Source organism: Clostridium zhoujianii (assembly GCF_051590805.1).
In the GTDB taxonomy this organism is placed as follows: Bacteria; Bacillota; Clostridia; order Clostridiales; family Clostridiaceae; genus Clostridium.
Map to the genome: position 1 here is coordinate 346,028 of NZ_JBPUTF010000001.1, position 57,671 is coordinate 403,698.

Sequence of the window (57,671 nt, forward strand, 5' to 3'; positions counted from 1 at the left end):
AAAGGATTTATCTAATGGACGTTATATTCGTTTAATTAATGATAGCAACAGTGATAAGACTTTTGAATTATCAAGATTTGAAGTTTATACAAATGAAATTAGTGGACCATCCTTTATAAGTTCTAATATTGCTCTTGGTGATACAAGTAACGATTCAAGGAAAAATGGTTCATTAGGAAATTTATTTGATGGAGACTTAAAAACAGCATCATGGTTTACAGGATTACCAAAAGAAGGACAAACTATTGAGTACGATTTAGGACAAGAACGTAGAATTAATTCCTTAAGACTTTATGTATTAGACTCAGAAAGAGATTACCTACGTGATGCAGTTATTGAAGTTTCTAATGATAAAAAGGATTGGAAAACTGTACTTACAATTGGTGATGGAGTAGAAAATACAGCTGAGGTTGATAATCCAATTAATGAAGGATACACCCATGATACATCTAATCCAGGTAATGCTTATGTAGAGTCAAAAGATTTAGATTTAATAGGAAGATATATGAGGATTAGAATTACAGCACCTTATAATAGAAGATGGGTTAAGGTTAATGAAGTTTTAATCAATGGTGGAGAATATGTTAAGGAAAATAATGATCCAACCTTTGAAAGTAGTGTAATTGAAGAAAGAGGACATGGAGCAGAGAAATTACTTGATGGGGATATATTAACATCCTTTAAGCCAAGTGCTGCTAATGGATCTTTAATTTATCGTTTATCAGATAATACCAATGTTAAATTAATTAATATTATTCAAAATGGTAATAGTATTTCTAATGCAAAGGTATTAGGACGTGTTCCAAGTAGGAATAGAGCAGGAAAAACTGAATGGGTTGAATTAGGTATTTTAGATAAGAGTTTAAAAACTATATACAATCCTTTTAATGAAAATCTATTTGAAATTAAAATTGAATGGGGAGATGTAATCCCAACAATTTATGAAATGATTTCTTTAACAGATGAGAATTTATTACCAAGTCGTACTGAATTACAAGAGGTGGTAGATAATCTAGAAGAGTTAAATGCTGAGTCATATACAGTTTCATCATTTACAGTATACGAAGAAGCAATAGGAAAAATGGTTAGTATTCTAACTAAAGAAAATAATGCAACACAAAATGATATAGACCAATCAATTATTTCTTACAATGCAGCTAGAAATTTATTAGCAAAACGTGGCGATGTAAGTATATTAGATAAGTTATTGAAATCAGATGACTATACTAAATTAAATGAAAAAGATTATACTCCAGAAAGTTGGACAAACTTTAAAGCTGTAGTTTCAGAAGCAGAAGAGATGATTGCTGATAATTCAAACGTAACTGAAGCTGATGTGAAGGAAATGGAAATCAATCTAGCAACAGCTAAGGCAGGTTTAATAGAATCAGATTTAGTTGTATCATTTAAAAATTTACAGGCTTTAATTGATGAATATTCAAATTTAAATCCTGAAGATTACACAGAAGAAAGCTTTGCAGAATTTAATAATGTTTTAGATAAGGCTAAGACTATGGCAAAGGAAGAAAAAGCTTCCCTTGATGAAGTTAGAGCTATGATTACAGAATTAAAAAGAGCTAGAGCTAGCTTAGTAGCATCAGATATTGTAAAGGATAAGACTCCTTTAGAGTCTGCTATTGCAGGATTTGATGAAAATAAATATACAACAAGTTCTTGGAAAGACTTTGCTGATACACTAGAAGAAGCAAAAGCAGCTCTTAAAAATGAAAAACTAACAAACAAGGAAATGAATGAGCTTATTAAAAAGCTAAATGAAAAAGCTAAAGTTCTTGTTGTTAAAGGTGATATTAGTATATTAGAAGCTTTAGTTGCAGAGTTTGAAAAACTAAATCCTAAAGATTACACAGCAGAAAGCTGGAAGGGATATGAAGAAGCAATTAGAGAAGCTAAGAAGTTAATAGGAAATAGAGATGATTTAACTCAAGAAGAAATAAATGAAGTGTTAGTGAAAGTAGAGTTAGCAAAATCAAATTTAGAATTATTTAAAGAAGCTGACCAAAATACAGGAGATAATAATACTAGCAATAGTGATAGTATTACTAAGACTGGAGATAAGGCTAACATTGGTATTTATTTAGGACTTGCTGTACTTGCTTTAACAGGAACTGCAGTGGTTATGAGAAAGAAAAGTGAAGTATTAAAATAATAAGTTTTCTAAGTAAGTAGATAAATAAGGATAATAAATATAAACAACCAGGGCAATTGCCCTGGTTGTTTTATTTAAATGGATAAAGGTTTTGGTTAAGATGTGAGGGGATCATTTATAAGAAATAATACCAAATTTAGATGGACATTATATATAAATATGTAATATAATGGAACTATAATATATCATGATGAAATGTAATTAAACAAAATCTATAGAGGTGAATTATATGGAGTTAAAAAAGGTATTAAAGACTTATTTACCAATGACAGAAACAATGTACTACATTTTATTGTCATTAAAAGAAAAAAGACATGGATATGGAATAATGCTACATGTAGAAGAAATAACAAATAAAAGAATTAAAATTGGGGCAGGGACAATATATAATTCCCTATCTAAATTAGAAAAGGATAAATTGATCCTTGTAGTAGAAGAGCAAGAAAGAAGAAAAATATATGAAATAACTGAATTGGGAAGAGAAGTATTAAAAAGAGAAATTACAAGGCTTGAAGAGTTACTAAATAATGGAAAGGTGTAATCTGTGAAACTATGGTATTGAGGTAAATTGAGATTATGGAGGTGTAATTTATGGATAACAATATTAACACTGAGGATAAGGAAAATATTTTAGTTGAGAAGTATATTATTAGTCTTGTAGATTATGAGAATTATGAGAACTGGTTAGAAGAAAAAGAGTCAGAAGGCTGGAATTTAAGAGAAGTGAAGTATACTAAGGCATCAATTGAAGCAAAAGCTAGTATTTCAGGTGAGCATATATTTCATAAGGGTCAAGAGAGAAAGATCAGGTATTGTTTAGATTATAAATTTATAGCTGAAAAAGGCTATGAAGAAATATTCAAAGATTTCGGCTGGAACTTAGTATCTAAGGGGAAGGACTACTGGTTATGGTCAATGGAATATGAGGGGGAAAGACCAGAAGCTTTCGATAGAATTGATCTTATGAAGGAAAGGTGCCATAAATATATAAGTAGTTTAATAAGAGATATTATTTTATATAGTATTACCTTAATGTGTATGATTTTGCTATTTACTGAATCAACTCAGTGGTCAGGTTCATTTTATATTATTTTTATAAGTGGTTATTTAGTAGCTAGAGTTATCTATAGATGGAGTGACCTAAGATATATAGGAGTATATCTAAAAAAGAAAAGGATAATAGAAGGATATAGAAAGTAAAGTTATGGAATAAAAAAGGAGGCTTCACTATCAGTAGAAGCCTCCTTTTTATTCTTATTTATCAGTTACCACATTCTTATTAACACCACTTATAATAAATCCAATAACTCCACCAATTATAGCTGGTAGTAGCCAGTTAAATCCAAGGTTTGCAAGGGGTAATTTATTTACAAAGTCCATATTCATTCCTAAGCTATTAGCTACAGTAAGTAAGCTAGTTAAAAGAGTTGCATAGGCTGCACCTTTATAAATTTCACTTCTATTAAATACATTTCTAAAGCAGTTCATTAATACTAGAACTATTGAAACAGGATAAATTACTGTTAATATTGGAGCAGAGACAGATATAAGCTTATCAACTCCAAGGATAGACATTACAGTACTAAATACACATATAAAGATAACTACATAATTATATTTTAACTTTTTATTACTTACATCTTCAAAGAATTTACCAGTAACAGAAGTTAAACCAATTGCTGTAGTAAGACATGCAAATATTACTACTACACTTAACATTATTGTACCCCCATTACCTAAAAGGGAATTAGTTATATTAATTAATAATGCAGTCTGAGATATACTTGAATCATAAACATTAGATACAGTAGCTCCTAAGTAAGCTAAACCACCATATACTAGAGCAAGACCTATACCAGCAATAACAGATGATTTAATAGTTAGTCCAATAGTTTCTTTTTTACTATATCCCTTTATTAAGAATGAAGTAATTACAAGAGCTGCTATTCCACCTGTTCCTAAAGGATCCATAGTTTGATAGCCCTGAGTAAGACCATTCATAAACAAATTAGTAGTTTCTATATTAGTATTTAAATCTCCAATAGGTGATACTATTCCTTTTATAATTAATATAGCTAAAGCAAGTAGTAATACTGGTGTTAAAAACTTACCTAGTATATCCATAACTTTAGTAGGGCGAATAGTTAAAATAAGTACTACTCCGAAAAATAACACTGAGAATAAAATTGGATTAAATCCGTTAAATAAAGGTTGTATACTCATTTCAAAAGTTGTAGCTGCTGTTCTTGGTACTATAAGTATAGGGCCAAGGCAAAGCATTATAATAATTTCTAAAGTAAGTCCAAATTTCTTTCCTGCTCGTCCAAGTACAGCTTGGAATGAACCAGATTTTGCAATAGCAATCATAGCTATAAGTATAAGTCCAACATCTGAGAATATAAAGCCTAAGAAGCTTACAATCCAGTTGCTACCAGAAGTCATTCCAATATAGGGAGGGAATATTAAGTTACCTGCTCCAAAGAACATTGAGAATACTGCAAAAGCAATAATTATAATATCTTTAGTTTTATTTTTATTCATATTAATACCTCTTTCATATTTTATATAATAAAAGCCACATAGTAGTTACTATGTGGCTTTAAGGCCTAGGATTAAAAAAACCACATAGTGTTTATCTATGTGGCTTTGCATAACAAATTAACTCTAGCCTTCATAGATACAAACAAGTAGAACGTTTGTATCTATGATTAATATATTAATCCATAAATACAAACTAACTAAAAAAGCTAAAGTAAAACATATTAAGTTTTAGCCTATTTGGTAAGTTTATATTTTTCATCATCATTAAAACCTCATTTTGTATAAAAATATACATATTTCATAACAATTATATATAAAATATTTTAAAATAGCAATAAAAAATTAAAAATCATAAGAATGTATTTAAGAGAATTTTAATTTCACTTACAAACTATTTGATTATCAAAGTATTTTCTGATATTATCTTTTTTAAGACATGCTATATTGCAGTCAACAAATAAATAGAAAAAATAAGTTAGGAGATATTATGAAGAAAAAAGGAATTATTTTATTAACATTAGCAATTATAATAGCAGCAGCTTTAGGGATATTTTCACAATACATACCAAAAGCAAAGAATAGTAATGATACTGGATTTTCTGCAGAGAGGGCTAAGGAGCATATAAAGACAATTGCTAAAGAGCCACATTCTATATATAATCAAGAAGCTTTAGGGAAAGTTAGGGAATATATTTTACAAGAATTAAAAGAGATTGGATTAGATCCAGAAGTCTTTACCTATGAAAATGTTAAAGATAGAAATGGTGATTTACAAACAATAAACAATATATATGCAAAAATAGATGGTAAGAAAGGTGAAGATGGAAGTTATATACTACTTGCATCACATTATGATTCTTCACCTAAAAAGAGAAGTGGAGAAGATAATAATTCACATGGTGCAGCAGATGCTGGATATGGTGTATCAACAATTTTAGAGATACTAAGAAATATTAAAGAAAGCGGAAGTCCTTTAGAAAATGGAATTAAGATATTGATTACAGATGGGGAAGAGATGGGATTACTTGGTGCAAAGGAAGAGATGAATAAGAATTTTTCTAATTATGAAAATGTATCCTTTGTAGTTAACATGGAAGCAAGAGGAATTAAAGGCCCTGCATTAATGTTTGAAACTGGTGAAAATAATGAGAAGGTTATTGAACTATATAAGAATGCAAAGCTTCCAGTTTCATATTCTCTTGCTGCAGATATATATAGAAAGATGCCAAATGGAACTGATTTTACTGAGTTTATAAAAAAAGGGATTAATGGAACAAACTTTGCTGTATTAAATAATTTAGATTATTATCATACAAATTCAGATATATATGAAAATATTAATGAGAGAAGTATACAACATTATGGAGAACAGGTACTACCAATGGTAGAGGAGTTTGTATATTCAGAAAAATATTCAGATATAGATTATTTTAAGGCTGATCAAGATAGAATATTCTTTACAATACTACCAAATGTATTTATTAATTACTCAACTACAATTGCAATAATAGCATCTATTGTAGCAGTAATAATACTTGCTATGATTATTAAAAATAGTAGAATTTCCATTAAGAGTTTATTAAAATGGACTGGAATTTGGATTGGGCTAGGAATTGGAGCATTAGTTATAGGTTTAGTTATATCATATATTATATCTATTTTTACAAAGGTTAAATTTAGCTTGACCTATATGCCTAATATAGCAGGAGACAACATAATTACTTTAATTGCAGTAGCTGTTTTAATAGTTATATCAACTATAGTTGCAAAATATTTAGTAAGAGAGAAAGATGATAAAGATGCTATGATTTTAGGTGGATTATTATTTAATACAATTTTAATGACAGTATTTATGGTTGTTTTACCAGGAGGTTCATATTTATTCCTATGGCCAATAGCACTAGTAATAATATCTATCTTATTAAAAGGTATGATACCTGGGAAGAATGGTAAGTATATATTATTAGCACCATTAATCTTTACTGTAACAATGTATATTCCAGTAATATTTAATATATATACAGCATTAACTATTGGTTCATTAGGAATAACTTTATTATTAACTTTAATAGCAATATCAATAATTATTCCTTTAGGAAATTATATATTATCAGAGTAGATTTTATAGGCTGCACACTATCTAATAGTGTGCAGTTTTATTATTTTCTTGTTTTTCATAAGGGAAGAAGTAAAGTATAATATAAATAGGAAGGTTCAGGAAAAACTAAAGGGTAAAATATTGATTTTTAGGTGGAGGTTATAGATGGATAAGGTATCATTTAAAGAAGAGATTTGTAAGAGTGGGTTAACAAAGCTAAAAAGAAAGATACCCTATGGATGGGATTTAAATATTTATAGAGGCTGTCAACATGGCTGTAAGTACTGCTATGCAATCTATTCTCATAAGTATTTAGATTCAGAAGATTTCTTTAGGGATATTCATATAAAAACTAATATAGTAGATGAGTTAGAAAAAGAATTAATGAATAAGAGCTGGAAAAGAGAGGTCATAAACATTGGAGGAGTAACAGATAGCTATCAACCAGCAGAGGATAAATATAAGCTTATGCCTGAAATATTAAAGCTTCTTATTAAGTATAAAACACCAGCTATAATTTCTACCAAATCAAAGCTTATATTAAGGGACTATGACTTGATAGATGAGCTATCAAGAATTACCTACGTAAATGTTGCAGAAACCATAACTACTATGGATGAGGAAGTTAGAAAAAAGGTTGAACCCTTTGGAGCAACAAGTTTAGATAGGTTCAATGTATTAAAGGAATTTAGTAAAACTAATGCAAGTACTGGTTTACATGTAATGCCCATAATTCCTTACATTACAGATAGTTATGAGAATTTTGATAGTATGTTTAAGATGGCAAAGGAATGTAAAGTAGATTATGTACTTCCTGGAACTTTATATTTAAGGGGAAATACTAGGGCTGTATTTTTTACTTTTATTAAAAAGGAGTTTCCAGATTTATATGAGCCTTTAGAATTGTTATATAAAAAAGGTGGAGCAGGTAAGGAATATAAAGAAAAACTATATCTAGTGGTAAATGAATTAAGGAATAAATATAATCTTTCAAGTAGTTATACAAAGCCTATGAAAGAGAAATTAAATCAAGGGTTGAGTACTCAATTATCATTATTTGATTAATGATAGGAATTTGTAAGCAACTATTGCTATAATTAATTTACAGAAAATAAAGAGGAGAAAACTTATGAAGAAGAAAGGTATCTTTATTATACTTGCTATTATAGTAATATTAATTCCAATAGGGATAGTATCTCTAATATATTCCAAGGATAATACAGAAGAGGAGAATAAGGGTACAAATATAACAGCCATAGAGTTTAATGATTACTTTGAAACTTTTAAAGAAGAAACCCAAGAGTATATTATAGGAGATGCTGAAGAAGAGCTTAAGGATATAGTTTCAAAGTCTTCAGAAGCAATACAAAGTAACAATACAGAAGCTTTCCCATTACTAAAAGTTGAGATAGAGGCATTTAAAGAAAAAGTTACTACTATAAATAAAGAAAATCTAAATAAGATTATAGAGGAAGTTAAGGCATTAGATATTTCCACCTTATCTGAGGAGAAAAAGAAGGAAATCCAAGTTGATATAGATAAGGCTGAAGGTTATATAAAAAATAACTATTTCAAATCTGCAAATATTATATTAGAGAGTTTTGTAGATAGAATTAAAAGTGAAATAGGTATGGTTACTTATAAAGATATTAATGGAAGCTATTTAATTGAGTATAAAAACAAGGTTGGAACTTTAGTTGGACAAAGCATTGTAGTAGTTAACATTATAAATGAAGAGGAAATGGAAATTATAAATGCTAGTGGTAATGTGACAGAAGGCTTCTATATAGGTGAAGATAATAGGAAGGTAGACTTTGATTATTATACTGAAGAAGATATTAAGAATCATGGAATGATAAAGGCGGACTATCAGTTTGGTATCTTTAAGAAAAGTGAAGATAATATATGGGAGGGGAGTATAAACCCCTATGTTCTAATTACAAATTTAGCTAATAGAAGTCAGGTGAATAATGGCAAGTCCATATTTAATAATAAGAAAACATATAAAGCTAAGATTGTTATTCAAGAGGGGAAGTTAATTATTACCTATGATAATGGTAGAAGTTATACTATGGAGAAGGTTTCAGATAGCTTAAATGCAGACGACATTCTTAAGATAAAACCTTAAAAGGATTGATTGTGAAAATTAATTATAAAAAATGCAGTAAACAATGCATGATGTTTACTGCATTTTTTGCATATAATCAAGAATTATTTTCCTTTGAAATATGCCTCTTGAGTCTCAGAATCACCAATTACTATTGTGTAATCAGTACATCCTTTTGGTATTTGGAAAACAAAACAACTTTTTGTAGGTACATCTGGTTTTAATACTGGATCTTCAATATAATTAATAGGGAAATTCCAAGTGCTTATACTAAAAAGTATTCCATCGTAGACTAAGCCATTGCCATCATTTCCTCTTATGGAACTAGTAATGTTAGGTGAAGGACCAAACTCATCATGAGGGAAGTCATTAGGGATTGTAAGACTATATTCAACAACAGCGTATTCAAGCAAACTACTATCAAGAGAAGCAACTGTAAGACCATAGTCACTAGCATTATATTCATCTACTATCTTCTGAGCAGCATCCCCTCGAACAATACTATCTAATGAAACCTTTACAGTACCAGTTTCTAGTGAATCGTTTTTACTAAGTATACTAGGAATAAGCATAGATGCAAGTCCTGTTTCACCAATGTTTAATTTTGAGTCAATACTTGATTCTTTAGCAGTAGTATTTGTAGCTACTGGCTTTTCTTCTTCAGGTTCTTTGGCAGTGTCTTCAACTTGTGGAGTTGTAGTATCTGGCGTAGGTTCTTTTTTATCACCACATGCTACTAAGGTTACTGATAACATAGCAACAAGAAGTGAACTAAGTATTTTTCTTTTCATAATTATATCTCCTTTGTATAAATATATAAATTTACTTATCTGTTGTTCGGTTAATATTACCAAACATAAACAATATTAACATATTATATTACAAAATTAAACAAAAATTTCAATTTTATTTAAATTTAAGTGATGAAAATTGTTAGAATAAAGAAGATGGAAATATAAATATAAGAATAAATACTTAGGGAAATTGTTTTATTTCTAAAATTTAGTATACTAATAAATAAAAGAATTAAATTTAAACTTATATAAGGAGATACAAATGAAAATAGGGAGTTTTTTTAAGTTAGTAGAAATACAAACTAAAGTAGCAAGTGTTATTCCATATTTACTTGGAACAGTATTTGCTCTTTATAAATATGATGATTTCAAAATTACAAATGCAATATTATTATTTTCAAGTATGCTTATTTTTGATATGACAACAACAGCAATAAATAATTATATTGATTATAAGAAAGCTGTAAAGAAAGAAGGCTTTGGTTATGAAGAGCATAATGCAATAGTTAAGGATAGCTTGAATCCTAATATGGTAAAAGGATTAATTATTAGTATGCTAGTTATATCAAGCCTACTTGGAATATTATTATTCTTAAATACAGATATTATAGTACTTTTAATAGGAATGATTTGTTTTGCTATTGGTGTGGCATATTCTTTTGGACCAATACCAATTTCAAGAACTCCCTTTGGTGAGATATTCTCAGGGTTTACAATGGGATTCTTTATAACATTCTTAGCTATTTACGTACATGTTTTTGATGAGAATATTATTACTCTAGGATTAACAGATGGTAGGTTAAATCTAGGAATAAACTTAGCTGTTATAGTTTCATTAGTTATTGTTACAATACCAGCAATTATGGGAATAGCAAATATTATGTTAGCTAATAATATTTGCGATATAGATGATGACTTCGAGAATAGAAGATTTACCCTTCCACAATATATTGGAAAGGATAATGCTTTATTAGTATTTAAATGGCTTTATTATATTGGTTTTATTGCAATTATTATAGGGGTAGTAGCTAGAGTATTACCTATAACTTCAATTTTAGCTTTAGTTGCAATTAAGCCTGTTAATGAGAATATTAAGAAGTTCTTTGAGGTACAAACTAAAAAGGATACCTTTGTTTTAGCTGTTAAGAATTTTGTTTTAACTAATATTATTTATATAGGGACAATAATTCTTGGAGTAATACTAGGACTTGTGTAATAAATTAAATAGAAGAAAGAGAAATCCCTTAAATATCTAAGGGACTTTATCAGCAAATTGGAAAATAGAGGGTAGTATAATACTCTCTATTTTTTTACTTATTCAAGTTAAATTTGTAAGGCAATACAATTAAATGGTAAAATATCAAGAGTGATAAAAATATAAAATGAAATGGTATTGGTAAATGATGAAATACTTAATTAATAGGAGAATATAATGAGAAAAAGCAAGGAATTATTGGGGATTAGATATATATCCTATATAATTTTAATATTTCAAATCCTTTCTATGCAAGAGAGTAGAAGATTAATAGGAGTAGCCTTAATTTTATGTATTATTATAAATAATAACATAAGGATATTTTATATTAAGAATGAAAAGGCTATTATTTTATCAGTGTTAATAGAAATATTAGTATGTACTATTGTTCATTATTTTGTAGGGGGAGAAATATTATTATATTTAATTGGAACTATTATAGATAGCTTTACGTTAAATAAAAAAGTTATGAGATATATAAGTATAAGTATTATAACAGTGATATATTTTATAAGTAGCAATATTTTCAACTTTGAAGAATCAATAAGAAATATACCTATATTAATTGGATTCTACATACTATTAAATTATATTGAGAGATTAAATAGAAGTAAATTAGAGGCACAAAGCCTTTATGATAAACTAAGAGTATCAGAGGAAAAGCTTATTGAAGCTAATAATGATCTTGAAAGTTGTCTAGACTCTATAGAGGAGTTAACCTTAGTTAAGGAAAGAAACAGAATTTCAAGGGAAATTCATGATAGTGTTGGACATGCATTATCTACAGCTATGATTCAGCTATCAGCTATGGAAGCTATAGGTAAAAAGGAAGAAAGTTCACTAGGAAAAATGGCTGGTAACCTAAGAGCCTTTATTAATGAGAGTCTTCAAGATGTTAGAAGGGCAGTAAAGGAACTAAAGCCAGATGAATATGATAATTATCAGGGAATTTTAAGACTTCAAGAAGTTTGTAAGAATTTTGAAAAGTTATCAGGAATAATAGTAAACTTAACAGTTTCAAAAGGAGAATGGAATTTATCTACTAAGCAGGTAAGCCACTTATATAGAATAACCCAGGAAGTATTATCAAACTCTCTAAGGCATGGTAAGGCTACTAAGGAAAATATAATTATGAACTTTACAGAGGAGGACTTTGTTATTTCCTTTAAGGATAATGGAGAAGGTACAAAGGAAATAAATGAGACTGGTTTAGGTTTAAAAAGCATTAGGGAGAGAACTGCTGAATTAAATGGGCTGGTAGATATGAAATCAAGTCTTGGGGAAGGTTTTTTTATAAAGATTACAATTCCAAGGGAGAAGGAGATATAGGATGGATAAAATAAAACTTCTTATTGTAGATGATGAAAAGCTAATAAGAGAGGGCTTGAAATTAATGCTTTCAACCTTTGATGATATTCATATAGTTGGAACTGCAGAGAATGGATATGTAGCTCTTGATATCTGTAAGAATAATGAAGTTGATATAGTTCTTATGGATATAAGAATGAAGGATTGTGATGGGGTAATGGGGACAAGACTAATTAAGGAGCAGTTTGCTAAAGTTAAGGTATTAATTCTTACAACCTTTAAAGATAAAGAATATATACAAGAAGCTTTAAAATATGGTGCCTTTGGATATATGCTAAAGGATAGTTCTCATGATGTAATATATGAGGGAATAAAAACAGCATATAAAGGAAATATGGTTGTTCATCCTGAGGTGGCAACAAAAATTCTAGAGGATAGTAATTATAAAGAGAAGAAGTCAGAGATAAATAAATTTAATCTTTCAGAAAAGGAAATAAAGATTATTGAGGCTATTGCAGAAGGCTTAAGCAATAAGCAAATATCAGAGGAACTTTTCCTTTCTGAGGGAACAATAAAGAATAATATTACTAATATATTATCTAAATTAGAACTTAGAGATAGAACACAAATAGCAATTTTTGCATTTAAAAATGGAATAGTGACTTAAGTCATTCTATGTAGTGACTTCAAGTAATGGTTAACCCTCCTAGGTTGTCGTATTATAATATCATAATACAAGATAGACCTTAGGAGGGATTTTTAATGGGGATAATTAAAATAGAAAATGTTACAAAGAGATTTAATGATAAGTTAGTTTTAGATAATGTAAGTTATGAAGTTAAAGAGGGTGAAATATTTGGATTTATAGGACCTAATGGTGCTGGTAAATCAACATTAATAAATATAATGACAAGCTTACTGGTACCAGATAGCGGGAAAATAATTATAAATGGATTTGATATAGCGAAAGAACCAATTAAAGCAAAGAAGTCTATGGGCTATGTACCTCAGGATTTAGCCTTAATGGAGAATTTAAGTGCTTATGATAACCTTGAATTTTTTGGTTCACTTTATGGTCTTAAAGGAAGCTTACTAAAGGAAAGAATTACTGAAGCATTAGAAGTAACAGGCCTTGAGGATAGAAGAAGAGAAAAGGTTAAAAAATTCTCTGGAGGGATGAAGAGAAGATTAAATATAGCAGCTGCAATAATGCACCATCCAAAGATACTTATAATGGATGAGCCAACAGTAGGTGTAGATCCACAATCAAGGAATCATATATTTACTTTTACAAAAAAGATTTGTAAGGAATGGGGCACTACAGTTATTTATACTTCTCATTATATGGAAGAGGTAGAGGAGCTATGTGAAAGAGTCTTTATAATGGATTTAGGGAAAGAGGTTGCATATGGTAGTAAAGATGAAGTTAAAACTTCTGTTTTTCCAAATAATAAAGTTGTAATATCAACTGCAGGGGTAAAGGCTGAGACTTTAGTGAAATTTAAGGAAGTTATGGGGGTTAATAAAGTAGTAGAGGTCAAAGGTGAAATCGGATTTACAATAGATAGTAGCTTTAAATTAGGAGATGCTTTAAATTTACTAGAAAAGGATGGAATTAATATTAGGAAAATAAGCTATGAAGAAGCAAAGCTTGAAGATGTATTTTTAGCGTTGACAGGAAAAACTTTAAGGGATTAGGGTGATTGATATGAGATTATTAATATATATTAAAATTAAGTTGAAGAGGATGTTTAAAGGTGGCTTAGTAACTTTAGCGTATTTTCTGATATTTCCAATAATATTAGCAGGGTTCACTGGGTTTATTCAGGAAAATATGCATACTAATCCACTAAAGCTTAAGGTATTAGATATTAATATAGTAGATGAAGATGATACGAATATGTCTAAGTCACTTATAGAATTTTTAAAGAGTGATGACATGAAGGAATTTATTAATATAAAAGATGATGGAAAGGCAGATATTATTATTCCTAAAGGCTATGAAAGTAGTTTACTATCAATGAATAAAAATAATATAGTTATAAAGGAAAAAGGCGAAGGGGAGGCAGTTATAAATACATTAAAAGTTATTTTAGATAATTATCATCAAGGTATTTATATTAATATAGCTGGTGGTTCTCAAGAAGATTTAATTAGCCTAACCCAAATGACTACGATTGAGAGCAATATTATAGATGAAGTAAAAGAAGTAAGTAGCTATGAGAGAATGGCTTCATTAATGATAGGATTTGTTATAACTATGATGATTTATATGTTGATACAATCTAATTATGAGGATTTATCAAAAAATATAGATAAGAAGGTACTATCAACTCCAATAAATAGGACAAGAATATTTGAATATGAATTTATTATATTGTTAATTTACTCTACAATAATTATTTCAGCATATGTTTTATTTTTTAGGATTCTAGGAATAGCCTTTAAGGGTGAGATTTTAGGGCTTAGTCTATTAATATTTACAAGTGCTATTTTAGTTACATCTTTAAGTTCCTGCATTAAGAGTTTCTTTGGAGAGAAGTACGGAAAAATAGTAGGTTTAGTAATTTTCATGTTACCTATTATAGGAATGGAAATGTTTACTGGAAGTGGAACCGTATTTGCTGAATTAGCACCTACTCACTATATTTCAAAAGCCTTTTCAGCTTATTGCTTAAATGGAAATTTGATTGGTGTTGAAAAAGAAGTCTTTTGGATAATAGCAATATCAATAGGGATTTTTATAATTACCTTAATAAAAGAAATGAAGAGTAAGGAGGTAAAGTCATGGGTTTAGTTCAATTAACAATAGTAAATATAAAAAGATATGCAAAAAATCCAATGATTTTATTAATGTCATTTGTGTTACCAGTGATTATGTTAGTTGGAATGATTGGAACTGAAGGATCTAAACCAACTATAGGTATAATAGATAAAGATAATAGTGAGTATTCTGAAAAAATTATAGAAGATTTAAAAGTTGATTATAAAGTTTATTATTATACTGGTGAAATTGAAAGTAACTATAAAGAAATAAGGGATAAAAATGTAGGAGCAATATATGTTATTGATAAGGGCTTTGAGGATGATATTAAAAGTGGTAGAGTTCCAATTATAGAATCCTATAAAAGTGAAGAAGTAGCTGGATCAATGCTTGCAGAAAAAATTATTGATAAATTTATAAAGGGTGAGCTTGAAGAAGGGATTGAAGAGGGATTAAGTAGTAAGTATATTGAAACTACTATTGAAAAAGATGAGAAATCCGATAATGGAGAATATTTAATTTCATTACTGATGATTTGTTACTTTATGGTTATTGGTGGATCAATTATTACAGAGGATATGATTAAATTAAAGGTACAAAAGGTGCTAAAACGTGCAATATCAACTTCAAATTCAGATAAAGAAATTTTAGGGGGAATGTTTATGGCAGCTTTCTTTATTCAAGGGGTATTAAGTTCACTTGCATTTATAGTAACAAGTAAGATTTTAAAGGTACCTAATATAAATATTCCACAAAGTATTTTAGTAATAGGATTATGTAGCTTATTTACAACAGCTTTAGTAGTTTTAGTTACAAGATATATAAAAAATGCAAATTTTGCAACTTTGTTAGTTGTGTTAATAGGTTTAGTATACTTTACATTAGCAATAGTAAACATGAATTTAGGGATGTTTGAGAATATTCCAAGTTTAGTAACAAAATTAGGTATATTATCACCATTTTACTGGATGATTGAGATAATCAATAATGGTAGAGTTCTGCCAGCTATAGTAATAATATCATTAATTTCATTAGTATTCTTTACAGCTGGAAGCTTTAAGCTAAGAGAGTTTGTAAAGGAATAATATATAGGAGTAATATAGGAGAACTTTAATTTGATTTAAATAAGAACAAAGACTAGTTGAGAAATATGATAGTCTTTGTTCTTATTATATTATTAAAGGTGTTCAAAAAAAGAAGTTGATTATCTTAAGAGGTAATATTATAGATAATCATAGAATGAATATGAAAATATACTATATTAATATATATCTTTAGAATAAATATCAAATTGTTAATATTTAGGCTATAAGGATATTAAGTATTAATCATTTGGTGAGATAAATACTAAAACATTGAAATGAGTTCTTTTAAATATAAGACTATAAATTTATATTTATGAAAGATAAGCTATAATATGGAAGATAGGTCAAAAATAAAGTATTTATTAATTTTAGGGGGTTAATATGCTTAAAGAAAAGAATAGAGCTATATTATTAATAGGTATTATAGTAATTACATTTATAGTTACAGTTATTTACGTTAAAGAGAAGCAAAAGGTGATTGTAGAGAGAAAGAACTATATTAAAGCGAAAGATGAATTCATAGAATATATGGGAAGTAATGGAGAGTTAGAAAGTATTGTTACTAAGTATTACAGGGTTAATAAAAATGACTTTGTAGAGATTAGTTCAGATAATGAAAATAATATTGATTTTATAGTTAGTTATGGACTTATTAAAGAGGATACTAACAATAAAATAATTATTGGTTATGAATGGCTTACTAGAGAAAGAATTAATTCTTATTCTTTATCATACTCAATTCAACCAGATAAAGTAAAAGAAGTGAATAATTTCAGAAGAGACTATTACGAACGTGAAAAGATAAAGGACAAGTGGAAGTTGAAAAGTTCAGCTGAGAATGAAGGGTTTGAGACATATAAGAATAGTATTTATATTTTTGAGAATTATAGGAACGAGAAGAAGCTTTATAATAAAAAAGATATTATTACTATTGATATGGGAGAGTCTATTATTGATGATAGTACAATACAATTTGCTTATTCTACATATGGTAATATAAAGTATAAAGTGAATGAGATTAAAAATGAAGTTGATTATTTAACAGATGATAGTATAAGTAAAATAAGTATAAAAGTTAATGAATAGAAAAATAATTTTTTTATGAAAAAGAATATTATTTTCAATTAAAACTATATACAAGCTACAAAAAAAGTTGTAAAATACTTGAAAGACTATTTTAGTAGTAAAAGAGGGGGCACATTAATGAGTAAATTAGAAGAGATATTGGAGTTCAATAGTCGTTTTGTAGAAAATAAGGAATATGAGCAGTATGCAACATCAAAGAATCCAAATAAGAAAATACTTATTTTATCTTGCATGGATACTAGACTTACAGACCTTTTACCAAAGGCTTTAAACATAAAAAATGGTGATGCAAAGATTGTTAAAAATGCAGGGGCAGCAGTTATGCATCCTTTTGGTAGTATAATAAGAAGTATTATTGTTGCAATTTATGAGTTTAATGCAGATGAGATTTTTGTTATTGGACATCATGGCTGTGGTATGTGTAATTTAAATACAGATGACTTATTAGCTAAGATAGTTGATAGAGGGGTATCAGAAAAATCAATAGAAACCCTTTATAATAGTGGAATTGACGTTAAACAGTGGCTTCATGGTTTTGGTTCGGTAGAAGAATCAATTCAGGATAGTGTTAATATGATAAAGAAACATCCTCTAATGCCAGAAGGTATTTCAATTCACGGACTTGTAATAGATCCAGCAACTGGGAAGCTGGATGTTGTTATTAATGGATATGAATAAAGGGTAAGCTTATAATTAGCAGTCTGCACTAGAGGGCATATGATTAAGATGCAATATGTGCAGACTACTTACCTTACTAACTAGATTTCGAATTTTCACCAAAGCAGTCATTTAGCATTAAAGTAAAATACTCTAGTGACTTAACTAGTGACTGTAATTGAGTTTGATAACTTTTTAAAGAATTTCCCTTATACTCAAGCTCTATAACTTCATCAACTCTTGTTATTTCCTTCATCATTCTTTCAATTCTTGCAGATATTAAAATCTGAGCTTCTACAATAGAATTTAATTCAATAGAATCATATACAGCTTTTTCAATAATAAATTTAAAATAATTTTTCAAATCATGAAGTTGTGAATTATATAGGTCTAATAAATAAAGAGCATCAGAGAGGGAATCTAAAACTGGAACTATATATCTTTTAGAATCTTCAATACAACTACTTATATTAGATGGAAAGAAATTAGAGAGAATCCCATGACTTGTATTTACTTCAGTTGTTTCGTATTGATTATAACCAGATAAGTTTGTGTTAAAGTGTTTTGAAGTTACATTTCCATTCATCCTAGAATCCAGGCTATTAACTGAGTTTATGAAATCCTCCAGCGAATTATAAATACTTTTCAATTTATTCTGTGTTCTACTAATCAAATTATTAAAATCGGAAACAATATTCCGAGATAAATTTATTGCTGCTGATTCAACTTGCAAATCATATGCTTCAATAACATCTTTAACATCATCGAATATATTATTTTCTTCTAAGTAAGCCTTGTAGGAGTTAGGAAGGTTTTTAACTTCATATTTTCCACTAATAATTCCTTGTGAAATACTATTACCAAGCCAATTATCCATATCAGAAAAGTTTTCAGCTAGCCCTTTTGACAGTTCAGCAGTATTTAAAATTTGTTTTTTTAATTCAGCCACATTTTTTTCTTCAACTTCTAATACTTCTGAAATTGAATTAACAATACCATCATTTTTAACTGAACGCAATCCTGTACCTTTAAATACCTCTTCTGTTTTACTTAAAAAACCATTAGTGACATTAATAAAAGCTTTTCCTATGGCTGAAATTGTATCAAATCTATAGACTTGAGGGGTAGAGGTGTACATTGAATAAGAAGTAAATTCACCTGTTGTAGTTATTTGATAATATAAAATGTCTGCAGATTTTTTTAAATCCTTAATCCAGTTAATTAAATTATATTCATCAAATTCTTCACCATCTAAAAACCAGCGTCTGCCACCACTTGAACCCCATCTATCAAGTTTTCTTGTTACATTATAGGTATTAAATTCACTTAATAGTTTTAGTGTATTTTTATTAGTGCCTTTTACTAACTTACCATGAGAATTATCTATTCTACTTAGTAGTTTCGTTAAGCTAGCTTCATTTAGTCCCTCAACTACCTTACTACATAAAGTATCTTCTCGTTGAGTTTTATCACTTTTAATCCTGTTATTTTTATCCATGCATAAACCTATAGCTTGATTTATCCACTCTATATCATTATTGACCATATTATTTTCCAGGTTTTCTTTTAAATTATAGAATGCATTAGGATCAATATTAATAGTGGTACCATTTCCACTATATAATCCGCTTCTTCCAAAAAGGTTTTTTACTATTAAGCTTTCAGGTGTTAGGGATAAATCAGATTTTCCATCTCCATCAAAGTCAAGAGATAGAACTGTACTTCTATCTATTTTATTTGCTAAAAGTATTTCAGATATATACTTTTCTGTTTCATTTTCCATGAAAAATTTCAAATCATGTCCTGCATCATTATGGATTAAGTATTCATCTCCAAGATAAAATCCATTTGCAGAATCAGATAAACTATTTAACCAATCCTCATCACTTACAAATCTAGTGATTCTACCATTATAATTTTCCATTATACTATTAATTAAACTAGCAGTTCCTGTTAAGTGTGCAGTAGGTAATACATATAAGGGAGCACCATTGAAGGTTGTTATAAAAGGTATATCATTTTTAATTCCAATATACACGCATAATGCGCCACCTAGTGAATGACCAGTAGATTCTGTTATATTGTAACCTTTTCCTTTAAGGCTATTAATAAATTTATTTGCCTCCTTCATATAAGGGGAATCATTATTTATTCCTGTAATGGCAAGCCCTACTGCATCTGTAAGTATATCCTTTGAACTTTCGGAAATCCCATTATCAAGGTTTGTTCCAGCGAAACCAACTATTGTTTCGCCAGTTTTTGTATCTAAAAATGCACATCCGCTTGAGCCAAAGGTTTCATCCCAATATACATCTATCAGCTCAAGGTTTTTAGGGAAATCATTACGCTCTTTTAAATCAACAATTTCTTTCTTTATATCATTTAAACTATATCCTTTATAAAGCCAGATTTCTATTTGATAGCTTATATTAGCGATAGAGGTTGTATTCTCCATAGGTCTATTCACCTTCTATTAAATTATTAAAATCACCACTGCCTTTAAAGCTCAAAGAAGAAGTAAAATAATTATTGTGATTATCATCTAAATAAATTTCTAAAGACACTCTGCTTGTTGTATTCCAAGGTATGCCATCTCCTGCTAAAGTCATATTTATATTATTTGTATCAATTGGCAGGTCAGGATATATTTCTTTGATTTTTTGAATATTTTTATCTTTATCACCTAATTTATAAGTTATATCATATACAGGTACTTCACCATTATAAATAGTTTTAGATTCTAACTTTTCTAAATAGCTTCTATCTAAAGAAATATAGTCGAAGATCATTTTAAATTTAGCTAGCTCTTCTTTAACTGATGATTCAATAGTTTGATCTACAAATTTAATACCATCTTTATCATAGTAAATAGGGTATTCTGCCTTTTCTATAATCTTATTAATATCATTAGTATCATGAATAGTTTTTAGGAAATTACCTTTTGCTTCTCTTGTATTTTTATTAAAATTTATTGTGACTCCTGTTGTTTGCCATCCTTTTTCAACTGTTGAATGATTAAATGAAGAGACTATCCATGTCCCTAAATCACCTTCTTCTAAGTTTGAAGGATTACCGTCTTTGTCATATAAAAAATTTAAGTTATTAGAGGGAAACATAGTAATAAAATCACTGACTTTATCTAAGATTTCTTTGTTTTTTTGCTGAGTAAACTTATCTGCGCATCCTACAAACTGACTCATAATTAACAGCCCTCCTATTAATAATAGTTTTCTTATTTTTTTTCTTCTAATAAATATTTTCAACAGCTCCTTTTTAGGAAGATAATAGGAATATTATACCATATATCCATTTTATGTTAATAGGATTATTGTATTAATTTATAGAAATATGATGATGAGTAGTAAGGGGAATTTATCCATATTATTCTTAATTTGTAACATTTTAATATATGTGTTTTAATATATTTATATTATAGATTAAGGAGGACATCTCGTAATGAAAGAAAATACTAAGAAGAAATCGAGCTTCTCAAATCTTTTTTTCTTATTTGCTTTTACTGCTGCCTTTCTAGCTTTTTCAATGGGCTATTCTGCTCTAAATTCACAACAAGAAAAGTTAAAAAAATATGATGGAGAAACAAATAAAGTAATTCTGCTCACAAGTAATGGAGTAACAGGTGATGACATAAATAGAATATTAAATGATAAAAAAATTACTATACAACTTAGATATGGTTTAAATGATAAGCTGAATGATAATATGTGGTACGAGATAACAACAGAAATAAAAAGTGATAGTTTTACAAGAGTTGGAGATTTAAGGTATGGTAATTATCTAAGTAATGAAGATTATAATGGCGACAAAAATATAGGAGTATTTTCAAATAGATTAACCAAAAGTAAAAACTTTACAGTGAGGAATGACACTCTATTGGTACCTGTAGAGATAGATATTACTGAAAAGGCTAGAACCTTTGATACTGAAGCTTATATAGATATCCCAAACAAATTGTTTTATAAGCTTACTGGAAGTAATTATGTTGATAATGGACAAATTCCTATAGTCATAAGTGGTGATAAAAGTGAAATAGATTCATCTATAAATTTACTTAAAAGTTTTGTTCTAGAAAAAAATAATGAAGCACTAGTTGATATTAAAAATTATACAGTACAAGATATAGAAAGCGAGAGTACCCTTATGTTTCAAAGTTCTTTTTTAATACTTGTAATCACAGTAGTAAATTCAATTTCTATTGCTTATTTATGGGTCCAAGATAATAAGAAGGATTTAGCTATAAGAAAAGTATGTGGAGCAGGTAACATAGAACTTCTAAAAATATTCTTTGGGAAATTAATTTTAATTGCATTAGTAGCTGTTACAACATCATTAGTAATTCAATTTATTATAGGACAAGTATTTAAAGGGATGTTCTTAAACTTAGATATTAGGTTGAGTTTAAGTAATATATTTATTTCCTTAATAGCTTCAGTTGGGGTTTCACTAATATCAAGTATTCCGGCACTTGTATATATAAATAAGGTTCAACCAATTGAAATTTTAAAGGAGGGATAGAAGATGTTAAATGCTTTTAAATCTATAAAAAGGCTACGAATGATTGCTTTTCTAATTATTTTTCAATTGGCCTTAGGACTATCATTACTTAACAATGTAATACTTCAAAGTAAGGGGGCAGTAGATAAAAAAACTGCTTTTAATAATATGTTTAACGCTAAAAATACTTATGTTGTTAGAATTCGTGAAGCTGATGAGCAATTAGATAAAAGAACCCAAGATGAATGGATTAAAAATCAACAAAAACTATCTGATGATTTATATAATTTAAAAGGTAATGGAGTTATTACTAATGTATATAGTTGTTTTAATTCACCTATGATGCTGAATAGTTTAATTGAAACTTATTCTAATAAATCAGATAAATTACAACCACAAGATCAACCTAAACTATATTCAGCTTTAGAAGTAGATAAAAACTTTATAGACAGATATACATTTAGTGTAGATGAAGGAAGAACTATAATAAAAGAAGATTTTAATTTAGATTATAAAACTCAAAATATTCCTATCTTATTAGGATCTGATTACAAAAAAGATTTTAAAGTAGGAGATGTACTTAATCAAACTGAATGTATAGGGTATACAGATGATACTATGGACTTAGTTGATGCAAATTATGAAGTAGTTGGTTTCTTAAAAAAAGATTCTGTATTTAGCTTTTTTACAAAGAATAGTTTTTTTGATTCTGTAACTTTTTCAAATAGTATGATAGTTAAACCTGCAAACTATTTCTTTTATTCTAGTAGTTTTGTCGCTTTGAACGATGTTGGGCTGTTCTTAGAGGTAAATGAAGGTACCACTACAGAAGATGTTAATAGAATTGTTGAAGAGATTACTAATAAAGTCGAAAAAGATACAGGTTTGAAGCATATATCTGGCACTATATTCTTAAAAGACCAAGTTGGAGATGTAAATGAAAAACTCCAAAATGATGTTAATGTAAAGCTACTTTTAGGTATAGTTCTTACGATTTTATCTGTTATAGGAATTACAACTACAATATTAGGTGAATTTAAGGAAAGGCGTAAGGAATTTGGAACTAGACTTGCAATTGGGGCTAGTACTAAAGATTTATGCAAGGAGCTAGTATATGAAATATTAATAATGGTATCAATAGCTGTTATAATATCAAATATTTATCTGAAACTTACATTAGGAGTATATAAGTTATCTCCAATAATACTAATTATAAACATAGTAATTATCCTTATATTTACTTTGATTATATCACTACTTCCTATTGTAGTTCTTAGAAAATACAATGTTATAGATCTTTTAAAGGAGGATTAAAAATGAATATAATTTCTTTGAAAAATATAAGCAAAATTTATGGGAAAGGTAATGGTGAAACTAGGGCTCTTAAGAATATAAATCTTAATATAGAAAAGGGAGAAATGATTGCAATAATGGGACCATCTGGCTCGGGGAAAACAACTCTTTTAAATATTATTGGGCTTTTAGATATTCAAACAGAGGGAGAATATATTTTAAATGGTAGAGAAGTTAAAGAGCTTAAAGTAGACAAACTAGCTAAAATAAGAAATAAAGAACTTGGTTTTGTTTTTCAAAACTTTAACCTTCTTTATCAGTATAGCACCTTATATAATGTAGAAATGCCTATAACTTATTCAAAGGATAAAAAGAATATGAAAGAACGTGGGATGAAAGTATTAAGTGATGTAGGATTAAAAGAATATAAAGATAAAACTCCAAATGAATTATCAGGTGGCCAAAAACAAAGGGTTGCAATAGCAAGAGCACTTGTAAATAATCCTGAAATTATTTTAGCAGATGAGCCTACAGGAGCTTTAGATAAGAATACAGGTATTGATATATTAAATTTATTAAAAAGCATAAATAAAGAAGGAAGAACGGTTATTATTGTTACTCATGATATAAATATTGCTAATGAATGTGATAGAATAATAAATATTATTGATGGACAAATAAGCGTGGCATAGCCACGCTTTTTTCAATTAAAAGAATTCGTAATTAATTTTTTCCTTTGGAACACCTAGTTCTAATAATGAGTTTTCAACACCCTTCATAAATGGAGGTGGTCCACAGAAATAGAACTCAGCATTTAATGGAACATTATCCTTAAGCCAATCTTTATTTACAAAGCCTTTGCAATCATAGTTAACCCCTTCAGTATCTGTATCTAAAGGATCAGCATAGAAGATAGTATTTTTAATCCCTCTAGTATCTACTATAGCTTCTATATCCTTTTTGAAAGGATGTATATATGAGTTTTGTAGTGCTTGAACAAAGTGGATATTATTTCTTGTTTGTGATTCTGAATATAGCATTGATAGTAAAGGAGTTATTCCTATACCACCTGATAATAAAACTATAGGTTCAGTTTTTGGAGTATCCTTAGCTACAAATAATCCAGTAGGAATCATTGCTTGTATAGAATCTCCTACATTTAGGTTATCATGAAGGTAAGAACTAATTAATCCACCTTCAATTTTCTTTACACTTATTCTATACATATCTTCATTAGGAAGTATAGATAAGCTATATGTTCTTATAACATCTTTATATTTTGGATCCGCTGTCTTTATTTTAAAAGGTAAAAATTGTCCTGGCTTATGCTTAACAAGTTTACCTCCATCTTTTGATTTAAAGTAAAATGAAATAATACTTGGGCATTCTTCGATTTTATCCACTAAAACTAGTTCTCTAAAACCTGCCCAACTTCCGTTTATTACTGTCATAAATTTACCTCTCGCTTTCATATTTAAATTCTAACTAATAATAATTATTATATAATAAATCCAGAGAAAGTCAAGGAAAATATAGGGAAAGTAAGATAAAAATCTTGGATTTATAGGAATAATATATATTAAATTAATATTACTGCAAAACAATTGTAATAAAAAGTAATAAAATTAAAAAAAAGACTAGATTAATAAAAATAAGGACCAAAGTCATACCTTTTCATTGTTATCATTATTATGAGGGGAGGGGATAATGTGAGAGAGATTAAAGAAGTTAGTAAAAAGATAGAAGAATTAAGAGAAGAACTACAAAGATTAATAGATGAAAAAACTTCTTTAGTTAATGATGAAATCCTTGTAGTGAGTAGAAGACTTGATGAAGCTTTAAATGAGTATAATGACTTAATTAAAAAATAATAATGGAATAAAGCCCTCCTTATAGCTATAGCTAAGGGAGGGCAAAGTTTTATTCTAAGTTTAATTTATTTTTAGTTATATAATTACAGGTTATAAAGTAAGCAACTCCTAAAACAATGTTTCCAATATTAACTAGAAGTAATACCAAGTTTACCAAATTAATTGGATCCATAGTATTAACAACTCCAATAAATGGAGTAGCACATACTGCTGCTAAGGTTTGTGATACCATACTTAAAACTATATAAGCACCAAAGGAACAAAGAATCTTTCTTTTATTAAATAAATGTCCTAAAGATATTGATGCATATACCATTAAAATTGCAGAAGCGTAGGAAATAAGCAATAAAAGTATTACTTGTATAATAATTAAATAGCCACTCATTCCAGCTTGGGTATATAGATCACTAAATACCATAGGAATATCCTTAAATAGTTCAGTTAATACTCCTTTTTCATATGCCATAATTAGAACTGATACTATAGCTACAAAAACACTTGCAATAGACCAAACAATTGCAACTATAAGTTTAGAAGCTATATTTTGCCAAGTTTTAACTGGAAGGGTATTCATTAAATAACCTTCATCCCCAAGTAGATTTTTATAATATCTTTGTGCAGTTATGAAAAATGTTACTACAAAGATAGCTACCATTGTTGCGATATACATAATCATACTTAAAACTCTAGGCAACTCACCTAAGAAAGAGGGAGTTTCAGATGTCAAAATATCTCCCATAAATAACTTATTAATAAAAGAGAAGGCAATTAACACTATATATAGTGGAAATAATAATCTCCCTGTTGCTTTAAATTCATATTTTAATAACTTTCTTAACATTTAAATACCTCCCTAAATAAGGCATCAACGCTCTTGCCATTTTCTTCTCTAATTTCATCAACACTTTTAGATAGATAGATTTCTCCATAAGAGATGAAAACAACATCATCTAAAACTTTTTCAATATCAGAAATAAGATGAGTAGATATTATTACTGTAGCATTCTCATTATAATTAGTAATTATTGTGTTTAATATATAATCTCTAGCTGCTGGGTCAACTCCTGCTATAGGTTCATCTAGTAAGTAAAGATCAGCTTCTCTACTCATAACAAGTATAAGTTGAACCTTTTCTTTAGTACCTTTAGATAAAGTTTTTAGTCTATCATTAGCACTTATATCTAATTTTTCTAGCATATCATAAGCTCTATCTGCTTTGAAGTCACTGTAGAAGTCTGAAAAGAAATTAATAAGATCAGAAACCTTCATCCAGTCATTTAAATAAGTTCTTTCTGGTAGGTAGGAAACTATTTTTTTAGTTTCAACTCCTGGAGCCTTCCCATCTATTAAAATTTCCCCACTTGTTGGAGTTAGTAGGCCGTTGGCAAGTTTTATTAAAGTACTTTTACCACTTCCATTTGGACCTAGTAAGCCTACTATTCTTCCACGCTTAATATTTAAGTTGATTCCTTTTAATGCTTTTTTCCCCCCATAACTTTTAACTAGATTATTACATTCTAGTATAGTCTCGCTCATTATTTAGCCCCCTTTATAACATCATCAATTGCTTTGATAATATCTTCCTTTTCGTATCCTATTTTTTGCATTTTATCTAGAAACTCTTTAATTTCATCCTTTGCTAAATTATACTGAATTTCCTTAATCATATTACTATCCTCCGTAATAAATCTACCACTTGTTCTAACACTAAAAACTAATCCTTTTCGTTCAAGTTCTGTAAGTGCCTTTTGCATAGTGTTTGGATTAACTGAAGCATCGCTTGCTAAATCCCTTACAGAAGGCAACTTTTCCCCGATTTTATATTCACCTGCAAGTATTTTTAGTGTGATTTGATCCATAAGCTGAGTATAAATAGGTCTATCGTCTTTAAATTCCCATGACATAACTTCACTTCCTTACAATTTGTATTACTGTACTACGTCCTTAATACAATAATATGATTGCGGTTTAAAAATGTCAATAGAAATTTGAAACTTTCCTAAATTATATCATAATAATTTACATAAAATATATAAAATGGTATTATATTTCAGGGGGTGTTATCATGAAAAAAAGCTTTAAGATAGTATCAATATTTGCTTTTATTTTATTAGGAACAGCATTTTTCGTAGGCTGTGGAGCTAGTAAAATAGAAAAGGGTATTGAGAAGGGGAAATCACAAATTGAAGAGGGTAATTATACAGAAGCAAAGGATACTTTTTCAGATTTATTAGTAGATATTAAAGATGAAGATAAGAAGAAAGAAGTTGAAGAGTATGTTAATTCAGCAGATAGACTTATAAATTCTAAAGCTAGTTTTGATGCAGGTCTATTAGCTTTAAATAATAAGGAATATAAAAGTGCTATAGATTCTTTAAAGCTTGTAATAGAAGAAGATAAAAAGAATATTGAGGAAGCAAAATTAAAATTGGAAGAGGCTAGTAAGGGCTTTAGTGATGAAATTATTGCAGCTGCTAGAAGTCTAATGGGTGAGGAAAAGTTTGATGAAGCTTTAAGTAAGTTACAAGAAGCTAAGACTGTATATGAAAATAGTGAATTTGATACAGTTATTCAAGAGGTTCAAGGTAAGAAGGATGAAAGTATTGCAGCTAAGAATGCAGCAGCAAGCAAGGCTCAATCAAGTACTACAGAAAGTAATTTTGAAAAAGCTATAAGAGAAGGAAAGATTATAAGTGCAAAGGATGCAGAAGCAGGAACGGCAGCATCAAAAGCTAAAATAGAAGAAGCAAGGAAAAAGGCTCAAGATAAAGTAAATAAGATACAAAATAGATAGAAGTCTAAATAATATTTATGATAAAATACAAATAAGCAAATGAAAAACATGAAATTTACAATTTGAAAGGAAAGTCATTATGGCTAAATTAAGAAAAATGTTAGGAGATATTAATTCAGAAGAATGCATCTCCCTAATGAACTTGATTGAAACACAGAGTAAAATCACATTGGCAACTTGGGCTATTGGATATGCTAAAAGATATTATCTAGGAATTTACGAAGCAGAGTGTCCAGATGATTTACGCTTCCAGAATATAATATTAGCTTGTGAAGAATATTTAAAAGGTAATATGAAATTAAAGGAAATAAAACCTATTATCAAGGAAGGAAGTCAGATTGCCCGTGAAGCTAATGATAATCCAATAGTACAAGCTACCGCACGTGCTATTTCCACGGCTCTTTCTACAATTCAGACACCTACAAGTACATTGGGATTTCTATTTTATGGTGCAGCTGCTGTTGCATATAGTGAAGTAGGACTTGGAGAAACTACAGAAGTTTATAATAAATTGGCCACAGTTGAACTTAATAGAGCTTTAAGTTCTTTGGAGGAAGTTTCTATTCCTAATGAAGAGTGTCCGGTAAAAATAAGTTGGAATTGTTAGATTCCCTTTTAATAAGCAGTTCAATCTAAGAGGTTGACTGCTTATTTTTATACAAATACTCAAGATTGTATAAATACATTTTAATAGATTAGAAGTATAATAATAAGCAAGAAGGTTAATGATATTAGTTGAAAGGCGAGGGGATTATATGAGTAAAAAGTCAAACAATAATAACAAGAATATACTACTTGCTTTAGGGGCAGTAGCAGGTGCAGCAGCAGTCGCTGCAATGGCATCAAAGAAGTTAAAAGAAAAATCACAAGTTGTAGAGAAAATGACCTTTGTTGATAGAGATAATGAAGATAAACAAGTATATTTCGTTGGTGGTGGTCTAGCTTCTTTAGCTGGTGCAGCTTATCTTGTAAGAGACTGTAACTTTAAAGGAGAAAACATTCATATTATTGAGGGAATGCATATTCTTGGAGGTAGTAATGATGGAGCAGGTGACCCTGTAAATGGATTTATATGCCGTGGTGGTAGAATGCTAAATGAAGAAACCTATGAAAACTTCTGGGAACTATTCTCTAGTGTTCCATCTTTAGATATGCCAGGGAAATCTGTAACAGAAGAAATTCTAAACTTTGATCATCTACACCCAACTCATGCTCAAGCGCGTTTAATAGATAAAAATGGAGTAATCCAAGATGTGAAAAGTATGGGCTTTAATAATGCTGACCGTATGACACTTGGAAAATTAATGATTACACCAGAAGAAAAATTAGATGATATGACTATTGAAGAATGGTTTAAAGATACACCACATTTCTTCACAACTAATTTCTGGTATATGTGGCAAACAACTTTCGCATTCCAAAAGTGGTCTAGTTTATTTGAATTTAAGCGCTACATGGAACGTATGATATTTGAATTCTCACGTATTGAAACTTTAGAAGGAGTTACTCGTACTCCTTATAATCAATATGAATCAGTAATACTTCCATTAAAGGCTTATTTAGATGAGTTTGGAGTAGATTTTAGTATTAATGCAAAAGTAACTGATTTAGACTTTAAACCAGGGGAAGAAATTACAGTAACAGCAATACATATAGAGGATTCAGAAGGCGAAAAAGTTATAAACCTAAAGAAAGGTGATATTTGTATTATGACAAATGCATGTATGACTGATAGTGCAACCTTAGGTGACTTTAACACACCAGCAGAATACAATCCAGATAAGCCAATATCAGGTGAACTTTGGTCAAAGGTAGCTAAGAAAAAGATGGGACTTGGTAATCCAGAACCTTTCTTTAATCATCCAGATCAAACTAACTGGGAAAGCTTTACTGTAACTTGTAAAGGAAATAAGCTTTTAAAGTTAATTGAAGAATATTCAGGTAATATACCAGGTAGTGGTGCTTTAATGACATTTAAGGATTCTAGCTGGTTAATGAGTATAGTTGTTGCAGCTCAACCACACTTTAAGAATCAACCACTTGATACAACTATTTTCTGGGGATATGGTCTATATACAGATAAGGTTGGAGACTATGTAAAGAAACCAATGAGGGATTGTACTGGAGAAGAAATGCTAATAGAACTTCTTCATCACCTTCATATGGAAGATAAGATGGATGAAATAATGGATAGTATAATAAATGTTATTCCATGTATGATGCCATATGTAGATGCGCAATTCCAACCACGTAAGATGACAGATCGTCCACAAGTTGTACCAAAGGGATCAACAAACTTTGCAATGATTAGTCAGTTCGTTGAAATTCCAGAAGATATGGTATTTACTGAAGAGTACTCAGTACGTGCAGCAAGGATAGCAGTTTATACTTTATTAGATGTAAAACATAAAAAGGTAATTCCAGTAACTCAATATAAGAAACAACCTAAGGTTTTAAAAGATGCCTTAAAAACAGCTTATAGATAAAAGGCCTTAGAAAACTATTTTAATTAATCTATCAAAAAACTACCCAATCATTAATTTGACAGGGTAGTTTTCTTTATTACTTTAATAATATCTCCATTAATTAATCTTTCTAATTTTTCAATAATACTTTCAGGGCTATCCTTCATACCTGCCTTCATCCAAGAAGTTAAAATTCCTATAAAAGCAAAGGTATAGAAGTTTGCAATAAACTCCTTTTCTTTAGTAGATACAGGAGAACCCTTTGAAACTTCTTCAACAACATCAATTAGAAGATTAAATATTTCATGTTGCAAAAAATCTTCAAGATGCTCCCTTCCCATTGAATGAAAGGTATTCATGCAAAAGGACTTATTATTACTTACATATTGAAATATTTTAAGGAAGCCTTCCTGCCAAGTGTCGTAGGAGATACAGTTAGATATACTACCTACAGCTTCAGTTTTATAAATCCAGCCTAATAAATCGTAGATGTCCTGAAAGTGGTAGTAGAAGGTTTGTCTATTAACACCACAATCATTAACTAAATCAGTAATTGTTATTTTCTGAAGAGACTTCTTTTCCATCATCTTTTTTAAAGATTTAGCAAGAGACTCCTTTGTCATTTGACTCATATAAATTACCTCGGTTTCTAAAGATATTAATTAAATTCTGAATATTTTATTAATAGTAATTATATTATGTTTAGGAGAAATTTACTAGGTGGAAAAGACATTAGTTTTTTCTTTAGTAATTTTTTTAGAATTAAATTCTTAATTTTTAATTTTATGTTTTAAATTAAAGAGGATGTCGCAAAATGACAAATCATTTACGACATCCTCTTTTTTATGGTAGTGCAGGTGCTTCAATCAAAGTAGTAAAGATGAAACAATGAAAATGTCCGTCTTCACAAGTTGTTTTACCTACAGCTAAATGAACATGTTTGCCACAGCCAACAGGGATTGGTGGCCCAGTAATAATACAAATTTCATGGAAGTGACCAAAGAAATCAGTATTAACTTTAATTTTATGAACATGAGATGCTTCAGGTCCGATAGCTTCACTAGAAATACAAGCGAAACGATGGTTATGTCTGTCATCGCATTCTTCAGCAAATTTAGTACTACCAAGAAATTCGTGGTTGTGTCTTTGCTCTGGTTCAGAGTTTGGACAGTTATTATAGCATTTATTATTATTAGAATATCTATCATAAGAATACATATAAAAAAACTCCTTTATTATGGAATAATATATAATATGTAACTTATGGATAAGGTGTGAGAAAAATATTATGTGAATAATAAATAATATTCTATAAGAAGCTTATAAATAGAAAACAATAGATAATTTTTATAAAGAGTATGTAAAATTAAAAAATAGAATCTTTACATAAGCAAAGGTTATATATATCTTTTTTACTTATTTATAAAAAAAAGTGCCATACTATATAAATTTCTATAGTATGGCCGCGTAAATAAATAGTTTAAAGATGGAATTGATGTGAAATCAATTACTGGGGGGTACCAACTAGTGTTAGTCCATCATTTAACATATATAGTATAACATAATATTACAAAAAGTGAAATAATTTTTCGAAGAATTTTTAATTCAAACAATATTCGGATTTAAGTTATAAATAGAAAAAGTATATTTACTATTTAGATAATTTACATTTATATAATTCTTTCATTTCATCTTCAAAAGTAAGTTCATAGTTATCATTTCCATAACTTTCAATTGATATTTTCGTTAATTTATTTAATAAAGTTGCTAGTTTATTTTGAGTATCACTTATTAAATCAGATAAGTGGACTGCTTTTTGAACAGACAAATCTTTTTCTAAAGTAGGGTTTGTAGGATCATCAAGATTTATGTACAAATCACAAAGACTGGATTTATATTTAGCTATAACTTTTTCAAATTCCGTAAGAATAAAAATATAATCTAAATTAATATTTGGTAGTTTTTCATCTCCATATAAATAATTACTTATACCAAAGGAGTTCATATGAGTTGCAAACATATTAAAGAAAGCACTTTTCATATCAGGGGTTAAATTCTCTATAAGCCTATCAATATTATCTTTTTTATATTCATTTAAGTAACTTTTATAATTTATTTCATTTAAATCATTAACTTCACTTTCATATAAAAAATATTCCATTGATACATTAAAAAAATCACAAAATATCATTGTCCACTTTAACCCAGGATTACGTCCATTTTCCCATGAAGATATATTCTGCGCATATATTTTATTTGAATTAGTCTTTTTATTTATTTCGTAGGCTAATTCTTTTTGGGTTAATTTTAATGAGGTTCTTAGTTCTTTTAATCTATTTTTCTTATCCAATGAAATATCCCTCCTTTTTCTAGTTATTATATCACAAAAATGTTTTAAACTAAATAATAAACAATTATTTGTAATATATAGAAAATTATGGTAATATTAAAATCATAATAATGTGTTAGTTAGAAGTTAGAAAAAACATAGCTTTCTATAATTTATTTATTATTCAGGGGAATTGGGTGTTTAAGGTAAGAGAAGGAAGGTTAAAAATAGGTCTTGGGGGAAGAGTATGGGCATATTAAATAGAAAAACCTGTAATATTCTGGAGCTATCACAAAGACTTAAAATATCTCATGCTAATGCGAGAAGGCTTACAGAAAAAGAAAACTTTCCAAGATTTATTTTTGGGGGTGAAGTAAGAATTGTTTTAAGTGAACTTGATGAATTTTTAGAAAATTACACTGGGGATATTTTTTAGTAGATAAAAATCAAGGTTAAATTGTATTTAAATTAATTAGAGAGGTGAGTTCAATGGAAGGTATGGCCTGGATAAAATCAATGACAAATATTTATGAAAGTGAGTCTATGAGATTATTAGATGTAATGCCAGAGAGAGATACTATCCACTATATTTATAGTAGACTTAAGATCCAAGCTGGAAGAACAAACGATGGAGGATATATCTATTATAGAGAAGGAGTAGCGTATACAGATGAAATGCTATCTACTATTTTTAATAGATCAGTTAATTCTATAAGATTAGCTTTAAATACCTTAGAGAATTTAGGTCTTGTTGAGGTTACAGAGGATAAATATATAAAAATTATAGAGTGGGAAAGAGAACAAAATGTAAAAGCTATGGATAAGGCAAAAGAGAAAAATAGAGAAAGAGTTGCAAAACATAGATTAAGAAAAATGGAAGCTGAAAGTAATGAAGGAGAAGAAGTAGAGGAAGAAAGGGCTACAGAATCTTGTAATGGTGATGTAACAATTACTGTAATGCCATGTAATGCTGATGTAATGGTACAGAAGAAGAGAGAAGAAGCAGATAAAGAAGTAGAAGAAGAAGTAGAAATAGAAAAGAGAGAGAGAAAGAAGAAAGAGAAAGAGTTACAAGGGAAATTAGAGATAGAAAAAAACAATGCTGCTACCATTGCTGAAAGTGGATATAAGGTCTTGACCTATTACGAGAAGATAACAGGTAGGGTAGGGATTTTGAATTTATCTGCACTAAATACTGCTATTGGCATCTATGGGGAGGAAAGGGTCAGACTAGCAATTGACAGAGCCTTAGAGGTTGATAAACCTAATATGAAATATGTTAATGGCATACTTAAAAATTGGGCAAAAGAAGGGTATCCAAAGGGGGAAGAAGGAAATGGGTATAGAGGCAATAGAAAGAATAAGGAACCAGATAAAAATAAATTCTCAGGTTTTAGGGCAAAAGAACCTGCAAGAATTACAGAAGGAGAGAGGAGAAAAACAGAGAAAAAACTTATATAAGTGTGATAAATGCAGTGATACAGGATGGATTCTAATACCCCGAGAGCATAGTCAGCCCCTTGCAACTAGGTGTGAATGTATGAAAGTTAAAAAGATTAGGGGAGAGTGGAAGGAGTCAGGGATAAGAACTGATATGTGTAAGTACACCTTTAGAAATTACGAGGTGTGGAATAATAGCTCTAGGGTAGCTAAGGACACGACTATAGCATATTTCAGTAATTATGAAGCCTTATTTGACAAGAGACATAATAGTATTATGTTATGTGGACAAGTAGGCTCAGGGAAAACCCATCTTGCAGTAGCCCTAGCTATAAATCTTTTAGAAACAAGAAGTAAAGTTATATATATGCCCTATAGGGATGTAATAACTAAAATTAAGCAAAATATGCTTGATAATGAGTATTACAGCAAGGTAATAGATAAGTATAAGACTTGTGAAGTGCTGCTTATAGATGATCTTTTTAAGGGAAAGGTAAATGACAGTGATATAAATATTATGTTTGAGATAATTAACTATAGGTATTTAAACTGTTTACCTATAATAGTTTCTAGTGAGTTTACAATAGAAAAGCTTCTGACCTTTGATGAGTCAGTGGGTTCTAGGATTTATGAAATGTGTAAAAAGTATATAGTAGAAATTAAAAAAGATATTAATAATAATTATAGACTTAGATAATGGAGGTTACTATGGGTAAAGAAGGTATGATAATTAGAAGGACAGTTAGAGATATGGAAAAAAAGCTAGAGAGAACTTTAATGGAAAATAAAGATTTAATGAGAGATAATACAGCACTTATCTGCGATAATAAAAGACTAAGAACTATGGTAAGGGAGCTACAGAAGCAAATTGGTGGAAGAGCAGAAGTTGTTAAAAGTAAGTCAACTAGAGCTGTGATTATATTTGATTCTAATAATTATAAAAGGAATTGATTATATAAATAAAGAAACTGTTTTATTTTTCTTCCAATACTGAAGGGATTAAATTAACATATATTTATAAAATAAAAAAATAATATAATCAGATTGGTAGAATGATAATTTTCTTGGTGACTTTAATATGGATGTAAAGAAAATTAAGTAAATATAGTTTATAATATATAAAAAGACTATTTTGGGAGGACAAAAGATGAGAGTAATAATAGTAGGTGGAGTTGCAGCAGGTATGAGTGCAGCAGCAAAATTAAAAAGAATGAAACCAGATTATGAGGTTATAGTTTATGAGAAAACAGATGTAGTATCATTTGGTGCCTGTGGACTACCATACTTTGTTGGTGGATTTTTTGATGATGCAAAGGAAATGATAGCAAGAAGTCCAGAGGAATTTAGAAAAACTGGAATTGATTTAAATATATTTCATGAGGTTCTTAAGGTTGATGTAGATAATAAAAAAGTCATAGTTAAAAACTTGGAAACTGGAGTTGAATTTGAAGACTCCTATGATAAGTTAATGATAGCAACAGGAGCAAGGGGTATAATACCTCCAATAAAAAATATTCAACTTGAGAATGTTTCAACATTAAAGAGTATGGATGATGGAGTAAAGGTAAAAGAATTATTAAACAAAAAAGAAAATAAGAATATAGTTGTAATAGGTGCAGGCTTCATAGGATTAGAAGTTGTTGAGGCAGCAAAGAATTTAGGTAAAAATGTAACTGTACTTCAATATGCAAATAGAATATTAGAACAAGTTTTTGATAAGGAAATAACTGATGTTTTAGAAGAAGAAATAAGAAAACATGATGTAGATTTAAGATTAGAAGAACTTGTTTTAGAATTAGTTGGAGAAAGTAAGGTAGAAAAAGTTATAACTAATAAAGGGGAATTTGATGCTGATGTAGTTATAGTAGCTACAGGAGTTAGACCAGCTACAGGATTTCTAAAAGATAGTGGTATAGAAATGTTACCAAATGGAGCAATAATAGTTGATGAGTTTGGTAAAACTTCTATAGAAGATATATATGCAGCTGGAGATTGTGCAACTATACAAAATATAGTTAGTAAAAAAGACAGTTATGTTCCACTTGCAACAGGAGCTAATAAACTAGGAAGAATAGTTGGAGAAAACTTAGCAGGAGCTAATAATAAATTCCAAGGTTCATTAGGCTCAAGTTGTATAAAAGTTATGAATATGGAAGCTGGATCAACTGGTCTTACTGAAGTACAAGCAGAAAAATTAGGATTAGATTTTAAAGTTAAGTTTATATCAGATTTTAATCAAACTAGTTACTATCCAGGTCAAGATAAGATATATGTAAAGCTTGTTTATGATGCAAAAACAAAAGTAATATTAGGTGGGCAAGTTGCTGGATATAAAGATGCAGTTCAAAGAACTAATGTAATAGCTGCAGCTATATTTGGAAAATTAACAACTAGTGAGTTAGGTATGTTGGATTTATGTTATGCACCACCCTTTGCTAGAACATGGGATGTATTAAATGTAGCAGGAAATGTATGTAAATAATAATTTGAGTTAAAAAAGGAAGCTTATCTAAATCTTATAGATAAGCTTCCTTTTATTTATGTATTTTAATATTCCTTTATTCCAAAGAACATATATTGTGCAGAATGCATATTACATGGGTTTCTTAAGGCAAGAGTAGATGAAAAAAACAAACTTAAGGTTTCGTAAGATTTTTTTATAATTCTTGTAAATTCTATCTTCTACAATAAAGTCAAGACAAATGAAAAGGAGTAGGGGATATGAAAAGAGGAATTAAGTTAATTTTATTAGTTATAACAATAGCATTACTGTGCTGGTATTCACTTAAATCTATAGGATATAATGAAATAAAGGAAAGTACTAGTAATACAAATAATATTTTACTTTTAGTAAATAAAAAAAATAGACTAGATAAAAGTTTTATACCAATGGATTTAATCATACCTAAAATACCATTTGCTGATGAAGCAATAGAAGAAGAAAAGCAGGTAGCAAGAATTATAAAAGAACCATTAGAGGAATTAATAAATGCAGCTAAAAAAGATGGAATAGTTTTAATAGGTAATTCTGGATATAGATCATTTAAATCTCAAGAAGATGTATATAATAATAGAGTAAGAAGTGAAGGTAAAAAAAGCGCTGATGCATATGTAGCTAAACCAGGATTTAGTGAACATCAAACAGGTTTATGTATTGATATTACTAACAAGCATAGATACTTTGCAGAAGGAACAGCAGAGGCTGATTGGCTTAAGGAAAACTGTAGTAAATTCGGATTTATTATTAGGTATCCTAAAGGCAAAAAAAATATAACAGGAATAGAATATGAACCTTGGCATATTAGATATGTTGGAAAAGATGTAGCAAAATATATTTATGATAATGACATTACATTGGAAGAATACTTAGAAAAATAAGGTGGGTGGAAAATATGAACTATAATAATATACTTGTAGTAGATGATGACAAAGAAATAAGAGAATTGTTGGAAATAAACCTTAGAAGTGAAGGCTATTTAGTATTTAAAGCTAGCTCTGGGAAAGAAGCTTTAGAAATATTAAATAATGAAGAGATTCATTTAATAGTACTAGATGTTATGATGCCAGATATGGATGGATTAGAAGTTTGTAAGAGGGTAAGAATTAATAATAATATTCCCATTTTAATGCTAAGTGCAAAGGTTGAAGATATGGATAGGATAGAAGGAATAATGACTGGAGCAGATGATTATATATGCAAGCCTTTTAATAGTTTAGAATTAATAGTTAGAGTAAGAGCCTTAATTAGAAGAGCATACTTTTTAAATTCTAAAATAGAAGCATCTGGGGATATTATAAATATTGATAATATGACTATAGATAAGAGAAAGCATAGAGTGACAGTAAATGATAATGAAGTAATTCTTACAGCAAGAGAATTTGAAATTTTATATTTATTAGCTACTAATAGAGGAAGAGTTTTTAGTGCAGAAGAGATTTTTGAAAGAGTTTGGAAAGAAAATTATTATCAGTCAAATAATACAGTTATGGTTCATATGAGTAGATTGAGAGATAAATTAGAACAAGATTCATCTAGTGATAAGATAATACACACTGTATGGGGAGTTGGATACAAGATTGAAAAATAAAAGAGTTTTTAAGTATTGGATTAAATCACTGGGCAATATAGTAATATCAGCAGTATTAACATATATAATAGCAATTCCAGCTAGAGAAGTAATAATTTTATTACATAGATATACGGAGATTAGAATTATAGATTATATATGGACCTTATGGAACACATTGCAGTATGAAAATATTGGTAGGTATCTAAACATAATAGCAATAGTACCTTTATTTCTAATTATAAATTATGCTATAACATATAAAAGTAATAAAAGTTTAGTTACGATTATAGAAGAAACAGAGATAATTTCAAATGGAAACTTAGATAAATTAATAGATATTGAAGCAACAGGTGATATGAGAAGTTTAGCAGATAATATAAACAATATATCAACACAACTTAAAGGAATAATGATAGAAGAGAGAAAAGCACAAAAAACTAAAAATGATTTAATAACAAATGTTTCCCATGATTTAAGAACCCCATTAACCTCAATAATTGGATATCTAGAGCTTATAGATGCTGATAAATATAAGGATGAAGTAGAACTGAGATATTATACTGATATAGCATATCAAAAGGCTAAAGATTTAAGTTTACTTATAAATGATTTATTTGAATTGACTAAAATGCAAAATAGCGCTATTACTTTAGAAAAATTACAGATAAATTTAGTAGATTTATTAGGCCAATTAGTAGTTTATTTTAAAAATGAGTTTGAAAAAGCAAATATGGAGGCAAGAATTAATTTTTCAGAGGATAAGTTAATAGTTTATGCTGATGGGAGAAAATTAGGAAGAGCCTTCGAAAACCTATTATCTAATTCAATTAAATATGGTAAAGATGGACCTTATGTGGATATTATAACAAGAGTTGAAGATTCAATGGCAGTTGTTGAAATTGTAAACTATGGAGAGCCTATACCTGAAATAGACTTACCTTATATATTTGATAGATTTTATAGAGTAGAAAAATCCAGAAATCGAGATATAGGGGGAACAGGACTAGGCTTGGCAATAACAAAAAATATTATTGAGTTACATAATGGTTCTATTTCAGCAGATAGTGATTACAGTAAAACTACATTTGAAGTAAGATTACCATTAAGTTCTAATGAAATGATAAAGGGAGATACTTAATTAAAATAAAAGGAAGCTTATCCATAAGATTTGGATAAGCTTCCTTTTTAATTACTACTTAACTTCAAGGTTAGTAGTTTGTCTTTGAGTGATATTAGCAGAGAACTTTTCATTTATCTTTTAAAAGTATTGACCTTCAGAAATAACCAATATAAAATAATACCATATTAAAGAATATATTACAAAAAAATCAAAATACAAAACAAATAATGCTACAATAAAAAAGTTAACTATAAATAGTTGGAGGAAGAGATATTGAAAAAAATTATTTATTTTTTATTAATAATTATTTCAATGTTCTCTTTTTCTATATTATTCAACAACGAAAAGTTGAAACAAGATAATAATATGGAAAAAGCAGAACAGTATTCAAGTAATTCATATAATATTTTAATTCCAAATGATATACAAAAATATTCAGAGGACAATGTGTACAATGGTATTATAGAGGTTGTAAAAAAATATAATGGGAATATCTATTATTCAAAGGTTGGGCCTAATAACAAGAAAATTAAATTTGTTTACTTGAGTGATTTAAGCTATCTTAATAATTTTCGAATTATAGATGGCAGAACATTAAGTTCTGATGATATGAACTCAGAAAGCTTTTTAAGCTCAGAAAAAACGGGAGATAAGAATCAGATAGGAAGGATCTCTACCTTTGATGGAACTGGATTATTTGAAATAAGAACTTTGAAATCTATAATTAATAGCAATTACTTATTAGATGGTAATTGCACTGTACAATTACAATCTAGCAATGATATAAATATGTTTATAAGGGATTTAGAGACAAGCCTTAATATTAATGGAATACAAAAGCAGGATAAAAATAATATATATCCAAAATATTACTACAATAAATGGATACATCCTTCTTTATATTTCATTGTTGTTTTATTAATTCTTTATAGTATTTTAAAATCATATAAAAAGTTTGGGATAAAAATAATGTTAGGATATTCAATTAAAGATATTTGGATAAAAGAAGTATCAAGTTTAGTGATTAGTCAAATTTTAATTGTAATTGTAGTGAATGTTATTATGAGTATATTTTTATTTAAAGAATTTAATATATATTTTATAGATTTTTTAAAAAATCTCTTTAAAAGTAACATAATACAAGTTCTTATTCTATTTATTATATCCTCAGTACCTTTTATATACTTAAACAATATTACCATAATAAATATAATTAAAAATAAGATTCCAATAAAAGATATTATAACTTTTAATTCTGTTTTAAAAGATATATTAGTAATATTATTCTTTATCTTAATAAATCAAGGAATTCTAAATTATGAAAGAATCAATAATGTTTTCACTAATAAATATGAAGCTTGGGAAGATGCAAAAGACTATTATATAATACCTTATATGAATAATAAAAATGAAGATTTACCTGAAGGTGAAGAATCAGTAAAGAAGCTAAGTCAATTATATTTAAATCTTAATAAAGATGGTACAATCATGGCTGATTTTAATTTATATTCACCAGGTCAACGGGAAAGGTTAAAAAATGATAAAAAGCATGATTATGAAAGAGATTGGGTAACTGTGAACCCTAATTACTTAAATGAAAATGTTGTTTATGATATTAATAATGAGCCAGTTAAAATTTCTGAGGATGATAATAATTTAGTGCTATTAGTACCTGATAAGTATAAGGAAGATGAAAAAGGTATAATAGAGTTATGGGAAAATATTAAGAATGGATATTCAGAAGGAGAAAGCACTAAAAATCAAAAAATTAAAATTCTATACACGAAATCAAATCAAAAAGTATTTTCTTATTCAGCTGATGTAAATATTAATGATGGGAATATGGTTGTTGATCCTATAATTAGGGTGATTACAGAAAAAAATGGAGTACCTTCGGACTATTATATTACCATAGGATTTACAGGGAATCCAATTAAAATTAAGGTTGATCCTTCCTTTGATTCGGAAAAATATATATATCAAAAGTTAAAAGAATTAGGGTTAGAAAAATATGTGGATAAGGTTGTACCAGCAAATGATGGGGTTGTTTTTGAAAGCAAATCTGTATATGAATTGCTGGCATTTATTATAGGGGGAATAATTATCTTGACATTGGCCATGGTAATAATTATAACTCAAAATATATATTGTTACTTTGAGCAATATAAAAAGCAGCTAGCTATAAGACAATTTCATGGCTATAAGGCAATTGATAAATATAAAGAGTGTTTATTATTAATATTAGTAACATCATTGGTAGCTTTTTTAGTTAATTGTTATATGAGAAATTTAGATTTTGCTATTCAAATTAAGTTAACTGTTATTTTTATATTTATTGATTTTCTAATAACTATAATAGTTATAAAGCTTGTTAATAAAAGAAAAACTACCAGTGTTATTAAAGGGAGCTAGTGATATATGGAAATGATAAAATTAGAAAATATTAACAAGAGTTATGGAGATAATAAAATATTAACAAACTTTTCTTTATCTATTAATGATGGTGAATTTGTGGCAATAACAGGTGAAAGCGGAAAAGGAAAATCTACAATACTTAATATACTTGGACTATTAGAGGATATAAACAGCGGTAAGTTAGTAATAGACGGTATGGAAAATATAAAAGCCAATAGCAGTAAAGCAAATAAAGTGATAAGAGAAAAAATAAGTTATCTTTTTCAAAATTTTGCTTTAGTTGATGAGGAAACTGTAAAGTACAATCTAAATTTAGCACTTAAATATGTTAAGATATCTAAAAAGGAAAAGGTTGATAGGATTAAGAGTGCCTTAAAATCAGTAGGTTTATGTGGATATGAGGAGAGAAAGATTTATGAATTGAGTGGGGGAGAACAACAAAGGGTAGCCATTGCAAGAGCAATTCTAAAACCTAGTAAAATAGTATTAGCAGATGAACCTACAGGATCTTTAGACCAATCTAATGTAAGGTTAATATTAGAGCTGTTAAAAGAATTAAATAAAGGTGGTAAAACTATTATAATAGTTACTCATGACAAAGATGTATCAAATGCTTGTGACCGAATAATTACTTTATAATAGATAAATTATGTTCCTAATAGATAAAATTTTAGATGTTAAATAAAAAAAGAAGCTTATCCATATAATTTGGATAAGCTTCCTTTTTAATTACTACTTAACTTCAAGGTTAGTAGTTTGTCTTTGAGTGATATTAGCAGAAAACTTTTCAATGAAAGAACCATTCTTTGTGATGAATATGTTCTTTTCAATTATTGTATCCATAAGAGATCTTACTTCAACATTAGATAAAGTTGAAGTAACACCATCAACAGAGATAGTAGATTTATCCCCTGAAGCACAGAGAAAAGTCATTGTTAAAATATATTCCATTAGGTAATCCTCCTTTCTTTAGACTTTAGCTAAGACTCAGTCTTAAGCTTGGATCTTAGAGCTTTCATTTAAGAAGAAGTCTCTAGTGTCATTTGCTAATACTTTAGTTATTGCATCAGCAACAGCATAGACATCTTCTATTGCAGCATTAGTCTTAACACCGCTAAATGTTTTCTTCTTGTAAGTTGCATTACCATCCTTGTCTTGACCTGATTCTATCTCCATTACTAGAGAAGATGAGCTTACAATTTTGTTAACAGCCATATGTGTTTACCTCCTTTTTCAGTTTTCATAGAGGATATATGCTTCTGGGGGAAGGATTGCAGAAATTTAGAAAAATAATTTCGTGGTGAATAGGTAATAGGAATTTATATAGGCACTAAGAGATATTGATAGCTGGAGAGAATTATATGTTATAATTTAACTAAAGATATAAAATAAGGATTATGGGGGTTATAATTGAAAGAGTCAATTACAGAAGAGTTAATGATACGTAGATTTTCATAAAATGAGGGTGAAGATTTAAATGTGAATTCATCTATTGGAGGTAATATGAAATTAGATCATTTTGTTGTAAATGTTGATGAAAAATATCAAAAAGATAAAGGTATTATAGATTATATTAGAAATGCCAAACTTCCTTATGAGCCGAAATGGGGAAAAGGAACAAAGGGCTTTAAAGTATCAAATTTATGGATAGGTAATGAATATTTTGAAATGGTACGTATCATAAAGGAAAATGGTGGAGGCTGGATAAGAGAATGGACAAAGAAGTACAATGAAGGCCATAGGGGAATGATTTGCTTAATGTTAGATGTGGAAGATATAGATGCTATTTATAAATTACTAACAGAAAAAAATATACCAATAAGTAAGCCAGAATGGTTAGAGTTCAAGTGGTTCTTCAATTTATTCACTAGAAGAATGCCCTGGAGAAATTCTTATATTCCATTTTTTGAAGGTGCTCCATTCCAAATTGGATTCCAAGAAATGAAGGATGAAAAATCAAGGGATTTTATGAAGCAATATATGGTTCCAAATTCAAGAGATAACGGAATTGATGGAATTAATAAAATAATTATAAAAGGAAGGTTCAATAAAGCAGATTTCGATATGATTTTATCAGTATTTGAGAATCAAGGATTTGTAAAAGCAGGGGCTATAGAAGTTGAATTATCTTCATCTCAATTTATAGAATTTGTGGAAGATCAGTCATACAAAATAGAGATTTACACAAATTCAACTACAGGACAATCTATTGAAATTGAGAATATGAAACTTCATTGCTAATTCTAGATAAAAAATTAAAAATGAGAAGCTATTGCACAATTATTATTTGTAATAGCTTCTCTTTTTATATCAAAAAATATTTAATTTAAATCACTATTTAACATAGTTCTGTGACTAAGTCACTGAAAAAATTTTCAAAATAGAGTATTATAACAATGTTAAAATCTTAACATTTAAAGAAATAAGTGATTTAAAAGGAGATTTATATATGAAGAAAAAAGTATTAATAGTTGGGGGAGTAGCTGGCGGAGCTTCAACAGCAGCTAGACTTAGAAGACTTGATGAAGAGGCAGAAATAATTCTATTTGAAAAGGGTGAGTACATATCCTTTGCAAATTGTGGACTACCTTATTATATTGGTGAAGTAATTACAGAAAGAGATGCATTGCTTGTTCAAACAGTTGAGGGTATGAGCAAAAAGTTTAATTTAGATATTAGAAATTTAAGTGAAGTTATTGGAATAAATAAAGAAGAGAAAAAAGTTACAGTAAAAAATCATAAAAGTGGTGAAGTTTATGAAGAAAGCTATGATACCTTAGTACTTTCTCCAGGAGCTAATCCAATAAAACCACCTATATCAGGAATAGATAGTTGCAATAATTTATTTACACTAAGAAATATTCCAGATACTGATAGAATAAAGGGATTTGTAGATAACAATAAGCCTAAAAATGCAGTTGTTATTGGTGGAGGATTTATAGGTCTTGAAATGGCAGAAAATCTTCATGAAAGAGGAATTAATGTTACCTTAGTTGAGGCAAGTGACCAAGTTATGGCACCTTTAGATATTGAAATGGTAAGTATGATTCATAGTCATTTAATTGAGAAGAATGTAAATCTAATTTTAAATGACGGAGTTAAGGAATTTAAGAATGATGGAAGAAAAGTTCTTTTAAGTAGTGGTAGAGAAATTGATGCTGATATGATAATTTTATCAATAGGTGTTAGACCAGAAACCACTATAGCAAGAGAAGCTAATTTAAAGCTAAATGAAAGAGGAGCTATTGTTGTTGATAAATATATGTTAACTTCAGATTCTAACATTTATGCCTTAGGTGACGCTGTTGAAATTATGGATTTTGTAAATAAAAAGCCAACTATGATTCCACTTGCTTGGCCAGCTAATAGACAAGGTAGATTAGTAGCAGATAATATTGCAGGTAAGAAGACTTCATATAAAGGAACTTTAGGTTCATCTGTAGCTAAGGTATTTGATTATACAGTTGCATCAACAGGGAATAATGAAAAGACATTAAAAAGATTAGGTCTTGAATATAAGGCAATTCACATACATCCATCTTCACATGCAGGATATTATCCAGGAGCATTTCCAATAGGATATAAAATGTTATTTAATCCTACAACAGGTGATATTTATGGAGCTCAAGGTGTTGGAATGGATGGAGTTGAAAAAAGAATCGATATGATAGCTACAGCTATTAAAGCCGGATTAAAGGTTTATGATTTACAAGATGTAGAGCCATGCTATGCACCACCATATAATTCAGCAAAGGATCCAGTTAATATGCTTGGATATTATGCTTCAAATATTATGGAGGGCTTAGTTAACACAATTCAATGGTATGAGGTTGATAATATAAACTTAGATGATTCTATTATCTTAGATGTAAGAGAAGAAATGGAGTTAATGACAGGTAAGCTTGAAAATTCAATTAATATTCCCCTTGGAGAATTAAGAAATAGATTAGGTGAATTACCAAAGAATAAAAAAATATATGTAACTTGCCAAGTAGGATTAAGAGGGTACTTAGCTTGTAGAATGTTAAGTCAGCATGGATATGATTGCTATGATATTGATGGTGGAGTTAAAACTTATTTATCAGTAAAAAGATCAGAAGAATCAATAAAGAATATTATTCATAAGGAAGTAAAGGAGGAAGTTGCAACAATGGCTTTAGAAGAGAATTTAGATACTACAGAAATAAATGCAAAGGTTACAGTAAATGCCTGTGGATTACAATGTCCAGGGCCAATCAAAAGAGTATTTGATGAAACAAACAAGATGGAAGAAGGGGAAATCTTAAAAGTAATAGCTAGTGATCCAGGATTTAAGAAGGATATTAGTTCATGGTGCGATAAGACAGGTAATGCTTTAATAAAAACAGAAACAGATGATAAAAAGAATTTTGTAGCCTATATTAAAAAAGGTACTGCAGAAATGAAGGAACTATCCTGTTCAATATCAAAGGATGGAGCAACTCTTGTAGTATTTAGTGGGGATTTAGATAAGGCAATAGCCTCATTTATAATAGCAACAGGTGCTGCATCAATGGGTAAAAAGGTAACTATGTTCTTTACTTTCTGGGGACTTAATATATTAAAGAGAGCAGACAAGCCAACTGTTGAAAAGAAACCAATGGAAAAGATGTTTGATGTAATGCTTCCAGCACATCCAGGAAAATTACCATTATCACAAATGAATATGATGGGTATGGGATCTGCAATGATTAAAAAGATTATGAAGGACAATAACGTGGATTCATTGGAAGTATTAATTGCAAATGCAATAGAAATGGGTGTAAATGTAGTTGCTTGTTCAATGAGTATGGATTTAATGGGAATCAAAAAGGAAGAGTTTATAGATGGAGTAGAGATTGGTGGAGTTGCATCATATCTTGGAGCAACAGAGGATTCTAATTTAAATTTATTTATATAGGATAGGGAAAGAGAGAAAATTTAAAAGTTATATAATATAACTTAAAAATGAAGGTGGTTACTAGATATCACCTTCATTTTTTTATAGAATTATTTACATTTATTTTAGGACAAGACGAATTATTCTATCATCAGATATAGAGGGATTTCCTCGACCATCCCTATTACTGGTTGTGATATAAATAGAACCATCTTTTCCTTGAACTACCTCACGTAAGCGTCCATACTCACCTTTTAATAATGCCTCTATATTTTGTATTGCTGTACCTTCATTATTTAGGGATATTAAAAGGAGTTGCTGCCCTCGAAGTGTAGCAACAAGCAAGTTATCTTTCCATGGGCCTACATTTATAAAAGCTATACCAGATGGAGCCCATGTGATTTCCTTGCTGTGAACTAAATGTTTTTGAATTGTTATTTCTGTAGAAGTTTCATCACCTTGAACAAGAGGCCATCCATAGTTTCCTCCTGGAATTATTATATTTATTTCATCATGAGCTGATTGACCATGCTCTGATGAGTACAGTATATTTCTAGGATTCCAGGCTAGACCTTGTGGATTCCTATGACCTAAACTATAAACAGGAGAATTAGTAAATGGATTATCCATAGGAATATCTCCATTAAGTTCTATTCTAAGTATTTTTCCGGCCAAGGTTGATATGTCTTGTGATAATGAGGGATTTTCTGCATCACCTGTTGTTATATATAATTTTTTATCCGGTCCTATCTTTATTCTTCCACCGTTATGAAATTGACTACCAGGAATCTTGTCTAAAAGAATTTTATCAATAGTTGCCATGTTGTTCTTTTCAATTAATCTTACTACTTTATTGTATAGAATATTATTTTCTCTAAATGAATGCATAAGGTATATATAATGAGTTTGTGAGAATTTTGGATCTAATGCAAGCCCCATCAAGCCTCCTTCATTTTCACTTACAAAGGGAAACTTAAATGTAATAAGTGGTTTTGGATTAAGTAACCCATTTTCAATAACTCTAATTGAGCCAGATCTTTCAGTAAAATATATTTTTCCTTCATCGCTTATATCTAGAGCCCAAGGAACAGTTAAATTTTCAGATATAATCTCTATGTTGTAAGGGAACTGTCTTGATTTTGTTTTAATAATTTTTATTTTTTTACTCGGTGATATTATTTTATTAAGAAAATTAAAGATAGTTTTTCTCATAGTTTATATCCTCCCAATTATATATATTTATAATATTATTCATTTGAAGTTATGTGTATCATCAAATATACCAGTATCAGAGGAGGAGATACTGAATTTTCCTAAAAATTGATATATATCGAGTAATCTGGTATATTGAAATAGAAATATGAGGCAAATTTTTCAAAAATATTTAATCGTATACATATTAAGAATTATTATAGATAGGAGAGATCATGAAAATATTAATTTTATGTGCAACAGGAGCATCAAGTAACATAGTTGTAGAGTCGGTAAAAATGGCAGTAGGTAATAGAGATATTAAGATATCGGCAGAGGGAATAGAAGAATTTCTGGAGAGTAGTAGAGATTGTGACTTAATATTACTAGGACCTCAGATAAGATATAAATTAGAAAATGTTAAAAAGGTATTAAAGGATAAGAATATACCCGTTGGGATAATAGATAGTATGGACTATGGGTTATGTAGGGGGGAGGAAATTCTTAATAAAGCCATAGAGATTATAAGCTTATTCAAAGGAGAATAACATGACTAAGGATAATAGGTATGAAGAAATATATAACTTTATATTAAACAGAACTAGAAGTCAAAAAAAGAATAATCAAAGAGTAGGTGTAACAACAAAGGATGTAGCAGAGGAGATAGGAATAAAAAGAACAAATGCAAGTAGTGAGCTAAATAGGCTTGTAAGGGATGGGTTAATAAGAAAAGATGAGGGAAGACCTGTTGTTTATAAATGTATTGAAGAAGATCAAGATATAATTAATGAAGAAAAAGTAGATGCATTCAATAAGTTTATTGGAGTTGAGGGAAGTTTAAAGAAATCAATAAAGCAAGCAAAGGCAGCTATTAGTTATCCACCAAGAGGGCTTCATACTCTATTACTTGGACCAACAGGAGTTGGAAAGACCATGTTTGCAGAGAAAATGTATGAATATGCAATAGAGAAAGGGTTGTTAAGTGAAGATGCTCCATTTGTTACTTTAAATTGTGCTGATTATAGTAATAATCCTCAGCTTCTACTATCCCAACTTTTCGGATATGTTAAGGGGGCCTTTACTGGAGCTAATAAGGATCATCCAGGTCTTGTAGAATCAGCAGATAAGGGAATATTATTTTTAGATGAGGTACATAGGTTACCTCCAGAGGGACAAGAAACCTTGTTTTATTTAATGGATAAAGGTATTTTTTCTCCTATTGGCTCAACTGAAAGAAAGCATGTAGATCTGCTTATTATCTGTGCTACTACAGCAAGAAAAGAGGATTCCTTATTAGACACATTTACAAGAAGAATTCCTATGTCTATAAAGATACCTTCTTTAAAAGAGAGAAGTAAGAAGGAGAGATTTAAAATAGGACAAGCTTTTATTGAGGAAGAGGCAAGCAGAATAAAAAAAGAAATTGTAGTAAATATAAGTGTTATAAAAAATCTTTTAAATTATGAGTGTTTAGGTAATATAGGTCAACTTAAAAGTGATATTAAGCTAATATGTGCTAATGCATTTTTAGATACTATTCATTTAAATAGAGATAAGGTTGAGATTGAGGTAATACATCTTCCAGATCATATAAGAAAGTATGGAATCTATGAAAAGGATTTCGATAGTGATATAGAAGCTATACTTGGAAAAAGTAATTTTTTAATTTTCACTGGTGATGGGGAAGGACGGATAAGTCCATCTAAAAATAAGGTTAAGTATGAGTCTTTTTATGACAGGATAGAAAAGAGATTAAAGGACTTAAGTAGTAGGTATGATAATCAGGATGATATTGATACAATAATTAGATTTGAGATTAATGGACAATTTAAAAATTATATAGAAGAGGTAAATAATAATATTGAACTTGAAAAAGTAGTTAGTAAAAAGAGTATTAGGTATATGGAGACATTATTAGCCTTAGCAGAAAAAGAACTATGTAAAAAGTTTTCTAAAAAAGTTTTTTATGGGCTTTGCATACACTTTGATTCAAGTTTAAAAAGGCTAAGTGAAAATAAAACTATAGTAAATAATAACATTCTTAATGTAATAGAAAATCATCATAGGGAATTTGAACTAGTTAGGAATTTCATAAAAGGGATAGAAGGAGAATTAGATGTTAGAGTACCTCTTGATGAGGTAGCATTTATAGCAATGTTCTTATGTATAGATGCAATTGAAAGTAATCTTAAGAATCAGTTGCCTAATGTAATAATTAGTATGCATGGAAGAAGTACTGCATCATCTATGGCTGAGACAGTAAATTCCCTATTAGGAATAGATACTGTTAAAGCTTATGATATGGAGCTTAACAAGGATTCGAGAACTTGTTATGAAGAGCTAAAAGAATTAGTAAGAGAAAATAGTAATGAAGCTGGAGTTTTATTGTTAGTGGATATGGGTTCATTAATTATGTTTGGGGACTTAATTGCTGAAGAACTTTTAATTAAGATAAAAGTAATAGATTGTGTGACAACTATAACAGCTTTAGAGGTGGCAAGGCATGCAGAATTTGAAAGGGATATTGATGTTATTTACGACTCCATTTTAAATAATCAAAAAATGACATTAATGGGTAATAGATATAAAGATGTATCTAATACAAAAAAAGAAAATATAATCATTGCTGCTTGTACTACAGGTGAGGGAAGTGCTCAAAAAATTAAAAATTTAATAGAAGATAATATAAATCTTTCAGGAACAAATACAGAAATAGTTACGGCTGCAATTAGCAGTCATGAAAACATTAGTAATATTATAGGAAAGTTAAGTAAGGATAAAAATATAATAGCTGTTGTAGGAAGTATTGATCCAATGGTATACGGGGTACCTTTTATATCTATAGCTGATTTAATTATGTTAAATAAGTATAGTGATATTGAGAAGATGATAAAAAGATTTGTAGTAGAGAAAAAGGTTGAAGAGGATGAGGATTTAAATGATGTAAGTGAACAGGTATTTAATAAACTAAGGAATAAAGTTAAGGGATTAGATATAGAGGACTTTAAGAGAGATTTTCAAATATTTAAGAAATGGATAGAGAGTGAATTAAGCTATCAATTTGATAAGGATAGATTAATAGCCATAGTATTTCACTTATTGGCAACAGCAGAGAATTTAGTATTAAATAAAAAATGTAAGGAGCATAAAAATAAGGAATATTTATTGATTTACTATGCAAAGGAGATAAAACAAATTAAATATGCTCTTAAGAATATAGAAGATAATTTAAAGGTTGATTTTAAATTAGATGAGTTATGCTACATATTAACTATACTGTATAAGCTATAGTGAGAATTTTTTTATGGTGTATAAGTTTAATATTAGTGTATAACTTAAAAGATAAAATAGTGTATAAAAAAGGAGGGAAAACCCTCCTTTTTTGAAGTTTTTAAAGTTGGCACGGAAGTTGCTTTAGATAAAGATGAGAGAAAAAATATTTATGATAGGAGAGATATATATGACAAAAATTATCTTAGCATGTGCAGCAGGAATGTCAACATCATTGTTAGTAAATAAAATGAAGGAATCAGCAGAAATTAGAAATATTGAAGTATCAATAAAAGCTATTCCAGAGGCAGCAATATCTGAGCATTTAGATGAATGTGACGTGATATTACTTGGACCTCAAGTAAGGTTTATGATTGATGAAGTTAGAGCAATAGCTGCTCCTAAAAATATTCCAGTAGAAGTTGTTCCAATTCAATTATATGGAATGATGAATGGAAAGGCAGTTTTAGAATTAGCTTTAGATTTAAACTCAGTAGGGAGGTAACTAATAATGAAAAAAATTATGGACTATATGGAAAGAAAGATAATGCCAGTAGCAAATAAAATCGGTAATCAAGTACATATTAAAGCAATATCAGCTGGTATGGTGAGTTTAGTAGGAATTATTATACTTGCTTCAATGGCTACATTAGTTCAAAACTTACAATTGGAATCATATCAAAACTTTATCCAAAATACTGAATCAGGACAAGTTATTTGGAATATAACTCAAAATATTTGGTGGGGATGTCTTGCTATGTATGGACTATTTGTTTGTGCAACAGTTGGACAATCACTTTGGAAAAACTATGGTCACAGTGGACTTGATGGTTTATGTGTTGCATTAGCTTCATATTTTGTATTAATTCCATGGATGGCACAAGTTCCAAATGGACAAGAAGCACCAATTAAAGCTTTTGGATTTATAAAATACACAAACTTTAGTGCAGATTCACTATTTAGCTGTATGATAATAGCTCTTTTATCAGTAGAAATACTTCATAGGTTATCAAAAGTTAAAGCATTTAAGATAAAAATGCCAGATGTAGTACCAACAGCAGTTAGTGATTCATTCTCGAAATTAATACCAACAATGTTAACAATAATTATATTTGCAACAATATCTTATTTAATAATGAGATTTGCAGGTGGAAAATCATTTAATGAATTAATTACGATGGCTATAACAAAACCACTTCAAGGATTTAGTGATAATTTAATAACAGCAATACTTGCACCACTTGTTGTATCAATATTATGGTTCTTTGGAATACATGGTTCAAACATAATGGGGCCAATACTTGCAGCAGTTTTAGCACCGCTTGGAATGGCAAATATTGAAATGTATGCCCAGGGGATTACTGATTGGTCTCAATATAACGTATTAACATATCAATTCATATCTTCATTTGTTAATATGGGCGGAGGATCATGTACAATAGCTTTAATAGTAGCTATGTTTATTACTAATAGAAAGAGACATAAGGTATTATTATCACTTGCAGGTCCAACTGGAGTATTTAATATAAATGAACCAATAATATTTGGATTCCCAATAGTTTTAAATCCATACTTATTTATACCATTTGTTATAGGGCCATCAATAATTAGTGCAATTTCATTTTTAGCGATTAAGTTTCAATTTGTTCACCCAGTTGTAGCATCAGTTCCATGGACAACACCTCCAATATTAAATGGATTTTTAGCGACAGGTATGCACTGGACTGGAGCAGCATTATCAATAGTAAATATTGCAATAGTTGCATTACTATATATTCCATTTATTAAATTAATAGAAAGAAATGAAGAAAGAGAGTTATTAGGTAAATAACAATATATATGAGAAAGGAGTTCATATGGGAATAGGAATTAGTATATATCCATTAAATAGTAGTATTGAAGAAAATAGAGCTTATATAGAAAAAGCAGCTAAGTTAGGTTATAGTAGAATTTTTACTTCAATGCTTGAGTTAGATAGTGAAAAAGAAAAAGCATTAAATCAGGTTGAAAAGTATAGAGAATTATTAACCCTTTCAAGGGATTTAGGAATGAAGGTATTTATTGATATAAATCCTGAAGTTCTTAAAATAATTGATATAAATCCTATGGATCTAAAATTCTTTAAGGATTTAGGAGCAACTGGACTTAGATTAGATGGAATGTTTAATGGTTTTTATGAATCAATGATTACATTTAATAAATTTGATTTAGATATTGAAATAAATGGCTCCTTTGATAGTGGATATGTTAACAATATTTTAGATATAGGATGTAAGAAGGGGAAGCTTGTGACTTGTCATAACTTTTATCCTGAAAAAGATACAGGACTAGGATTAGAGTATTTTAAAGATTGTCATAGTAGGCATAAATCTTTAGGTTTACATACAGCAGCCTTTGTAAATGCAACTAATGGAGGGATTTTAGGGCCATGGTTAGCTAATGATGGCTTGTGTACCTTAGAAAAACATAGAGGAATTGATATTTCAGTACAAGCACAAGAATTATTTGCATTAGGGCTAGATGATGTGATAATAGGCAACGCTTTTGCAACAGATGAAGAGTTAGAGGTTCTTGCAAAGCTAGATGAAAATATAATATCACTAAAAGTCACATTAGAAGAAGTTACAGAGGTAGAAAAGTCAGTAATTAATAAGGTTCTTCAAAATAGGTGGGATCCTAGTGATTCAGCAATAAGACATACAATGGGAAGAAAAGAACTAAAGGATAAGGAAATAGAGTCAACGACTAAGGCAGAAAGAACTGTTCCAAAAGGAACTGTATTAATTAACAACAATAATTATTTTAATTATAAAGGGGAAGTACTTGTAGCCTGTACAGACATTGCATTAGATAATAGAAGAAATGTAATAGCTACTATATGCAGTTCTCACTTAGAATTACTAAAATACATTACACCAGGGAAAAGATTTAAGTTGGAGGAATAGTATGGACGAAAGAACTTTAAATAGTGCAATGAATATAATCATGTATGCTGGAGATGCTAGAAGTTCAATTATTACAGCATTGAAGGTAGCAAGAGAAGAAAGTAAGGAAAAGGGTTTAGAATTACTTAATGAGGCAAAGAAAAATTTACTTGAAGCTCATAGAATTCAAACTGAATTACTTCAAGGGGAGATGCAAGGGAACCCATGTGAGTTTAGTCTATTACTAGTGCATTCTCAAGATCATTTAATGAATGCAATGCTTGCAAAGGACCTAGCTGAACAAATTATATTAATGATAAAAGAGGAGTGATATTATGGCTTTAGGTTTTAAAGAAAACTTCTTATGGGGAGGCGCAATATCAGCTAACCAAGTTGAAGGAGCTTACCTAGAAGGTGGAAAAGGTTTATCTACAGCGGATGTACTTCCAAGAGGAATGATGAGTGCACCAGTTATACCACCAGAGGGGGATTACCCATCTCATACAGGAATTGATTTTTATCATAGATATAAAGAAGATATAAAGCTGTTTAAGGAATTAGGATTTAAATGTTTAAGACTATCTATAGCTTGGAGCAGAATATTTCCTAATGGAGATGAAGAAATTCCAAATGAAGAGGGGTTAGAGTTCTATGATAAGGTATTTGATGAATTAATAGAAAATGGAATAGAGCCAGTTGTGACCTTATCTCACTATGAAATGCCACTAGGTTTATCTAGTAATTATGGTGGTTTTACAAATAGAAAAGTTATATCCTTCTTTGAAAGGTATGCAAGAGCTGTCTTTGCAAGATATAAGGATAAGGTAAAGTATTGGATGACTTTTAATGAAATAAACAGTATTACAGTAATGAGATTTACTTGTGGTGGTATTATTCCTAAAGAAGGTGAAAATCCAAGACAATTAAGCTATGAAGCAGCACATAATCAGCTTGTTGCAAGTGCTTTAGCTGTTAAAGCTTGTCATGAAATTATAGAAGATGGAAAAATAGGCTGTATGATCAATTATGGTTGTGTATATCCTATGACTTGTAATCCACTTGATGCATTGGACGCTTTAGATAAGGATAGAAGAACTTTATTCTTTTCTGATGTTCAAGTTAGAGGAAAGTATCCAGGGTATCAAAAGAGATTCTTTAGAGAAAACAATATTTCAATAAACATATCCGAAGAAGATGAGAAGATACTAAAAGAAAATACTGTAGATTTTGTTGGAATGAGCTACTATATGAGTAGGGTAGCAAGTACTGATGCTGAAAAACTTGAAAAAGCAGAGGGTAATATATTTAAAATGGTTAAGAACCCTTATCTTAAAGCTTCAGAATGGGGATGGCAAATTGACCCAGAAGGATTAAGATATTCCTTAAATACATTATATGATAGATATGAAGTTCCTATATTTATTGTTGAAAATGGCCTTGGAGCAGTAGATGTTCTTGAGGAAGATGGATCAATAAAGGATGATTATAGAATTGATTATTTAAGAGAACATATAAATGCTATGAAAGAGGCTGTAAATGATGGTGTTGATCTTATAGGTTATACAGCATGGGGGCCAATTGACTTAGTAAGTGCATCTACAGGAGAAATGAAAAAACGTTATGGATTTATCTATGTAGATAAAGATGATAATGGAAATGGAACCTTAGAGAGAAGAAAAAAGAAGAGTTTTAATTGGTATAAAGAAGTCATTAAAAGCAATGGCGAAATACTAGAATAGAGAGAATAAGTGAAAGAACTATGTACTTAGGAATTAGTGCATAGCTCTTTTCATTATTTTCTATAAAAGAATTGAAAAGAAACCTATTATACAATTGTTGCAATAATAAGCATTGTTTGTACAGAAATTCATTTGTTTAGGATATTTAGAAATAAAAAATAATATAACAGAAGCAGGTAGTGATTAAGCATTACCTGTTTTTTTTATCTATGGCAAAAATCTAATAGTAAAAATAAGTAAAAAATGTTATAAGATGATATAATATAGATATAAAATTTATGGAGGTCACAATGAATAGATGGTATGTTTTGGGTATTGAAGAAACAAAGGATAAAGAGGCAATTAAAGAAGCATATTATGAAAAATTAAATACAGTTCATCCTGAAGAGGATCCAGAAGGTTTTAAGGAACTTAGGGAAGCCTATGAAGAACTGATAAAAGCCTGTGACGAAGAGGAAGAAGCAGAAGATAATTCTGAAGTTGGAATTTGGATGAAAGATGTAAAAAGAATTTATAATAATTTTTCATTAAGACTTGATGAAGACCTTTGGAAAGAATTATTTGAAGAGGATGTATGCTACTGTATTGATACAAAAAATGAAGCATTAACAGAGTTATTAACTTTTCTTATGGACAAGTATTATTTAACTCATAATGTTTGGATTTTAATAAATGGTATCTTTGATATTAAAGAAAGAAAAAAAGAGCTATCAGGAAGTTTTCCATCAGATTTTATTGATTTTGTAATTAGTAAAATAGATTATGATGAAATTTTAAATTACAACTTATTTAAAATAGAGGATGGTAAGGATTATGATAGGTCTATTTATTTATTCAATAAAGTGAGAAGGCAAATTTTTAGTGGAGAAACAGAAAACATAGATGAAGAATTAAAGGAACTTAAAGCTTTAAATATTGAACATCCCTATTTCTCAGCTCTTGAAGGAAGAGTTCTTCTTTGTCATAGAGAAACAGAGAAAGCTAAATTACTAATTGCAGGGATACTTAAGGATTATCCAAAGGAGCTTGAAGTACTTTCAGTTATGGCAGAGGTCTATTGGATTGAAGAAAACTATGAAGAAGCTTTAAAGTATTATGAAAAGGAGCTTGAAATTGATCCGAATCATTTTAATGCTTTATCAGGTAAAGGGGATTGCTTAAAGGAGCTTAAAAGCCTTGAAGAAGCTAAGGGGATTTATATAAAGCTTATAGAAAGAGATTCTTATGATGATTATATAAGAGGAAAGATATATGAAACAAATGAGCTTTTAGTTAATTACTATGAAGAAAAGCTTGAAGAAAATTGTAATGATGATGATATTAAATTTAAATTAGCCTGGACTCTATGTGAACATGGTGATGCTGATAAAGGACTAAAAGTATTAGAAAAAATTGAAGTTCAGGAAGAAAATAAAAATTATCAACAGTATTTAGATTTAAGTGGTAGGTTAAATTATGTAACTGGGAATTATGAGAAGT

General features: G+C 29.1%; 55 protein-coding genes (2 of these 55 running past the window's edge). 41 read left to right on the forward strand and 14 right to left on the reverse strand.

Annotated features, from left to right (window positions below):
* The 3 genes from ACSYT2_RS01725 to ACSYT2_RS01735 all read left to right on the forward strand — a co-directional run.
* Window positions 1–2,167, forward strand: the 3' portion of a protein-coding gene (locus ACSYT2_RS01725) for a beta-N-acetylglucosaminidase domain-containing protein (RefSeq protein WP_438383010.1). Its footprint begins 3,509 nt before the window's first position; only the last 2,167 of its 5,676 coding nucleotides appear in the window; the start codon falls outside the window, past its left edge; its stop codon occupies window positions 2,165–2,167.
* A 229-nt stretch (window positions 2,168–2,396) separates the two neighbouring features.
* Window positions 2,397–2,708: a PadR family transcriptional regulator gene (locus ACSYT2_RS01730; RefSeq protein WP_430857069.1), complete on the forward strand. Its 312-nt coding sequence runs from the start codon at window positions 2,397–2,399 to the stop codon at window positions 2,706–2,708.
* Between the two features lie 50 nt (window positions 2,709–2,758).
* Entirely contained in the window at window positions 2,759–3,367 is a 609-nt protein-coding gene (locus tag ACSYT2_RS01735) for a DUF2812 domain-containing protein (RefSeq protein WP_430857070.1), read from the forward strand.
* A gap of 54 nt (window positions 3,368–3,421) precedes the next feature.
* On the opposite strand, the gene brnQ is transcribed toward ACSYT2_RS01735, so the two are convergent.
* Complete coding sequence (gene brnQ, locus ACSYT2_RS01740; RefSeq protein ID WP_438383012.1) at window positions 3,422–4,708, reverse strand: branched-chain amino acid transport system II carrier protein; 1,287 nt, start codon at window positions 4,706–4,708, stop codon at window positions 3,422–3,424.
* A gap of 487 nt (window positions 4,709–5,195) precedes the next feature.
* Between brnQ and ACSYT2_RS01745 the strand changes: the two genes are divergently transcribed.
* From ACSYT2_RS01745 to ACSYT2_RS01755, 3 genes are all read left to right on the forward strand, one after another.
* Window positions 5,196–6,827 carry a M20/M25/M40 family metallo-hydrolase gene (locus ACSYT2_RS01745; protein WP_438383013.1) on the forward strand — a complete coding sequence of 544 codons (1,632 nt, stop codon included), beginning with the start codon at window positions 5,196–5,198 and terminating at the stop codon, window positions 6,825–6,827.
* Window positions 6,828–6,971: 144 nt separating this feature from the next.
* A complete protein-coding gene (locus ACSYT2_RS01750; RefSeq protein WP_438383015.1) occupies window positions 6,972–7,871 on the forward strand; it encodes an SPL family radical SAM protein in 900 nt (299 codons plus the stop codon).
* A gap of 64 nt (window positions 7,872–7,935) precedes the next feature.
* On the forward strand, window positions 7,936–8,934 hold the full coding sequence (locus tag ACSYT2_RS01755; protein ID WP_438383017.1) for a hypothetical protein: 999 nt from the start codon (window positions 7,936–7,938) through the stop codon (window positions 8,932–8,934).
* 83 nt (window positions 8,935–9,017) lie between these two features.
* Here the strand turns inward: ACSYT2_RS01755 and ACSYT2_RS01760 are convergent, their stop codons facing one another.
* Window positions 9,018–9,704, reverse strand: a complete 687-nt coding sequence (locus ACSYT2_RS01760) for a hypothetical protein (protein WP_430857075.1) — start codon at window positions 9,702–9,704, stop codon at window positions 9,018–9,020.
* Window positions 9,705–9,969: 265 nt separating this feature from the next.
* Here ACSYT2_RS01760 and menA point away from each other — a divergent pair, with 265 nt between their 5' ends.
* The 8 genes from menA to ACSYT2_RS01800 all read left to right on the forward strand — a co-directional run bounded on the left by menA (window position 9,970) and on the right by ACSYT2_RS01800 (window position 17,883).
* Window positions 9,970–10,923, forward strand: a complete 954-nt coding sequence (menA, locus tag ACSYT2_RS01765) for a 1,4-dihydroxy-2-naphthoate polyprenyltransferase (protein ID WP_430857076.1) — start codon at window positions 9,970–9,972, stop codon at window positions 10,921–10,923.
* Window positions 10,924–11,139: 216 nt separating this feature from the next.
* Entirely contained in the window at window positions 11,140–12,291 is a 1,152-nt protein-coding gene (locus ACSYT2_RS01770) for a sensor histidine kinase (RefSeq protein WP_430857077.1), read from the forward strand.
* 1 nt (window position 12,292) lies between these two features.
* Window positions 12,293–12,937: a response regulator transcription factor gene (locus ACSYT2_RS01775; RefSeq protein WP_430857078.1), complete on the forward strand. Its 645-nt coding sequence runs from the start codon at window positions 12,293–12,295 to the stop codon at window positions 12,935–12,937.
* A 95-nt stretch (window positions 12,938–13,032) separates the two neighbouring features.
* Window positions 13,033–13,968: an ABC transporter ATP-binding protein gene (locus ACSYT2_RS01780; protein WP_438383020.1), complete on the forward strand. Its 936-nt coding sequence runs from the start codon at window positions 13,033–13,035 to the stop codon at window positions 13,966–13,968.
* 10 nt (window positions 13,969–13,978) lie between these two features.
* On the forward strand, window positions 13,979–15,067 hold the full coding sequence (locus ACSYT2_RS01785; protein WP_438383021.1) for an ABC transporter permease: 1,089 nt from the start codon (window positions 13,979–13,981) through the stop codon (window positions 15,065–15,067).
* The gene (locus ACSYT2_RS01790) at window positions 15,058–16,119 is read left to right on the forward strand and encodes an ABC transporter permease (protein WP_438383023.1); all 1,062 of its coding nucleotides are present in this window, start codon (window positions 15,058–15,060) and stop codon (window positions 16,117–16,119) included. The genes ACSYT2_RS01785 and ACSYT2_RS01790 overlap by 10 nt, the downstream gene beginning before the upstream one ends.
* 381 nt (window positions 16,120–16,500) lie before the next feature.
* Window positions 16,501–17,205, forward strand: a complete 705-nt coding sequence (locus tag ACSYT2_RS01795) for a hypothetical protein (protein WP_430857082.1) — start codon at window positions 16,501–16,503, stop codon at window positions 17,203–17,205.
* A 117-nt stretch (window positions 17,206–17,322) separates the two neighbouring features.
* The gene (locus ACSYT2_RS01800) at window positions 17,323–17,883 is read left to right on the forward strand and encodes a beta-class carbonic anhydrase (protein ID WP_430857083.1); all 561 of its coding nucleotides are present in this window, start codon (window positions 17,323–17,325) and stop codon (window positions 17,881–17,883) included.
* Between the two features lie 76 nt (window positions 17,884–17,959).
* Here the strand turns inward: ACSYT2_RS01800 and ACSYT2_RS01805 are convergent, their stop codons facing one another.
* A complete protein-coding gene (locus tag ACSYT2_RS01805; protein WP_438383025.1) occupies window positions 17,960–20,317 on the reverse strand; it encodes an SA1320 family protein in 2,358 nt (785 codons plus the stop codon).
* A gap of 4 nt (window positions 20,318–20,321) precedes the next feature.
* Window positions 20,322–21,062 carry a Csa1 family protein gene (locus ACSYT2_RS01810; protein ID WP_438383026.1) on the reverse strand — a complete coding sequence of 247 codons (741 nt, stop codon included), beginning with the start codon at window positions 21,060–21,062 and terminating at the stop codon, window positions 20,322–20,324.
* 256 nt (window positions 21,063–21,318) lie between these two features.
* Here ACSYT2_RS01810 and ACSYT2_RS01815 point away from each other — a divergent pair, with 256 nt between their 5' ends.
* Genes ACSYT2_RS01815 through ACSYT2_RS01825 form a run of 3 tightly spaced genes read left to right on the forward strand, consistent with a single transcriptional unit; the run spans window position 21,319 to window position 24,359 of the window.
* Complete coding sequence (locus ACSYT2_RS01815; RefSeq protein WP_430857086.1) at window positions 21,319–22,395, forward strand: ABC transporter permease; 1,077 nt, start codon at window positions 21,319–21,321, stop codon at window positions 22,393–22,395.
* 3 nt (window positions 22,396–22,398) lie between these two features.
* Window positions 22,399–23,688, forward strand: coding sequence for an ABC transporter permease (locus ACSYT2_RS01820; RefSeq protein WP_438383028.1), 1,290 nt, complete (start codon window positions 22,399–22,401; stop codon window positions 23,686–23,688).
* Between the two features lie 2 nt (window positions 23,689–23,690).
* Window positions 23,691–24,359 carry an ABC transporter ATP-binding protein gene (locus tag ACSYT2_RS01825; protein WP_430857088.1) on the forward strand — a complete coding sequence of 223 codons (669 nt, stop codon included), beginning with the start codon at window positions 23,691–23,693 and terminating at the stop codon, window positions 24,357–24,359.
* A gap of 15 nt (window positions 24,360–24,374) precedes the next feature.
* On the opposite strand, the gene ACSYT2_RS01830 is transcribed toward ACSYT2_RS01825, so the two are convergent.
* The gene (locus ACSYT2_RS01830; protein WP_438383031.1) at window positions 24,375–25,118 is read right to left on the reverse strand and encodes an FAD-binding oxidoreductase; all 744 of its coding nucleotides are present in this window, start codon (window positions 25,116–25,118) and stop codon (window positions 24,375–24,377) included.
* A 258-nt stretch (window positions 25,119–25,376) separates the two neighbouring features.
* Between ACSYT2_RS01830 and ACSYT2_RS01835 the strand changes: the two genes are divergently transcribed.
* Window positions 25,377–25,538 (forward strand): Spo0E family sporulation regulatory protein-aspartic acid phosphatase, encoded by a 162-nt coding sequence (locus ACSYT2_RS01835; protein ID WP_430857090.1) that lies wholly within the window; start codon window positions 25,377–25,379, stop codon window positions 25,536–25,538.
* A 49-nt stretch (window positions 25,539–25,587) separates the two neighbouring features.
* Here the strand turns inward: ACSYT2_RS01835 and ACSYT2_RS01840 are convergent, their stop codons facing one another.
* Genes ACSYT2_RS01840 through ACSYT2_RS01850 form a run of 3 tightly spaced genes read right to left on the reverse strand, consistent with a single transcriptional unit; the run spans window position 25,588 to window position 27,442 of the window.
* Window positions 25,588–26,379 (reverse strand): ABC transporter permease, encoded by a 792-nt coding sequence (locus tag ACSYT2_RS01840; RefSeq protein WP_430857091.1) that lies wholly within the window; start codon window positions 26,377–26,379, stop codon window positions 25,588–25,590.
* Window positions 26,373–27,074 carry an ABC transporter ATP-binding protein gene (locus ACSYT2_RS01845; RefSeq protein ID WP_438383033.1) on the reverse strand — a complete coding sequence of 234 codons (702 nt, stop codon included), beginning with the start codon at window positions 27,072–27,074 and terminating at the stop codon, window positions 26,373–26,375. The genes ACSYT2_RS01840 and ACSYT2_RS01845 overlap by 7 nt, the downstream gene beginning before the upstream one ends.
* Window positions 27,074–27,442 carry a GntR family transcriptional regulator gene (locus tag ACSYT2_RS01850; protein ID WP_430857093.1) on the reverse strand — a complete coding sequence of 123 codons (369 nt, stop codon included), beginning with the start codon at window positions 27,440–27,442 and terminating at the stop codon, window positions 27,074–27,076. The genes ACSYT2_RS01845 and ACSYT2_RS01850 overlap by 1 nt, the downstream gene beginning before the upstream one ends.
* A gap of 161 nt (window positions 27,443–27,603) precedes the next feature.
* Here ACSYT2_RS01850 and ACSYT2_RS01855 point away from each other — a divergent pair, with 161 nt between their 5' ends.
* The 3 genes from ACSYT2_RS01855 to ACSYT2_RS01865 all read left to right on the forward strand — a co-directional run bounded on the left by ACSYT2_RS01855 (window position 27,604) and on the right by ACSYT2_RS01865 (window position 30,818).
* Complete coding sequence (locus tag ACSYT2_RS01855) at window positions 27,604–28,332, forward strand: hypothetical protein (protein WP_438383035.1); 729 nt, start codon at window positions 27,604–27,606, stop codon at window positions 28,330–28,332.
* A 79-nt stretch (window positions 28,333–28,411) separates the two neighbouring features.
* Window positions 28,412–28,939: a putative immunity protein gene (locus tag ACSYT2_RS01860; protein WP_430857095.1), complete on the forward strand. Its 528-nt coding sequence runs from the start codon at window positions 28,412–28,414 to the stop codon at window positions 28,937–28,939.
* Window positions 28,940–29,087: 148 nt separating this feature from the next.
* Window positions 29,088–30,818: an oleate hydratase gene (locus ACSYT2_RS01865; protein ID WP_430857096.1), complete on the forward strand. Its 1,731-nt coding sequence runs from the start codon at window positions 29,088–29,090 to the stop codon at window positions 30,816–30,818.
* Between the two features lie 50 nt (window positions 30,819–30,868).
* On the opposite strand, the gene dhaS is transcribed toward ACSYT2_RS01865, so the two are convergent.
* The 3 genes from dhaS to ACSYT2_RS01880 all read right to left on the reverse strand — a co-directional run bounded on the left by dhaS (window position 30,869) and on the right by ACSYT2_RS01880 (window position 33,147).
* Complete coding sequence (gene dhaS, locus ACSYT2_RS01870; RefSeq protein ID WP_438383036.1) at window positions 30,869–31,429, reverse strand: dihydroxyacetone kinase transcriptional activator DhaS; 561 nt, start codon at window positions 31,427–31,429, stop codon at window positions 30,869–30,871.
* A 211-nt stretch (window positions 31,430–31,640) separates the two neighbouring features.
* Complete coding sequence (locus ACSYT2_RS01875) at window positions 31,641–32,015, reverse strand: YmaF family protein (protein ID WP_438383038.1); 375 nt, start codon at window positions 32,013–32,015, stop codon at window positions 31,641–31,643.
* 433 nt (window positions 32,016–32,448) lie between these two features.
* Window positions 32,449–33,147: a helix-turn-helix transcriptional regulator gene (locus tag ACSYT2_RS01880; protein ID WP_430857099.1), complete on the reverse strand. Its 699-nt coding sequence runs from the start codon at window positions 33,145–33,147 to the stop codon at window positions 32,449–32,451.
* A gap of 226 nt (window positions 33,148–33,373) precedes the next feature.
* Here ACSYT2_RS01880 and ACSYT2_RS01885 point away from each other — a divergent pair, with 226 nt between their 5' ends.
* From ACSYT2_RS01885 to ACSYT2_RS01930, 10 genes are all read left to right on the forward strand, one after another.
* On the forward strand, window positions 33,374–33,562 hold the full coding sequence (locus ACSYT2_RS01885) for a helix-turn-helix domain-containing protein (protein WP_430857100.1): 189 nt from the start codon (window positions 33,374–33,376) through the stop codon (window positions 33,560–33,562).
* Window positions 33,563–33,615: 53 nt separating this feature from the next.
* Window positions 33,616–34,587: a phage replisome organizer N-terminal domain-containing protein gene (locus ACSYT2_RS01890; RefSeq protein WP_438383039.1), complete on the forward strand. Its 972-nt coding sequence runs from the start codon at window positions 33,616–33,618 to the stop codon at window positions 34,585–34,587.
* 79 nt (window positions 34,588–34,666) lie between these two features.
* Window positions 34,667–35,263, forward strand: a complete 597-nt coding sequence (locus ACSYT2_RS01895) for an ATP-binding protein (RefSeq protein ID WP_430857102.1) — start codon at window positions 34,667–34,669, stop codon at window positions 35,261–35,263.
* A gap of 11 nt (window positions 35,264–35,274) precedes the next feature.
* Window positions 35,275–35,517 (forward strand): hypothetical protein, encoded by a 243-nt coding sequence (locus tag ACSYT2_RS01900; protein ID WP_430857103.1) that lies wholly within the window; start codon window positions 35,275–35,277, stop codon window positions 35,515–35,517.
* A gap of 196 nt (window positions 35,518–35,713) precedes the next feature.
* Window positions 35,714–37,048 carry a CoA-disulfide reductase gene (locus ACSYT2_RS01905; RefSeq protein ID WP_438383040.1) on the forward strand — a complete coding sequence of 445 codons (1,335 nt, stop codon included), beginning with the start codon at window positions 35,714–35,716 and terminating at the stop codon, window positions 37,046–37,048.
* Between the two features lie 239 nt (window positions 37,049–37,287).
* Window positions 37,288–37,944, forward strand: coding sequence for a M15 family metallopeptidase (locus ACSYT2_RS01910; RefSeq protein WP_438383042.1), 657 nt, complete (start codon window positions 37,288–37,290; stop codon window positions 37,942–37,944).
* 14 nt (window positions 37,945–37,958) lie between these two features.
* Complete coding sequence (locus tag ACSYT2_RS01915) at window positions 37,959–38,654, forward strand: response regulator transcription factor (RefSeq protein ID WP_438383044.1); 696 nt, start codon at window positions 37,959–37,961, stop codon at window positions 38,652–38,654.
* Entirely contained in the window at window positions 38,644–39,774 is a 1,131-nt protein-coding gene (locus ACSYT2_RS01920; RefSeq protein ID WP_438383046.1) for a sensor histidine kinase, read from the forward strand. Before ACSYT2_RS01915 ends, ACSYT2_RS01920 begins: the two co-directional genes overlap by 11 nt.
* 255 nt (window positions 39,775–40,029) lie before the next feature.
* Entirely contained in the window at window positions 40,030–42,168 is a 2,139-nt protein-coding gene (locus ACSYT2_RS01925; RefSeq protein ID WP_438383048.1) for a DUF1430 domain-containing protein, read from the forward strand.
* A 6-nt stretch (window positions 42,169–42,174) separates the two neighbouring features.
* Window positions 42,175–42,810: an ABC transporter ATP-binding protein gene (locus tag ACSYT2_RS01930; protein ID WP_438383049.1), complete on the forward strand. Its 636-nt coding sequence runs from the start codon at window positions 42,175–42,177 to the stop codon at window positions 42,808–42,810.
* Between the two features lie 93 nt (window positions 42,811–42,903).
* On the opposite strand, the gene ACSYT2_RS01935 is transcribed toward ACSYT2_RS01930, so the two are convergent.
* Window positions 42,904–43,122, reverse strand: coding sequence for a DUF2922 domain-containing protein (locus ACSYT2_RS01935; RefSeq protein WP_438383051.1), 219 nt, complete (start codon window positions 43,120–43,122; stop codon window positions 42,904–42,906).
* A gap of 42 nt (window positions 43,123–43,164) precedes the next feature.
* A complete protein-coding gene (locus tag ACSYT2_RS01940) occupies window positions 43,165–43,386 on the reverse strand; it encodes a DUF1659 domain-containing protein (RefSeq protein ID WP_438383052.1) in 222 nt (73 codons plus the stop codon).
* Window positions 43,387–43,674: 288 nt separating this feature from the next.
* On the opposite strand from ACSYT2_RS01940, the gene ACSYT2_RS01945 reads away from it, so the two are divergent.
* Both ACSYT2_RS01945 and ACSYT2_RS01950 read left to right on the forward strand, forming a co-directional pair.
* Complete coding sequence (locus tag ACSYT2_RS01945) at window positions 43,675–44,412, forward strand: hypothetical protein (protein ID WP_438383053.1); 738 nt, start codon at window positions 43,675–43,677, stop codon at window positions 44,410–44,412.
* A gap of 208 nt (window positions 44,413–44,620) precedes the next feature.
* Window positions 44,621–47,089: a CoA-disulfide reductase gene (locus ACSYT2_RS01950; RefSeq protein ID WP_438383055.1), complete on the forward strand. Its 2,469-nt coding sequence runs from the start codon at window positions 44,621–44,623 to the stop codon at window positions 47,087–47,089.
* A 99-nt stretch (window positions 47,090–47,188) separates the two neighbouring features.
* Here the strand turns inward: ACSYT2_RS01950 and ACSYT2_RS01955 are convergent, their stop codons facing one another.
* The gene (locus ACSYT2_RS01955) at window positions 47,189–48,280 is read right to left on the reverse strand and encodes a PQQ-dependent sugar dehydrogenase (protein ID WP_438383057.1); all 1,092 of its coding nucleotides are present in this window, start codon (window positions 48,278–48,280) and stop codon (window positions 47,189–47,191) included.
* A 215-nt stretch (window positions 48,281–48,495) separates the two neighbouring features.
* Here ACSYT2_RS01955 and ACSYT2_RS01960 point away from each other — a divergent pair, with 215 nt between their 5' ends.
* The 8 genes from ACSYT2_RS01960 to ACSYT2_RS01995 all read left to right on the forward strand — a co-directional run.
* Window positions 48,496–48,807, forward strand: coding sequence for a PTS sugar transporter subunit IIB (locus tag ACSYT2_RS01960; protein ID WP_438383059.1), 312 nt, complete (start codon window positions 48,496–48,498; stop codon window positions 48,805–48,807).
* 1 nt (window position 48,808) lies between these two features.
* Complete coding sequence (locus ACSYT2_RS01965; RefSeq protein WP_438383061.1) at window positions 48,809–51,550, forward strand: sigma-54-dependent transcriptional regulator; 2,742 nt, start codon at window positions 48,809–48,811, stop codon at window positions 51,548–51,550.
* A gap of 169 nt (window positions 51,551–51,719) precedes the next feature.
* Complete coding sequence (locus tag ACSYT2_RS01970) at window positions 51,720–52,034, forward strand: PTS sugar transporter subunit IIB (protein WP_438383063.1); 315 nt, start codon at window positions 51,720–51,722, stop codon at window positions 52,032–52,034.
* Window positions 52,035–52,040: 6 nt separating this feature from the next.
* Complete coding sequence (locus tag ACSYT2_RS01975) at window positions 52,041–53,360, forward strand: PTS sugar transporter subunit IIC (protein ID WP_438383064.1); 1,320 nt, start codon at window positions 52,041–52,043, stop codon at window positions 53,358–53,360.
* A gap of 25 nt (window positions 53,361–53,385) precedes the next feature.
* Window positions 53,386–54,474 carry a DUF871 domain-containing protein gene (locus tag ACSYT2_RS01980; RefSeq protein WP_438383065.1) on the forward strand — a complete coding sequence of 363 codons (1,089 nt, stop codon included), beginning with the start codon at window positions 53,386–53,388 and terminating at the stop codon, window positions 54,472–54,474.
* A gap of 1 nt (window position 54,475) precedes the next feature.
* Window positions 54,476–54,784, forward strand: coding sequence for a PTS sugar transporter subunit IIA (locus ACSYT2_RS01985; protein WP_438383067.1), 309 nt, complete (start codon window positions 54,476–54,478; stop codon window positions 54,782–54,784).
* 4 nt (window positions 54,785–54,788) lie between these two features.
* Window positions 54,789–56,192: a glycoside hydrolase family 1 protein gene (locus ACSYT2_RS01990; protein ID WP_438383069.1), complete on the forward strand. Its 1,404-nt coding sequence runs from the start codon at window positions 54,789–54,791 to the stop codon at window positions 56,190–56,192.
* Between the two features lie 290 nt (window positions 56,193–56,482).
* On the forward strand, window positions 56,483–57,671 hold the beginning of the coding sequence (locus ACSYT2_RS01995) for a tetratricopeptide repeat protein (RefSeq protein ID WP_438383071.1). 2,024 nt of this gene lie beyond the right edge of the window; 1,189 of the gene's 3,213 nt are visible here — the first part of the coding sequence; its start codon is at window positions 56,483–56,485; its stop codon lies beyond the right edge, outside the window.

Bases quoted from the DNA above. Each gene is read 5' to 3' on its own strand.
- ACSYT2_RS01730 (WP_430857069.1), top strand. From the start codon at position 2,397: ATGGAGTTAAAAAAGGTATTAAAGACTTATTTACCAATGACAGAAACA.
- ACSYT2_RS01735 (WP_430857070.1), top strand. From the start codon at position 2,759: ATGGATAACAATATTAACACTGAGGATAAGGAAAATATTTTAGTTGAG.
- brnQ (WP_438383012.1), bottom strand. From the start codon at position 4,708: ATGAATAAAAATAAAACTAAAGATATTATAATTATTGCTTTTGCAGTA.
- ACSYT2_RS01745 (WP_438383013.1), top strand. From the start codon at position 5,196: ATGAAGAAAAAAGGAATTATTTTATTAACATTAGCAATTATAATAGCA.
- ACSYT2_RS01750 (WP_438383015.1), top strand. From the start codon at position 6,972: ATGGATAAGGTATCATTTAAAGAAGAGATTTGTAAGAGTGGGTTAACA.
- ACSYT2_RS01755 (WP_438383017.1), top strand. From the start codon at position 7,936: ATGAAGAAGAAAGGTATCTTTATTATACTTGCTATTATAGTAATATTA.
- ACSYT2_RS01760 (WP_430857075.1), bottom strand. From the start codon at position 9,704: ATGAAAAGAAAAATACTTAGTTCACTTCTTGTTGCTATGTTATCAGTA.
- menA (WP_430857076.1), top strand. From the start codon at position 9,970: ATGAAAATAGGGAGTTTTTTTAAGTTAGTAGAAATACAAACTAAAGTA.
- ACSYT2_RS01770 (WP_430857077.1), top strand. From the start codon at position 11,140: ATGAGAAAAAGCAAGGAATTATTGGGGATTAGATATATATCCTATATA.
- ACSYT2_RS01775 (WP_430857078.1), top strand. From the start codon at position 12,293: ATGGATAAAATAAAACTTCTTATTGTAGATGATGAAAAGCTAATAAGA.
- ACSYT2_RS01780 (WP_438383020.1), top strand. From the start codon at position 13,033: ATGGGGATAATTAAAATAGAAAATGTTACAAAGAGATTTAATGATAAG.
- ACSYT2_RS01785 (WP_438383021.1), top strand. From the start codon at position 13,979: ATGAGATTATTAATATATATTAAAATTAAGTTGAAGAGGATGTTTAAA.
- ACSYT2_RS01790 (WP_438383023.1), top strand. From the start codon at position 15,058: ATGGGTTTAGTTCAATTAACAATAGTAAATATAAAAAGATATGCAAAA.
- ACSYT2_RS01795 (WP_430857082.1), top strand. From the start codon at position 16,501: ATGCTTAAAGAAAAGAATAGAGCTATATTATTAATAGGTATTATAGTA.
- ACSYT2_RS01800 (WP_430857083.1), top strand. From the start codon at position 17,323: ATGAGTAAATTAGAAGAGATATTGGAGTTCAATAGTCGTTTTGTAGAA.
- ACSYT2_RS01805 (WP_438383025.1), bottom strand. From the start codon at position 20,317: ATGGAGAATACAACCTCTATCGCTAATATAAGCTATCAAATAGAAATC.
- ACSYT2_RS01810 (WP_438383026.1), bottom strand. From the start codon at position 21,062: ATGAGTCAGTTTGTAGGATGCGCAGATAAGTTTACTCAGCAAAAAAAC.
- ACSYT2_RS01815 (WP_430857086.1), top strand. From the start codon at position 21,319: ATGAAAGAAAATACTAAGAAGAAATCGAGCTTCTCAAATCTTTTTTTC.
- ACSYT2_RS01820 (WP_438383028.1), top strand. From the start codon at position 22,399: ATGTTAAATGCTTTTAAATCTATAAAAAGGCTACGAATGATTGCTTTT.
- ACSYT2_RS01825 (WP_430857088.1), top strand. From the start codon at position 23,691: ATGAATATAATTTCTTTGAAAAATATAAGCAAAATTTATGGGAAAGGT.
- ACSYT2_RS01830 (WP_438383031.1), bottom strand. From the start codon at position 25,118: ATGACAGTAATAAACGGAAGTTGGGCAGGTTTTAGAGAACTAGTTTTA.
- ACSYT2_RS01840 (WP_430857091.1), bottom strand. From the start codon at position 26,379: ATGTTAAGAAAGTTATTAAAATATGAATTTAAAGCAACAGGGAGATTA.
- ACSYT2_RS01845 (WP_438383033.1), bottom strand. From the start codon at position 27,074: ATGAGCGAGACTATACTAGAATGTAATAATCTAGTTAAAAGTTATGGG.
- ACSYT2_RS01850 (WP_430857093.1), bottom strand. From the start codon at position 27,442: ATGTCATGGGAATTTAAAGACGATAGACCTATTTATACTCAGCTTATG.
- ACSYT2_RS01855 (WP_438383035.1), top strand. From the start codon at position 27,604: ATGAAAAAAAGCTTTAAGATAGTATCAATATTTGCTTTTATTTTATTA.
- ACSYT2_RS01860 (WP_430857095.1), top strand. From the start codon at position 28,412: ATGGCTAAATTAAGAAAAATGTTAGGAGATATTAATTCAGAAGAATGC.
- ACSYT2_RS01865 (WP_430857096.1), top strand. From the start codon at position 29,088: ATGAGTAAAAAGTCAAACAATAATAACAAGAATATACTACTTGCTTTA.
- dhaS (WP_438383036.1), bottom strand. From the start codon at position 31,429: ATGAGTCAAATGACAAAGGAGTCTCTTGCTAAATCTTTAAAAAAGATG.
- ACSYT2_RS01875 (WP_438383038.1), bottom strand. From the start codon at position 32,015: ATGTATTCTTATGATAGATATTCTAATAATAATAAATGCTATAATAAC.
- ACSYT2_RS01885 (WP_430857100.1), top strand. From the start codon at position 33,374: ATGGGCATATTAAATAGAAAAACCTGTAATATTCTGGAGCTATCACAA.
- ACSYT2_RS01890 (WP_438383039.1), top strand. From the start codon at position 33,616: ATGGAAGGTATGGCCTGGATAAAATCAATGACAAATATTTATGAAAGT.
- ACSYT2_RS01895 (WP_430857102.1), top strand. From the start codon at position 34,667: ATGAAAGTTAAAAAGATTAGGGGAGAGTGGAAGGAGTCAGGGATAAGA.
- ACSYT2_RS01900 (WP_430857103.1), top strand. From the start codon at position 35,275: ATGGGTAAAGAAGGTATGATAATTAGAAGGACAGTTAGAGATATGGAA.
- ACSYT2_RS01905 (WP_438383040.1), top strand. From the start codon at position 35,714: ATGAGAGTAATAATAGTAGGTGGAGTTGCAGCAGGTATGAGTGCAGCA.
- ACSYT2_RS01910 (WP_438383042.1), top strand. From the start codon at position 37,288: ATGAAAAGAGGAATTAAGTTAATTTTATTAGTTATAACAATAGCATTA.
- ACSYT2_RS01915 (WP_438383044.1), top strand. From the start codon at position 37,959: ATGAACTATAATAATATACTTGTAGTAGATGATGACAAAGAAATAAGA.
- ACSYT2_RS01930 (WP_438383049.1), top strand. From the start codon at position 42,175: ATGGAAATGATAAAATTAGAAAATATTAACAAGAGTTATGGAGATAAT.
- ACSYT2_RS01935 (WP_438383051.1), bottom strand. From the start codon at position 43,122: ATGGAATATATTTTAACAATGACTTTTCTCTGTGCTTCAGGGGATAAA.
- ACSYT2_RS01940 (WP_438383052.1), bottom strand. From the start codon at position 43,386: ATGGCTGTTAACAAAATTGTAAGCTCATCTTCTCTAGTAATGGAGATA.
- ACSYT2_RS01945 (WP_438383053.1), top strand. From the start codon at position 43,675: ATGAAATTAGATCATTTTGTTGTAAATGTTGATGAAAAATATCAAAAA.
- ACSYT2_RS01950 (WP_438383055.1), top strand. From the start codon at position 44,621: ATGAAGAAAAAAGTATTAATAGTTGGGGGAGTAGCTGGCGGAGCTTCA.
- ACSYT2_RS01955 (WP_438383057.1), bottom strand. From the start codon at position 48,280: ATGAGAAAAACTATCTTTAATTTTCTTAATAAAATAATATCACCGAGT.
- ACSYT2_RS01960 (WP_438383059.1), top strand. From the start codon at position 48,496: ATGAAAATATTAATTTTATGTGCAACAGGAGCATCAAGTAACATAGTT.
- ACSYT2_RS01965 (WP_438383061.1), top strand. From the start codon at position 48,809: ATGACTAAGGATAATAGGTATGAAGAAATATATAACTTTATATTAAAC.
- ACSYT2_RS01970 (WP_438383063.1), top strand. From the start codon at position 51,720: ATGACAAAAATTATCTTAGCATGTGCAGCAGGAATGTCAACATCATTG.
- ACSYT2_RS01975 (WP_438383064.1), top strand. From the start codon at position 52,041: ATGAAAAAAATTATGGACTATATGGAAAGAAAGATAATGCCAGTAGCA.
- ACSYT2_RS01980 (WP_438383065.1), top strand. From the start codon at position 53,386: ATGGGAATAGGAATTAGTATATATCCATTAAATAGTAGTATTGAAGAA.
- ACSYT2_RS01985 (WP_438383067.1), top strand. From the start codon at position 54,476: ATGGACGAAAGAACTTTAAATAGTGCAATGAATATAATCATGTATGCT.
- ACSYT2_RS01990 (WP_438383069.1), top strand. From the start codon at position 54,789: ATGGCTTTAGGTTTTAAAGAAAACTTCTTATGGGGAGGCGCAATATCA.